The sequence below is a fragment of the Streptomyces sp. NPDC004065 genome, from assembly GCF_044903565.1.
GTDB lineage: Bacteria > Actinomycetota > Actinomycetes > Streptomycetales > Streptomycetaceae > Streptomyces.
Map to the genome: position 1 here is coordinate 1 of NZ_JBJDQT010000044.1, position 44036 is coordinate 44036.

Annotated in this window: 32 protein-coding genes and 1 pseudogene; 5 read left to right on the plus strand and 28 right to left on the minus strand. The window is 69.8% G+C overall.

Features of this window, described 5'->3' with window-relative positions:
• A pseudogene (locus tag ACI2LW_RS31750) lies at positions 1-148 on the plus strand (UTP--glucose-1-phosphate uridylyltransferase); the annotation flags it as partial.
• A gap of 177 nt (positions 149-325) precedes the next feature.
• Here the strand turns inward: ACI2LW_RS31750 and obgE are convergent.
• From obgE to ACI2LW_RS31780, 6 genes are all read right to left on the minus strand, one after another.
• A complete protein-coding gene (obgE, locus tag ACI2LW_RS31755) occupies positions 326-1762 on the minus strand; it encodes a GTPase ObgE (RefSeq protein WP_404734721.1) in 1437 nt (478 codons plus the stop codon).
• Positions 1763-1908: 146 nt separating this feature from the next.
• A complete protein-coding gene (gene rpmA, locus ACI2LW_RS31760) occupies positions 1909-2163 on the minus strand; it encodes a 50S ribosomal protein L27 (protein WP_030051735.1) in 255 nt (84 codons plus the stop codon).
• 14 nt (positions 2164-2177) lie between these two features.
• A complete protein-coding gene (rplU, locus tag ACI2LW_RS31765) occupies positions 2178-2498 on the minus strand; it encodes a 50S ribosomal protein L21 (RefSeq protein ID WP_009188585.1) in 321 nt (106 codons plus the stop codon).
• Positions 2499-2769: 271 nt separating this feature from the next.
• Positions 2770-7191, minus strand: a complete 4422-nt coding sequence (locus ACI2LW_RS31770; RefSeq protein WP_404734722.1) for an Rne/Rng family ribonuclease — start codon at positions 7189-7191, stop codon at positions 2770-2772.
• Between the two features lie 277 nt (positions 7192-7468).
• Positions 7469-8245, minus strand: a complete 777-nt coding sequence (locus ACI2LW_RS31775) for a TIGR03936 family radical SAM-associated protein (RefSeq protein WP_404734723.1) — start codon at positions 8243-8245, stop codon at positions 7469-7471.
• Positions 8246-8293: 48 nt separating this feature from the next.
• Positions 8294-9292, minus strand: coding sequence for a hypothetical protein (locus ACI2LW_RS31780; protein WP_404734724.1), 999 nt, complete (start codon positions 9290-9292; stop codon positions 8294-8296).
• A gap of 326 nt (positions 9293-9618) precedes the next feature.
• Between ACI2LW_RS31780 and ACI2LW_RS31785 the strand changes: the two genes are divergently transcribed.
• Positions 9619-11181, plus strand: a complete 1563-nt coding sequence (locus ACI2LW_RS31785; protein WP_404734747.1) for a recombinase family protein — start codon at positions 9619-9621, stop codon at positions 11179-11181.
• A gap of 169 nt (positions 11182-11350) precedes the next feature.
• Here the strand turns inward: ACI2LW_RS31785 and ACI2LW_RS31790 are convergent, their stop codons facing one another.
• The 4 genes from ACI2LW_RS31790 to ACI2LW_RS31805 all read right to left on the minus strand — a co-directional run bounded on the left by ACI2LW_RS31790 (position 11351) and on the right by ACI2LW_RS31805 (position 14792).
• Positions 11351-12646, minus strand: coding sequence for a replication initiator (locus tag ACI2LW_RS31790; protein WP_404734748.1), 1296 nt, complete (start codon positions 12644-12646; stop codon positions 11351-11353).
• Between the two features lie 303 nt (positions 12647-12949).
• Positions 12950-13147, minus strand: coding sequence for a hypothetical protein (locus ACI2LW_RS31795; RefSeq protein WP_404734725.1), 198 nt, complete (start codon positions 13145-13147; stop codon positions 12950-12952).
• The gene (locus tag ACI2LW_RS31800; protein WP_404734749.1) at positions 13144-14445 is read right to left on the minus strand and encodes an FtsK/SpoIIIE domain-containing protein; all 1302 of its coding nucleotides are present in this window, start codon (positions 14443-14445) and stop codon (positions 13144-13146) included. The genes ACI2LW_RS31795 and ACI2LW_RS31800 overlap by 4 nt, the downstream gene beginning before the upstream one ends.
• Positions 14445-14792 carry a hypothetical protein gene (locus tag ACI2LW_RS31805; RefSeq protein WP_030171365.1) on the minus strand — a complete coding sequence of 116 codons (348 nt, stop codon included), beginning with the start codon at positions 14790-14792 and terminating at the stop codon, positions 14445-14447. Before ACI2LW_RS31805 ends, ACI2LW_RS31800 begins: the two co-directional genes overlap by 1 nt.
• A 165-nt stretch (positions 14793-14957) precedes the next feature.
• Here ACI2LW_RS31805 and ACI2LW_RS31810 point away from each other — a divergent pair, with 165 nt between their 5' ends.
• Positions 14958-15737 (plus strand): GntR family transcriptional regulator, encoded by a 780-nt coding sequence (locus tag ACI2LW_RS31810; protein ID WP_404734726.1) that lies wholly within the window; start codon positions 14958-14960, stop codon positions 15735-15737.
• A gap of 410 nt (positions 15738-16147) precedes the next feature.
• Here ACI2LW_RS31810 and ACI2LW_RS31815 read toward each other — a convergent pair whose 3' ends face one another.
• Positions 16148-16426: a hypothetical protein gene (locus ACI2LW_RS31815; RefSeq protein ID WP_404734727.1), complete on the minus strand. Its 279-nt coding sequence runs from the start codon at positions 16424-16426 to the stop codon at positions 16148-16150.
• 333 nt (positions 16427-16759) lie between these two features.
• A complete protein-coding gene (locus tag ACI2LW_RS31820) occupies positions 16760-17317 on the minus strand; it encodes an ATP-binding protein (protein WP_404734728.1) in 558 nt (185 codons plus the stop codon).
• A 212-nt stretch (positions 17318-17529) separates the two neighbouring features.
• Here ACI2LW_RS31820 and ACI2LW_RS31825 point away from each other — a divergent pair, with 212 nt between their 5' ends.
• Positions 17530-18906: a sporulation protein gene (locus tag ACI2LW_RS31825; RefSeq protein ID WP_404734729.1), complete on the plus strand. Its 1377-nt coding sequence runs from the start codon at positions 17530-17532 to the stop codon at positions 18904-18906.
• Positions 18907-18909: 3 nt separating this feature from the next.
• On the opposite strand, the gene ACI2LW_RS31830 is transcribed toward ACI2LW_RS31825, so the two are convergent.
• The 16 genes from ACI2LW_RS31830 to ACI2LW_RS31905 all read right to left on the minus strand — a co-directional run bounded on the left by ACI2LW_RS31830 (position 18910) and on the right by ACI2LW_RS31905 (position 42717).
• Positions 18910-19824, minus strand: coding sequence for an aminoglycoside phosphotransferase family protein (locus tag ACI2LW_RS31830; RefSeq protein WP_404734730.1), 915 nt, complete (start codon positions 19822-19824; stop codon positions 18910-18912).
• Between the two features lie 168 nt (positions 19825-19992).
• Positions 19993-21471, minus strand: coding sequence for a hypothetical protein (locus ACI2LW_RS31835; RefSeq protein WP_404734731.1), 1479 nt, complete (start codon positions 21469-21471; stop codon positions 19993-19995).
• The gene (locus ACI2LW_RS31840; RefSeq protein ID WP_404734732.1) at positions 21468-22070 is read right to left on the minus strand and encodes a hypothetical protein; all 603 of its coding nucleotides are present in this window, start codon (positions 22068-22070) and stop codon (positions 21468-21470) included. The genes ACI2LW_RS31835 and ACI2LW_RS31840 overlap by 4 nt, the downstream gene beginning before the upstream one ends.
• Before the next feature lie 481 nt (positions 22071-22551).
• Positions 22552-23103 carry a hypothetical protein gene (locus ACI2LW_RS31845; RefSeq protein WP_404734733.1) on the minus strand — a complete coding sequence of 184 codons (552 nt, stop codon included), beginning with the start codon at positions 23101-23103 and terminating at the stop codon, positions 22552-22554.
• A gap of 443 nt (positions 23104-23546) precedes the next feature.
• Positions 23547-25694 carry a CHAT domain-containing protein gene (locus ACI2LW_RS31850; protein ID WP_404734734.1) on the minus strand — a complete coding sequence of 716 codons (2148 nt, stop codon included), beginning with the start codon at positions 25692-25694 and terminating at the stop codon, positions 23547-23549.
• Positions 25695-26041: 347 nt separating this feature from the next.
• Positions 26042-28000 (minus strand): TIGR03960 family B12-binding radical SAM protein, encoded by a 1959-nt coding sequence (locus ACI2LW_RS31855; RefSeq protein WP_404734735.1) that lies wholly within the window; start codon positions 27998-28000, stop codon positions 26042-26044.
• Between the two features lie 88 nt (positions 28001-28088).
• Positions 28089-29606 (minus strand): CHAD domain-containing protein, encoded by a 1518-nt coding sequence (locus tag ACI2LW_RS31860; RefSeq protein ID WP_404734736.1) that lies wholly within the window; start codon positions 29604-29606, stop codon positions 28089-28091.
• A 143-nt stretch (positions 29607-29749) separates the two neighbouring features.
• The gene (gene rodA / locus ACI2LW_RS31865) at positions 29750-30949 is read right to left on the minus strand and encodes a rod shape-determining protein RodA (RefSeq protein WP_404734737.1); all 1200 of its coding nucleotides are present in this window, start codon (positions 30947-30949) and stop codon (positions 29750-29752) included.
• The gene (gene mrdA, locus ACI2LW_RS31870) at positions 30946-33234 is read right to left on the minus strand and encodes a penicillin-binding protein 2 (RefSeq protein WP_404734738.1); all 2289 of its coding nucleotides are present in this window, start codon (positions 33232-33234) and stop codon (positions 30946-30948) included. The genes rodA and mrdA overlap by 4 nt, the downstream gene beginning before the upstream one ends.
• 173 nt (positions 33235-33407) lie before the next feature.
• On the minus strand, positions 33408-34088 hold the full coding sequence (mreD, locus tag ACI2LW_RS31875) for a rod shape-determining protein MreD (RefSeq protein WP_404734739.1): 681 nt from the start codon (positions 34086-34088) through the stop codon (positions 33408-33410).
• 15 nt (positions 34089-34103) lie between these two features.
• On the minus strand, positions 34104-35051 hold the full coding sequence (gene mreC / locus ACI2LW_RS31880) for a rod shape-determining protein MreC (protein ID WP_404734740.1): 948 nt from the start codon (positions 35049-35051) through the stop codon (positions 34104-34106).
• Between the two features lie 159 nt (positions 35052-35210).
• Positions 35211-36230: a rod shape-determining protein gene (locus ACI2LW_RS31885; protein ID WP_404734741.1), complete on the minus strand. Its 1020-nt coding sequence runs from the start codon at positions 36228-36230 to the stop codon at positions 35211-35213.
• 325 nt (positions 36231-36555) lie between these two features.
• On the minus strand, positions 36556-36969 hold the full coding sequence (ndk, locus tag ACI2LW_RS31890; RefSeq protein WP_404734742.1) for a nucleoside-diphosphate kinase: 414 nt from the start codon (positions 36967-36969) through the stop codon (positions 36556-36558).
• A gap of 65 nt (positions 36970-37034) precedes the next feature.
• Positions 37035-37400, minus strand: a complete 366-nt coding sequence (locus tag ACI2LW_RS31895) for a DUF4233 domain-containing protein (RefSeq protein WP_404734743.1) — start codon at positions 37398-37400, stop codon at positions 37035-37037.
• A 6-nt stretch (positions 37401-37406) separates the two neighbouring features.
• Positions 37407-38936: a bifunctional folylpolyglutamate synthase/dihydrofolate synthase gene (locus ACI2LW_RS31900; RefSeq protein ID WP_404734744.1), complete on the minus strand. Its 1530-nt coding sequence runs from the start codon at positions 38934-38936 to the stop codon at positions 37407-37409.
• Between the two features lie 1156 nt (positions 38937-40092).
• The gene (locus tag ACI2LW_RS31905; protein ID WP_404734745.1) at positions 40093-42717 is read right to left on the minus strand and encodes a valine--tRNA ligase; all 2625 of its coding nucleotides are present in this window, start codon (positions 42715-42717) and stop codon (positions 40093-40095) included.
• 136 nt (positions 42718-42853) lie between these two features.
• On the opposite strand from ACI2LW_RS31905, the gene ACI2LW_RS31910 reads away from it, so the two are divergent.
• Entirely contained in the window at positions 42854-43840 is a 987-nt protein-coding gene (locus ACI2LW_RS31910; protein WP_404734746.1) for a hypothetical protein, read from the plus strand.
• Positions 43841-44036: the final 196 nt, after the last annotated feature.

Here is a 44036-nt window from a genome sequence, read left to right on the forward strand (position 1 = left end):
CAAGGGCCGCCGCTACGACACCGGCGACCGCGGCGACTATCTGCGTGCCATCGTCCGGCTCGCGTGCGAACGTGAGGACCTGGGCCCCGACTTCAAGAAGTGGCTGCGCTCCTACGTCGACGCGGAGCTGACCGACGCCGGCGTCTGACGGCGGCGTCTGACGGCGGCGCGGGAACGCATGAGGGGCGGGCCCCGGAGGAAGTCTCCGGGGCCCGCCTTTCCGCTGTGCCCGAGGCGCCGGCCGGGGGCGCCTGCTCGGGGTGCCGGCCGGGGGCACCTGCTCGGGGTGCCGGCCAGGGATGCCTGCCCGGGGCGCCCTCGGGATCTAGAAGGGCTCGAAGCCGTCGTACTCCTGCTGGGACTCGTCGCGTTCGGCCTGGCGGTCGCGGCGGCGCTGGGCGGCCGGGCGCGGCTCCTCGAAGCGGTGGTCCTCGCCACGGCGGCCGAGCATCTCCGCGCCGGCCATGACCGACGGCTCCCAGTCGAAGACGACCGCGTTGTCCTCGGGGCCGATGGCCACGCCGTCGCCGGCCCGGGCGCCGGCCTTCATCAGCTCCTCCTCGACACCGAGGCGGTTCAGCCGGTCGGCGAGGTAGCCGACGGCCTCGTCGTTGTTGAAGTCGGTCTGGCGCACCCAGCGTTCGGGCTTCTCGCCGCGGACGCGGTACAGCCCCTCGTCCTCGCGGGTGACCGTGAAGCCCGCGTCGTCCACGGCCTTGGGCCGGATGACGATGCGCGTCGCCTCCTCCTTCGGCCGCGCGGCGCGGGCCCGGGCGACCAGCTCGGCGAGGGCGAACGACAGCTCCCTCAGTCCGGTGTGGGCCACCGCCGACACCTCGAACACACGGTAGCCGCGCCCCTCGAGGTCGGGCCGGACCATCTCCGCGAGGTCCTTGCCGTCGGGGACGTCGATCTTGTTCAGGACGACGATGCGGGGCCGGTCGTCGAGCCCGCCGTACTGCCGCAGCTCCTCCTCGATGACATCGAGGTCGGAGAGCGGGTCGCGGTCGGACTCCAGGGTCGCCGTGTCCAGTACGTGCACGAGCACGCTGCACCGCTCGACGTGCCGGAGGAACTCCAGACCCAGGCCCTTGCCCCGGCTGGCGCCCGGGATCAGACCGGGCACGTCGGCGATGGTGTAGACGGTGGAACCGGCCGTGACCACGCCCAGGTTGGGCACGAGGGTCGTGAAGGGGTAGTCCGCGATCTTCGGCTTGGCCGCGCTCAGCACCGAGATCAGCGAGGACTTCCCGGCGCTCGGGTAGCCCACGAGTGCCACGTCGGCGACGGTCTTCAGCTCCAGGACGATGTCCTGGAGGTCCCCCGGCTCGCCCAGCAGCGCGAACCCGGGCGCCTTGCGCCGGGCGGAGGCCAGCGCCGCGTTGCCGAGGCCGCCGCGGCCGCCCTGTGCGGCGACGTAGGAGGTGCCGTGGCCGACCAGGTCGGCGAGCACGTTGCCGGCCTTGTCCAGCACCACGGTGCCGTCCGGGACGGGCAGGACGAGGTCCTCGCCGTCCTTGCCGGAGCGGTTGCCGCCCTCGCCGGGCTTGCCGTTGGTGGCCTTGCGGTGCGGGGAGTGGTGGTAGTCCAGCAGCGTGGTGACGGACTGGTCGACGGTGAGGATCACGTCGCCGCCGCGCCCCCCGTTGCCGCCGTCCGGGCCGCCGAGCGGCTTGAACTTCTCACGGTGGACGGAGGCACAGCCGTGTCCCCCGTTACCCGCGGCGACGTGCAGCTCGACGCGGTCCACGAAGGTGGTCATGGTGCGGTGCCTCCAGAAAATTCGGACAAGTCAAGGATTACTGCTTGTAACACGCGAAAGGCGGACCCGCCTTCCCGCCCGGGAAGTGAGGTCCGCCTCGCGAAACGCTCGGTCTGAGCCCTGGGATTCAGGTCGAATCAGGCGACTCAGGCGACCGGAACGATGTTCACGACCTTGCGGCCACGGCTGGTGCCGAACTCCACCGCACCGGCCTGCAGCGCGAACAGCGTGTCGTCGCCGCCGCGGCCGACACCGGCGCCCGGGTGGAAGTGGGTGCCGCGCTGGCGGACCAGGATCTCACCCGCGTTCACGACCTGACCGCCGAAGCGCTTCACGCCGAGCCGCTGGGCGTTGGAGTCGCGACCGTTCCGGGTGGACGATGCGCCCTTCTTGTGTGCCATCTCAGTTCAGTCCCTTACTTCGCGGCCGTGGGGATCGACGTGACCTTGATCGCCGTGTACTGCTGGCGGTGGCCCTGCCGACGGCGGTAGCCGGTCTTGTTCTTGTAGCGCAGAATGTCGATCTTCTGGCCCTTGTGGTGGTCCACGACCTCGGCCTGGACCTTGATGCCGGCCAGCACCCACGGGTCACTGGTCACAGCGTCGCCGTCGACAACGAGCAGGGTCGAGAGCTCGACCGTGTCGCCAACCTTGGCAGTGGAAATCTTGTCAACCTCAACGATGTCGCCGACAGCAACCTTGTGCTGGCGACCACCGCTGCGCACGATGGCGTACACGCGGATCTCACTCTCTCGCTCGGGAAACGGCACCCCCGCAGGCCAGCCACCCGACACGCGGACGACCTCTCCCGGCCAGCCCTGTGCCCGGGAGGAAGAGGTTTACGGGGATGTGGCGCGCTCAGTGACACGCCGACGGTCTAGGGTACGGGGCCCGCCGCACAGGGGTCAAACCGGGCCCCGCGCGAGTCCCCCGCCGCCGGAGCCGGCCGGCCCCGGCGGCCGTGCGGCCCCCGTCCGCGGGGGACGGGGGCCGCACGGTGCCGGCGGATCAGCTCTCGTCGGCCGGGGCCGACACGGAGGACAGCGACTGCTGCGCGGCCGCGGTCTTCTTCGACACCGACTTCCTGGCGGCCGTGGCCGTCTTGGCGGTCTTCGCCGCCTTCTTGGCCGTGGCCTTCTTCGCGACAGTCTTCTTGGCCGCCGTCTTCTTGGTGGCGGCCTTCTTCGCCGTCGCCTTCTTGGCGGCCTTGCGGGCCATCTTCTTGGCCGGAGCGGCCTCGGCGCCGGCCTCGGCCGGCTCCTCGGCGCCCTCGCCGGCGGCCGTGCCGCTCTCGTCGGACGCAGCGGTCCCGGCCGCCTCGGTGCCCGGCACCTGGGCCCCGGCCTCCGTGCCCGCCGGTACGACGACCACGGCCGCCTCCTCGGACGCGGTCGGCGCGGTCGCCCTGCGCACGGCACGGCGGCGCGGCCGCGCCGGGGCGGCGCTCGCCCCGGGCTCCCCGCCCGGAGCCTCGGCGGCCGGCACGGCCGGCTCAGCCTCGGGCTCGGGCTCGGGCTCGGGTGCCGTCTCCTGCGCCGGAGACGCGGCCTCGGGCACCGTCACCACGGCCGCCTCCGCCCCGGCGGGCGAACCGGCCGGCGCCGACACCTTGCGGGTCGCGCGGCGGCGCGTACGGCCCTGGGGAGCGGCCTCCTCGGCGGCCGGAGCCTCGGCCGGGGCCGCGGTCGCGGCCTCGTCCGGGGCGGCCGGCGCGGGGACGACCGGGTCCTCGGCGGCCACGGGCTCGGCCTGCGCCTCGGCGGCCGGCTCGGGACGCACCGGGCGCGCGGCCTCCTGCGCGGTGGGCGCGGCCGGGGCGCCCCCGTCGGCGTGCCCCTTCGGCGCGCCCGCGGGAGCGGACGCCCGGCGGCTCGCCCGGCGCCGGCCCCGGCCACGGCCGGCCGCGGCCTCCGCCTCGGCGACGCTGCTGTACAGCTCCTCGTCCGGGCCGAAGCCGTCCGACAGCGGCTCGGCGGCCGGCTGCGCGGCGACCTCGACGACCTCGGCGATCCCGGCGACGGCCTCCTCGGCCTCGCTCTCCGCCTCCTCCTCGGCGGTCGGCACGGCCACCTCGACGGCCACGGCCTCGTGCTCGTGCGGCTGCTCGGCACCGGCGCGGGCGCGCTTGCGGCGCTTGCCCCCGCCCTGCCCGCCGGCCGTCGCCTGCTCCATGTGGACGATGACGCCGCGGCCGTTGCAGTGCACGCAGGTCTCGGAGAAGGACTCCAGCAGGCCCTGGCCGACCCGCTTGCGGGTCATCTGGACCAGGCCCAGCGACGTCACCTCGGCGACCTGGTGCTTCGTACGGTCCCGGCCCAGGCACTCCAGCAGGCGGCGCAGCACCAGGTCGCGGTTGGACTCCAGGACCATGTCGATGAAGTCGATCACGATGATGCCGCCGAGGTCGCGCAGCCTGAGCTGGCGCACGATCTCCTCGGCCGCCTCCAGGTTGTTCCTGGTGACCGTCTCCTCCAGGTTGCCGCCCTGGCCGGTGAACTTGCCGGTGTTGACGTCGATGACGACCATCGCCTCGGTCCGGTCGATCACCAGCGAACCGCCGCTCGGCAGCCAGACCTTGCGGTCCAGCGCCTTGGCGAGCTGCTCGTCGATCCGGTACGTGGCGAAGACGTCGACCTCGCTCGTCCAGCGCTGCAGCCGCGGCGCCAGGTCCGGGGCCACGTGGGAGACGTATCCGTGGATGGTCTCCCACGCCTCGTCACCGCTGACGATGACCTTGGAGAAGTCCTCGTTGAAGATGTCCCGCACGACCCGCACGGTCATGTCGGGCTCGCCGTACAGCAGCGTCGGCGCGCTGCCGTTCTTGGACTTCTTGCGGATGTCCTCCCACTGCGACTGCAGCCGCTCGACGTCCCGGCGCAGCTCGTCCTCGCTCGCGCCCTCGGCGGCGGTGCGCACGATGACGCCCGCGTCCTCGGGGACGATCCGCTTGAGGATGGACTTCAGCCGGGCCCGCTCGGTGTCGGGCAGCTTGCGGCTGATGCCGGTCATCGAGCCCTCGGGGACGTACACCAGGTAGCGGCCCGGCAGGGACACCTGGCTGGTGAGCCGGGCGCCCTTGTGCCCGATCGGGTCCTTGGTGACCTGGACGAGCACGGACTGCCCGGACTTCAGCGCGGTCTCGATGCGGCGGGGGCCGCCCGAGAGGCCGAGGGCCTCGAAGTTGACCTCGCCGGCGTACAGGACGGCGTTGCGGCCCTTGCCGATGTCGATGAAGGCGGCCTCCATCGACGGCAGCACGTTCTGCACCTTGCCGAGGTAGACGTTGCCGACGTACGAGGTCGACTGCTCCTTGTTGACGTAGTGCTCGACGAGCACGTTGTCCTCGAGGACGCCGATCTGGGTGCGCTCACCGTTCTGGCGGACGACCATCACGCGCTCGACGGCCTCACGGCGGGCCAGGAACTCCGCCTCGGTGATGATCGGCACCCGGCGGCGGCCCTGCTCGCGTCCCTCGCGGCGGCGCTGCTTCTTGGCCTCCAGGCGGGTCGAGCCCTTGATGGACTGCACCTCGTCGGACGGCTCGGCGGGCTTGCGGGGCTCGCGGACCTTGACGACGGTGCGCTCCGGGTCGTCGGCGGACGACTCGCTCTCGCCACCGCCGTCCCCCGCCCTGCGGCGGCGCCGGCGACGGCGACGGCTGCTGCTGCTCCCGGCGCCCTGCTGGTCCTCGCGCCCGCCGGACCGCTCCGCGGACCGGGACGCGTCGTCCTCGTCCGCCGTCTCGTCCTCGTCCTCCTCGAGCTGCTCGGCGGTGTCCTCGGCGTCCTGGGCGGCCTGGGCCGCGGCCAGTTCGCCGGTCTCCTCCTGCTCCTCGTCGCCGGCCTCGGCGGACTCGCCCCGGCGACGGCGGCGGCCACCGCGGCGACGGCGGCGGCGCGAACCGCCCTCGTCGCCGTCCTCGCCGTCGACGGCGTCCTCGGCGGACTCCGCGTCCTCCTCGGCGTCCTCGGACTCGGCGGGCTCGGCGGCGCGCGGGGTCTCGGCGTCCTGCGTCCCGGGCTCCTCGGCGGAGCCGCGACGGCGGCGCCGGCGGCGCGTCCCGCCCTGCTCGCCGGTCTGCTCGGGCCGCTCCTCGGCCGACGGCTCCCCGGCCGGCGCCTCCTGGTCCCCGGCGGACTCGGCGGCCGCTTCGGCGGCGGCCCGCTCGGGCGTCTGGAACTTCGGCTCGGTGAAGACGGGCGGCTGGAACACGGCGACCGCGGGGCGCGCGGGCCGGCGCGGCGACTCGCCCTCGGTGTCCACGGCGGACCCGGCGGCGGGACGCGCGGGCTCGGCGAACCCGGTCGCGGCACGCCGTACGGCCCGGCGCCGGGCGCGGCGCGGGCCGGCCTCCTCACCGGCGGGCTCCTCGGCGGCGCCGGCCGCGGCGGGCCCCGCCTCGGCCTCCGGGCGGCTCTGCGCGGCCACGGGCTCCTCGGCGACGGGCTCCGGGGCGGCCACGGCGGTGGTCTCCGCGGCGGCCGGCTCACCCGCGGGCGCCGTCACCTTGCGGGTGGCGCGGCGGCGCGTACGGCCCTGGGGAGCCGCCTCCTCGGCGGCGGGCATTCCGGCGGCCGGATCGGCGGCGGGCGTCCGCGCGGCGGGGGTCCCGGCGGTCTCCGCCTGCGGGGCGGTCCCGGCGTCCGTCACGGGCGCGACGGCCTCGGCGGGCTCCGGCGCGCCGGCGGGTGCGGACACCTTGCGGGTCGCGCGGCGCCGTGTACGGGCACCGGAGGGCGTCTCGGCGCTCTCGGCTCCGGTGGCAGCGGCGGGGGCGGCGGGCGCCTCGGCGGGGGCCTCACCGGTGCCGGCCGGGGCCTCCGGGGCGGCCTTGCCCTCGGCGGGCAGCACCGTCTCGGCCGCCTCCGCGGCCGGAGCGCCGGCCGGCGCGGAGACACGGCGCGTGGCGCGGCGGCGGGTGCGGCGCGGGGCGGCGTCTTCACCGGAGTCGCCGGAGTCGCCGGAGTCGCCGGCGGACGCCCCGACGGTCTCCGGGGCCTCGGCGGGCCGCTCGGCGGCGGCCGGGGTGTCGGCGGCGGTGCCCGCCGGTACGACGGTCTCGGCGGCGTCCTCGCCGGGTGCGTCCTTGGGCGCACCGGCCGGTGCGGAGACGCGGCGCGTGGCGCGGCGGCGTGTGCGCGGCGCGGGGGCGGGCTCGGCCGTCACCGGGGCCTGCGCGGCCTCGGCGGGCTGCTCGGCGCCTGCCGCGCTCGCGGCCGCCTGCGCGGCCTGCTCCGCCTCTTCCTCGCTCTCGGCGGGGTCGGCGGGGCCCGTGGCCGGTATGGCCGGCGCGGTCTCGGTGGCCGGGGTCTCGGCGGCGGGCGGTCCCGCCGGGCGGGACGCGGCACGGCGCCGGCGTCGCGGCGGCAGAGTGTCGCTGGGGGTGTTCAGTTCTTCGGAACCCTTGGCGGGTTCGGTCGGTTCGAGCATGCGGGCGTATCTCCCGTCAGGCTCCCGGGCGCCGCGCCTGGTCCGGTGCCGATCGCGTCGATCGGCGCCGTTGACGTCCGCGGCCGCGCGGTGCGCGACAGCCGCCGTCCGGGGCGCGGGCGCCACACGGGAGCTCTCTGTGTCCTGTCTCGCCGGTTCCGTACTCCTTGTTGTGCACGGCCTGGCGAAAGTCTTGTGGTCGGTGCGCTGCCCGACCCAGGTGGCTCCCGAGTACGAGGGCGGCGCTTCGACGTCCGTCCCTGCGCCGAGACCTTCCTTACGCCGGCGCCTTCGCGGCGGCAGTCGCGCCGGCCGGGTGCGGCTCGGTCGCTGCTGCCTCGCGGTCGGGCGCGAGCGGGTCGGTCACCGCGCCGGTCTCCTCATCCAACAGCCCCTGCGCCAGCCTGGTCACCGCTGCGGGGACCGGCGGCGCCAGGTCGGCCACGGCGCTAAGACCGGACAGGACGTCGTCGGGTCGTACGGCAGGCGTCACGTGCCGAACAACCAGCCGCAGTATCGCACAGGGCCGGTCGCTCGGCCTATCAGCCGCCGTACCAGGCGTTGCCGCGCTCTGCAGGCTCACGACCGCGGGGCGGGCGTCGAAGGTGCGCATGCCGTTCTTGGTCAGGCGCTGTACTTCGACGGACCCGGCGCCGGTGAAGGCCGCGACCGCGCGTTCGGCCTCGGCCGGGTCGACGCCGTCCAGCCGCAGCTCCCACACGGAGGCCGTCAGCCGCTCGGCGAGTCCCGGCGTACGGGCCTCGACCGCCTCGACGACGTCGAGCCCGGCGGGCAGCGACTCGTCGAGGAGGACGCGCAGGCGCTCCGGGTCGCGGTGCGCCGTGAGCGCGATCTCCAGGTACTCCGCCTCACTGCCCGTGCCGGTGGGTGCGGCATTGGCATAGGACACCTTCGGGTGCGGGGTGAACCCCGCCGAGTACGCCATCGGCACCTCGGCGCGGCGCAGCGCACGCTCGAAGGCGCGCTGGAAGTCACGGTGGCTGGTGAACCGGAGGCGGCCGCGCTTGGTGTAGCGCAGTCGGATGCGCTGCACCGCGGGTGCGGGCGGCGGGCCTTCGGGCTGTCGCTTGCCCAGTGTCGTTCAGTCCTTCGTGAGAGCGGTCCTACTGCTACCAAGAGTACGTGCCGCGGGGCCGGGAGGTTCCCGCCGGTCCGGCGGGAGCGGGCGCTCCGGCTCGCCGGACAGCGCCCGCCGGACCTCCGCCCGGGCCTGCCGGATCGTGTGCCGGACCGGCTCGAGGGCCTGGTGGACGGCCTCCCGCACGGCCCGCGCGGCCCGCGCGGCGGGCCGCAGCAGGGCGTCGCGCACGACGTGCCCGACCGGGGTGAGCAGGGTCCGGTACACCCATCGCGACGGTTCCACGACGATCCACCCGAAAAGGGTTCCCAGGAAGCGCCCGAGGGCACGTGAGATCCGTCCCGCGACCCGCCAGGCGTACCCGAGAGCGGCGGCGGCCTCCCGCCCGGCCGCGGCGAGGAGGCGTCCGGCGGGAACCAGCACCCGGCGCCACACGGCGAGAGCGGGCAGGACCAGCAGCACCCGGCAGGTCCAGTACAGCGCGGCGCCGATCCCCGTGGCGACCACCGCCACGAGCCACCAGGTCGCCCTGAGCACCCGGGCGAGCACCTGCCCGACCGGCGTGAGCAGGCGCGCGTACAGCCACGCCAGCGCGACCGCGACGCCGTGTGCGGCCCACCGCGCGAGCCACGCCAGCGCTTGCCCGGCCGGTGTCAGCACCCTGCGGTACACCCATACGAGCGGTACGACGACGAGCAGCCGGCCGAGCCACACGAGGGCCCGGCCCGCCGGCACGACGGCGTACCGCCACAGCGCCCGCAGGGGCAGGACGAACAGCACCCGTCCTGCCCGGGCCAGCACCCGCCCTGCCCGGGCCAGCGCCCGGCCCAGGGGCCGCAGCACCGTGTCGCGCACGCGGCGCGCGCCCGCGGCGAGCACGTCCCACACCACCCGTGCCGGCAGCACCAGCACGAGCGCCACGATCCGCACGGGTATGCGGACGGCCGCGGTCAGGCACCCCTCGGGCGCCCGCTGTTCCGTCACCGGCTTGTCGGCATTCATACCGGCCAGGACGCCGCAGTCCGCTCCTTGGATCCCGGTTCCGCCGACAAAAGGGATTTTTCTCCCGAACGCGGCGCCGCCGCACGGCGGTCAGCGCCCTGCCGCCGGCCGCGGCTCAGTGCGCGTGACCGCCCGAGGCGGGCGCCGGTGCGGAGTTCTTGACCGTCAGCGGCAGCAGCTTCCTGCCGGTGGGGCCGATCTGGATGCTGGTGTCCATGGCGGGGCATATGGAAAAACACTGAAAACCGCCCAGGACCTACGCCACGCTGTCTGGCATGAGGAAACGAGGACAGCGGCGGCTCGCGGCAGATCGAGCGGCCTACAGCGTGGAAGCCGAGTGGACCGAAGCCGACCTTGCGCTGCTGGAGGAGTTGAAACGGGCTGAGGCCCTGCTCCCCGAGGACGCTCCCCGGGCACTCCTCTCCATCCGCTTATCCGTGCTGACGGACGACACGACGTCGCCGGTGCGGCAGGAGCTCGACCTCCGCATCCTGGCCAGGGAGCGCGGCAGCCGAGTCGTGGGTGTCGCTTCGGACCTGAACGTGTCGGCGACGAAGGTCCCGCCATGGAAGCGGAAGCAACTCGGGGACTGGTTGAACAACCGCTCCCCCGAGTTCGACGAGATCCTGTTCTGGAAGCTCGACCGCTTCGTACGGCGTCTCTCCGATCTCTCGACGATGATCGAGTGGAGCCTGAAGCGCGGGAAGAACCTGGTCTCGAAGAACGACAGTCTTGACCTCACGACGACCGCCGGAAAGATCATGGTCACGATCATCGGTGGTATCGCCGAGATCGAAGCGGCCAACACCTCCACCCGGGTCACGAGTCTGTGGGACTACGCGAAGTCCCAGGAAGACTGGATCATCGGGAAGCCGACATACGGCTACGTCACGGACGAGGACGACACGGGGAAGGTCGTTCTCGCCATCGACCCCGAGGCGTACAAGGCACTGCACTGGGCTCGGGACATGGCGCTTCGAGGACGCTCAGCCCGTTTCATGGTGCGCTGCCTGAAACGGTCCGGCCTCATGAGTCAGGGGCTCACCGTGGTGACCCTGCTCCGCCGGCTCCGCAACCCTGCGCTACTCGGCTACCGCGTGGAGGAGGACAAGAACGGAGGACAACGGCGCTCGAAGCCGGTCCTCGGCAAGGATGGCAGGCCGATCAAGGTCGCTCCCGCCATCTTCACCGAGGAGGAGTTCGAAACGCTCGGCGCTGCCCTCGACACGCGCAAGAAGAACCAGCCCCCGCGCCGTGTCGGCGGAGTGACCCAGTTCCTCGGCGTCCTTCTGTGCGCCGACTGCAAGACGAACATGACGGTCCAGATCACGAACAACACGTACGGCACCTATCAGTACCTACGGTGCCGCAACTGCAAGAGCGGCGGACTCGGAGCTCCCAACCCCGAGCGGGTCTACGAGCGCCTGGTGGAGGACGTACTCAAGGTCCTCGGCGACTTCCCCGTAGAGGTTCGCCAGTACGCGGAGGGTGCCGAGGTGCGGAGGGAGATCAAGCGTCTCCAGGAGTCCATCGCCCTGTATATGAAGGAGCTGGAACCCGGAGGCCGGTACACGAAGACGCGGTTCACGAAGGAACAGGCAGAGGCAACGCTCGACAAGCTCATCGGGGAGCTCGAAGCGATCGACCCCGAGACGGCGAAGGACCGCTGGGTCAACGTCCACGGCGGGAAGACGTTCCGTGAGCACTGGCAGGAAGGTGGCATGGAAGCAATGTCCGCGGACCTGTACCGGGTCGGGATCCGCTGCGAGGTCACCCGTACGAAGGTGCCAAAGGCCCGCGCCCCGAAGGTGCACCTCCGCCTCCTGATCCCGAAGGACGTGCGCGAACGTCTCGTGATCCGAGAGGACGACTTCGCGCAAGCCATCTGATCCCAGGCCCGGGCAAGACGAAGCCGCCTTCCCCTCGCTCAGGGAAGGCGGCTTCGCGTCTCACTCGAACCATGTAGCGGCGTCGAACGGTTCTTCCGTGCCGTCCTCGTCCACGATCACGATCTCGCTTTCGATCAGACCCGTAGCTCTGTCGTTCGCAGGATCAGGCTCAGGCAGAGGAGTTATCGACCCCACCTCCCTGCTGCCTGGAATCGGCGCTGAGACGCCGGCACTCTGCGAGGTCTACGGCGACTCCTGCCGCGATGAGGGCGGCTCCGGGGGTGTGGCCCGAGCCGACGTAGCGCCACTGGGCATCCGTGATCGTGTCGGGTACGTCGAGGTGTCCTACGTGGTGGGCGCGTTCGGCGCGTAGTGCCGCGTAGGTGGTGGAGTAGGCCCGGGATTTGGTCAGGATGTGGCCTCGATAGCCGAGGGTGTGGGTCCAGGTGCGCAGGTGCAGAGGCGCGTACTCGGGGAGACCGCCGAGGCGCCAACACGTGCGCATGAGAGCGCGGACGTGCCCGCTCACGGGTGCTGTGTCGATGTCGGACGAGGTGGTGACCTTGTGGTCAGTGCCAGCGCCTGTCTCGCTCGCACCCTTGGTGACGTACTTCGCGACATAAGCGGCTACAGCGTCATCACTGGGTCCGTCGCCGTCGGCATACAGCGGGCGGACATCGAGTTGGATGCCCCAGCACAGAGCCAGTTCACCGACGGCTGGGCTGTACGGGGTGTGAACCAGAACCCTCCGGGCGGAGGCGCGTACGGCGTCGGTGAGCCGGTCGGCAGTGCCCCAGGACGGAGGTTCGTCGGTCGGTCCGCCGGGGCCGTCGAGGCGGACGACGGCGTGCACGTGGACGGCCGCCCGTTTCTGGTACTCGGCGACGCGTGCGAAGGACAGCCGGGCGTGGTGGGCGAAGTGGGACTGTACGAGGCCGGCGGAGGAGGCCAGGCGCCGCCGGACGTCGATGACGAAGCGGTCCCACAGCTTGGAGGCGTGGGCGTGCCACAGCACATGGCCTGTGTAGTCGTAGCAGTCGGGGCACAGGGGTTGGCGACGAGGGCGGCAGAGTTCCCCGGCACGGTGGACGGGCCCGAAGGACGGGGCGGTCAGGGTGATGAAGAGCCGGGGACGCTGGCGGACGGTGGCGGGGACGTTCTTGCCGCCGAGGAGGCCGGCGCGGACGAGGTGGAAGGTGTCTCCGGCGTGGAGTCGGGAGCAGGCGGGGCAGACGGTTGCGCGTCGGTTGCGGCAGCGGATCAGGAGACGTTCGCCGGGTTCGCTGCGGGTGTCGTAGTGGTGGAGGATCTCGCCGGTTCTGGTGTCCAGGGTGGTGGTGGAGCCGGAGAGGTGGACGGGGTGGGAGCAGCCGCCGGTTGCGGTGACCTGCTCCAGCCAGCGGGCGAACTGGGGATCTTGGGCGAGGCGGATGGTGTCGCGGTCTGCTTCGGGGAGCTGACGCAGGCGCGCCGCGCGGTCGAGGACGGCGCGCCTGTCGGTCGGGGTGTACTCCGTGGTGATGGTGGTGACCTTCCAGGGTGGGCCGCTGGAGCGGCACGGTGCGTGATGGGTGGCGCGCTCTTGTCCATGGGCTGATCCCTTCTTGCGTGGTCGGTCGCGGTGTTCGTTGGTCAGCGGATGGTTCCGGTTCCCCGGCAGACGCGGCAGCGCCGCAGCCGTCCGGTCCAGGTCTTGCGGGCTCCGTCGCCCTTGCAGTGGGGGCACCTCACGCGGCGCATGGTCATGGCGTGCGTTTCCCTTCTCAGGTCAGGTGTGGGAGAAACCGCTGATCAGCCAGGTGACGAGACCGTGGACGGTGAAGACCACGGGGGTCTGTCCGACGTAGAGGCCGAAGAGGCCGACGCAGACCGCTTCCCAGGCGCGAACGTCACGGGAGCGGACGAGGAGGACGGTGATGATCCCGAAGATCACCGCGAACGTGAATGCCGTACCTTCGCTGATCACGTGTCGTCTCCTTCCAGCACCGCGAGGGCGCGGCCTATGACGGGCAGTTCCGGAGTCAGTGCTGCGTACTTCCGGGCTGTGGAGACGGCTTCGTCCGTGGGGGTGAGGTGGGAGCGGGCGCGGCTCCAGCCACCGTCCGGACCTGTGCACACGGCCACGCCTCGTTCCTCTGCTGTGATCGACTGAGCAACGGCCACGGCGTCCTTGTTGAGGTCGCCCAAGGTCATCTCTGCGGTGCCGGGATCGTTGACGCGGTGACAGATGCGGCCACCGAGCTGGGCCCGCAGGGCGGTGACGCCGGGCCCGAGGTCGGAGCCGACGCGTTGGCCGGCGACGACCAGGTGCAGGCCGAGTGCGGCCCCGAGCTGGGCCAGCCGGAGCAGCAGCGTGGAGCACTGTTCGGCTTCGGCCTTGCTCCCGCGGGTGCCATCCGAGAGGTACAGTTCCGCGATCTCGTCGACGATGACGACGACGGGCACCGGCCGCAGCTTCTCCGGGAGCTCCCAGATCGAGCGGACTCCGGCGGACCGGCACGTGCTCATCCGGTCCTGCATGTCGACCACCAGGGCGGAGAGCACGGCGACCGCCTCCCTGCGGCAGGTGGCCAGCGCGCTGAGCCGCCCGGCGAAGAGGCCGAGTTCCATGCCGCCCTTGCAGTCGATGCCGACCAGGGCCACGGGTTGCACAGAGAGCTGTGTGATGAGCCGTGCCAGCAGAGTGGACTTACCGGAACGGGTGGCACCGGCGATGAGCCAGTGCGGGACGAGCCGCAGGTTCATCACCCACGCACCACCGGACTCCAGGACACCGATCAAGGCCGAGAGGAGTTCGGCTGGAGCCGTGGCTAAGCCCGGTCGCTGAAGCGGATCCGTGGCCGTCGCCGTCAGCAACACCAAGCCGCGTTCCGGCGAGGCTACCCGGACCGCATGGACCTTCCAGGCGTGCACGAGAGCGTCGGCCGCCTTCATGTACGTGGCCGGGGTCTGGCCCGCGTACAGGCGCACGATCACGGTCAGGCCCATGCGGGTGGCACGCGGGAAGGAGATCCGCGGAGCCACCGGCCGCAGAGGGTCACCCTTGACCACCAGGTCGCCGAGCAGGCCGCGCGGTGGGCGCCGGGAGACGGCGAGGTCGTTGAGCATGGCGACCTTGCGCCAGGTGAACATCACCCGGCACACGGTGGCCGGGTAGCCGAGGAGGTACCAGTGCCAGGCCGGCCGGTGCCGCCGTACCAGGTCGCCGACGACCAGCAGCCACGCCAGCACGGCGAGCGCGAAGGCAAACAGGATCGGTCCCATCACGCGTCACCGCCCTTCGCGGGTGCCGGGCCGCCGTGCACGGGCGTGATCGCGTCCGCCCGGAAGCTGACGCCGTGCCGGTCACCCATCGACCAGACGAACGCCGTCAGGCCCGTGACCTTGACGATCTGCCCTTCCTCGATGCCCTTCGGCTGACCGCTGACGGCGATCTCGATGACGGAGATCCGCCGGCCGTCCTGCCGCACGGTGACGGCTACGGTCCAGACCGGGTTGCCGTCCCGGTCCCTCTTCACCTCCTGTGTCTCGGGGTTGCTGAGCTTTGCTTCCGGCGCGATGGCGCACCGCAGTACGCCGAGCCGCGCCGTGTCCACGGGAATGGACTGCATGGTGTGTGGCCTCCCTGGCCAGTCGAGACGTCAGTCTGATTCTGACGTCACTTGTCCTAACGAGTTACGACTATGGAGCCCTGTACGGCGAGGGCGCAACTACTTATGCTGACGAGTGATGTCGCGCGTGCGACGTGCCTACGACCACGACCCGGAGATGACCCGATGTCGGAGATCCAGCGTCCCGGAGCCCTCTACCAGCAGGTGGCCGCCGCAATCCGCGAAGCGATCCTGTCGGGCGAGTTCGCACCCGACTCCCTGTTGCCGTCCGAAGCACAGCTCATGGCCCGCTACGGCGTCTCGCGCCCCACGGTCCGCAACGCCATTGCTGCTCTGCGAGCGGAGGGCCTGATCGATGTCCGCCACGGCAAGGGCAGCTTCGTACGCTCCGACGGCCACCCGGCGCTCACCCTCGAACGACGCATCAGCCACACCACCGACGGGCGATTCACCATGCCCGAGGGGGACGTGTGGGAGGAGGCTGAGGAGCCGAGCACGTACCGCACCCGCACCAGCAAGGCCACTGGCCGTTTGCTCCAGCTCGGGGAGGAAGAGGCACTGTTCGGCTGTGACCGGCTGCTCGTCGACCCCAGCACGGGGACGCGCGCGATGCACCGCACACTGATCCCGTTCGAGGTCGCCGAAAGCGTTCCGCTGCTCGCGGAGGATCCGGGCAAGCAGCCAGCCGAGATCTACCGGCTGCTCACCCAGGACGGACACAAGCTGTCGTGGACCGAGACGGTACGCGCCCGCATGCCGCTGCCCGACGAGCGCACCGCGCTGCGACTCCCGGACGCGACCCCGATCCTGCACATGTCCCGTGTCACGCACGACACCGACGACCGCCCGCTGATCCTCGAAGAGCTGCGCATCGGTGCAGACCGTGCCGAAGCCGCCTACCGGATTACCGCAGACAAGCGGCCCGCACGACGCACCCGCGCCTGACCAGCAACCGGCATCGGTCGAAACCCGCTTCACTTCCTCAAGGGCGCGCCTTCGGCACGCCGGGTCGCCCGGCCGCCCCGGCCGGGCGTGCGGCGTGGACGCCGGTCCCGTCCGGTCGCCGGGCGCCCCAGACCGCAGCACGCCCGAGGAGTCGAGGCGTCGACCGGCCGTCGCGGGCCGGGGCGTGGTGGGCTGGGGGTCGCCGGCCTCCGAGACTTTAGGCAGCCACCATGGGGCGAGCCTCGAAGAACAGGGGGCCCATCGGGCACAAACGCGGGCAGGACCAGTGCCTGCCCGATTCGCCGGGCCAGCGTAAGGCCCCCTGTTCACTCGCCCCATGGCAGCTCCCGCCCAAAGTCTCTCCAGCCGACGACGTGCCCACGCGCGCCGCTCACCTGCGAAGACGCCGCTCATGCTGCCGACTCCAGGAGTGCAGCGAGCCGGTCAACAGCGTCCAGCCAACTCGCCAGCCGGACGACGCCACGACCCGTTTCGTCCGTGGAAGCCACCGCCCGGACGCTCGAAAGCTCGAAGCCGGCACCAAGAAGCGCCCGGTTCAGTCGGTCAGCAGCCTCCCGAGCCGCGCGCCAACCAGCGATGTAATCGACACCGGGTGCCCACAGGACTCCATCCGTGCCCTCGATGTCGTCCAGGCCGTCACCGATCCAGTCCTCACCCGCGCCAGTCACGCGCATTCACCTCAGCCCTATCGCATTTAACGCGTCATCAGCTCGCTTGCTGTAAGGGCCAGAAGCGACGCAGCGCAGCGGCCCCGGTACCATGAGGCACCGGGGACCGCTGCGTCCCCTGCCGGGCCACCCTTCTGCTTTCCAGGGCTGAGGGGGTGGCCCGGTCTCGGTATGGGGTTGTGGAGCGCGACCCCTCATCCGGGCGGGGGACCCGGTGGGCATGACCGCGAGGGACCGCGCTCCGTGGCCGGAGGGGTCAGGCTCCGGCCGGTTTCCGGGTCACCGCCGACTCCTGATCGCGAAGGAGTGGACAGGGCGGCGCCCCGGAAATCATCAGTGCGGACTCTCACCTGCTCCGCCGTCCAGGTCGAAGCGGCACCAGACCGTCTTGCCGCCCCGTGCTTCCTGTGACCACCAGACCGCTGCCGCCAGTCGCTGAACGATGAGCAGGCCACGGCCCGAGTCGGGCAGTACCGCTTCGGCCAGCTCACCCACCAGTCCCGGGGAGAACGCCTCTCCGGCAGGAAGCAGCGGCGGTGTCGAGTCTTCGTCGGTGACACCGATGAAGAGCCACTTCGGCCACAGCTTGAAGGTCACGTCGATGCGTCGGCAGCCGCCCGCCTGCGCAAGGTGGCGATCCGGCACGGCATGGTTCACCACGTTGCCGACGAGTTCCGAGACGACCAGCCGCGCGTCGTCCACGACAGCATCGGCACCAGCTCCCCGCAGGAAGACCACCGTCATATCGCGTGCCATGCGCGCCGTGTCGTCGAACTCGGCGAACAGCGTGAGCGTCAGGAAGTGCCCGTCGGCGGAGGGAGCCGGCGCCACGAACCAGTGGGCGTATGCGTCCAGCTCACGCGCCAGCCACTCGGTCTTGCCCGCATCCATCACGTCCCCTTCCGAGAGCCTGTGGCGGCTCGATCGGCGCCGGTTGCATCACGCAAGCCAGTACACGGCCCAGCACGCGCGACCGGGAGCGTTCACCAGGGAGTTCACGTGAACACCGGCAAAGGCAAAGGGGGTTCACCAATGAACCCCCCAAAGCGAGTCTGCTGTGACACGATGAACACTCGCCGTCATTCTCGGGTTGGCAGGGGAGCATGAACCGAGAGCCGAACGCGCAGCTGATCGCAGTCATGGACGAGGCGAAGGTCTCGAACAAGGGCCTTGCCAAGCGGATGAAGGACGCCGCAGATCAGCGAGGTATCAGTCTGGGGACAACACACGTCTCAGTGCAGCGATGGCGGGACGGCGCAGGTATCCAACCGCAGACAGCCGCGATCATGGCGGACGTCCTCAGCTCGAAGCTGGGGCGCCGGATCACACCGGGCGACCTTGGTTTCTTCGACCACACCCAGCGGACCGCGCCCGAGCCCATGGGTTACCCGAGCACAGTCCCCGACGTGCTGTCCATGCTGGACGGACTCGCCCAGGAGCGCGCCGAAGCCGCAGTGACCGATCGCCTGGTCGTAGCGGACGCAGATCTCAGCGCCACAGTCCTGTCATGGATGATCGCGCGACCCGACGGCATCCAGGCCGAGCAACCCGCCCAGCAACGTGTCGGCATGCGAGACGTGCGCGCGATCAGAGACGCAGCCGCCACCTTCATGCAGCTCGACTTCAAGTACGGCGGAGGCCATGGCCACCGAGCCTTACGCCACTACTTCCGCCACGAAGTCCTGCCCCTGCTCAGCGCCAGCTACAGCGAGAAGGTGGGCCACGCGCTCTTCAGCGCCGCCGCCGAGGTCTCCCAGTTGCTCGCGTGGACCGCGTACGACGTCGGAAACCACCGACTCGCGCACCGCTACCTCACCTCCACACTGCGCCTGTCCCAGGTCATCGACGACCGCATGTTCGGCGCCCGCATCCTCGGCAACCTCAGCCACCAGGCCAACTACCTGGGCAACCACACCCAAGCCATCCAGCTGGCCCGCGCCGCCATCGAGGGAGCCAAAGGCCGAGCCACCCCACGCGCCATGGCGAACTACTGGGCCATGGAAGCCCGCGCCCTGTCCAACACAGGCGACCGCACTGGGGCCGGCCACGCCATGAACCAAGCCGAACGACACTTCGAGCAAGCCGACACCACCGACGACCCCGCATGGCTGAGCTACTTCGACGAAGCTGAACTCTTGGGCGAGTTCTGCCACTGCTTCCGCGACCTGAAGATGCGCCGCGAAGCCGTCGAGCACGCACAGCGCGCCGTCGACAGCACCGACCCGCAATACGCCCGAACCCTCGGTTTCTGCCGCATGGTGCTCGCCCAGAGCCAACTACTGACCGGCGACCTGGAAGCCGCCATCACCACAGCCAGCCTCGCCGTCGACCACGGCGACTCCCTCCAGTCCTCCCGCTTCCAGCGCTACGTCACCGACTTCCAGGCAGAGGTCAGCGCGCACGCGGACAACCGTGCTGTGGTGGCGTTCAACGAGCGGGTCACCGATGCACTGGCCCGCCTGGACGACGAGGACGAGTAGCGGCTACCGCGGACGCCAGTCACGCGGCGCATCATCGTGGCGCAGGGCAGCGATACGCCGGCGGTACTCTTCCGCCGTCTCCTGATCCTCCTGCACGTTCTGCATGAGCCACGTCGTCATGCCGAACTCTTGCAGCCGCCGAAGCGTGTCGTACCCGTCCCAGTCGTACAGGTCCCGCCCATACGCCCGCACGAAGTCGGCGTACTGCTCATCGGTCTGCCACCCAAGACTGTGATGCTCCGTGGCGGTGACCATCAGGTCCCACTCGGGATGATCGAAGCAGAAGGCCTCGAAGTCGATCAGGACCGCCTCGTTCCGCTCGTTCACCATGAGGTTCTGCACGTGAGCGTCACCGTGCACCGGCCCTCTGGGAGTCTCAAACCTCAGCTCCCGGAACTGATCGCGCAGCTCACGCCACCGCTTCCGCAGGAAGACCCTGTCCTCCTCCGGGATCGCAGCCCGGCTGATCCGCAGCTCTTGCTTGTCGAAGGGATCGAACGAAGGCAACACCAGCCCCTCGGGCACGGTCATCGAGTGCAAGCCCCGCAGGATGCTCCCCAGCTCCCCATATGTAGCCTTCCGGTTACCTTCCACAATGAGGTGCCAGAAGGTCACCGGATGGCCCTGGACCATGAGTGGTTGCTCCAGATCTTCGACGATGCGCGCAGCCGGGAAGCCCTCCGCAGACAGCCACCGCGACACGCCCACCTCGGTTCGCGCTTTGGGCAGGTACTCCTCACCGCGAGCGACCCTCATGATCACTGGCGTTGAGGCCAGCCGAAACAACGCGTTCTCCCCGAGACGGATCAGCTCAGCGCCTCTGCCATCTAGCCCCATCGCCCGGCACGCGGCACTCATCACCCGCGCAGCCCCCGCCGACGTGAACCCCTCATCCAACCGAGCAGCGTCAACCGCCATGCCCGTACCAGCTCCCCTAGTCGCGCGCGATCAACCAGCGCACGCCTATGGGTGACCAACCCAACGCGCGCCGGACACGACCTCGACCGTACCCACAGCGGAGCCAAGTAACGAGTGCCGACCGAGCGTCTCTCTCAGGCACGCTCACACAAGCCGTCAGCCATGCGCCTACTCTCCGCCCTCATCCGCGACTTCGCTGAGCGTGGTCACAGCGCTCGGCGCCCCGAGCCTGTCCATATCGAAAAGTCCCGGCTGAGTGTCGACTTGGTATGAGTAAAGTCGAGCCACCTCGTCCAGACTTCTTTTCTCCGAGCTTGACAATTCCGTCAGGAGCGACAGCGCGATCGGGGCAAAAACCCCGAGTGGGAACTTAGAAGCCGTCCGGGCCTTGCCTGTACGAGAAGGGAAGTCGCAAATGAGCGGGCGCGACCCCATCAGGGTGGCAACAGCACTTTTTACCCGAGCCATCGAGCTAAACGTCTCTGAAAGCTGAATCAATTCCTGATCGTGGGAAATGTCGTCGCGATTCACTGTAGCATAAGAGACAGTGCGCGTAGGAGTAGCCAGTTCGAGTTCACTAATAGGGATACGGACCGAATCGGCACGCCGCAGCAATTCTTGAAGCGTGATGCCATCCTGTTCCTCTGCCTCGACTTTTAGATCCTCTGACTTGGCCGCGAAGTAGGCGATATTGCGCGACCCACGGAGACACAACAGCTCACGATCTAGGGACCAACGGAAACCTGATCCTCGGTCTTCCCCAAGCTCCAGTTGGCGTTCATGAATCCGACACGCACGCGCATGAAGAACATCCAGGTTCGCACCTACCACGTACTGCAGGTTCTGAGAGTCATACTCCAATTTTAGACTAGCGAGCGATTCCAAAGTCAAAGACCGGCCGATTCTGCGCCAAAATTCCTGATCCTCAATTGGAGGCAATCCGAGAAGGAACTCCAAGGCAGCGCTGTCCAGGTCGCCAGTAACGTCGTGCTCGCCTGGAAAACTAGCCGGGGTACCGCCGGAACCCACCCACACGGCACTGAGGAATCGCAGCAATCGAGATGAACGTCGCCGGTCGAAATGACCAGCGATTTGAGCTACGGCTCCTTGAGTTGCCGCAGCGTCAAGTACTTGCGCGCCACTAAAACCGCGAGACACGCTCGATGCTACGTTTTCTGCTGCGGACTCGTTGAGCAATCCGCGTCCACCTTGCAGAATTGCGCTGGACGCCAGACCAACGACAGGATCGCTTCGGCGGCTCCGGATCAGTACTTCCATTCCTTCAATGTCGGCAACGAGCGTGTCATCATCTGGAACTCCCGAACTCCATGTAGGAGTAAAATCTCCCAGCTGATCGAGGGCGAAAACAATCGGATTCTTGTCCCGGATGGCATTCACGTCTTCTCGCAGCACAGCAGGCCGCGTGTCCGACTTCAGGAAAACCAGACGCTCACTTTCTCCGGGCCAGGAAAGCACGAGATCTGGGGCAAAGCTATGATTGAAAAAATCGGTCTTCTTGACCGTGGCCCTAGAGTCAGTGTTTGCCAGCTCGTCCGCAACGATGCTCTTAATTCGATGAACAGCATTCCGCGGATCTGGCTCCTCAAGAGCGGCGTGCACAGCGCTTGCATACTCAGAGCTGTTCATCGGACGCCCTCCAGCACATCGTACTTCTGAATGAGCGCTCGATGCTGCCGAGTAATCACAAGCTTCTCCTGCTTGTCCGAGAGCACTATCATCCAGAGTCGTTCTGTGACTGAAGCAACTACCTCTGAGTCGATCAGAGCACCCAACTCGGACGGGGCATACTCCCCGAAAATATCTTCACCGTGCTTCTCGACACCCTGCCTTACCCATTCACCAGTCAGCAACTTATCCCAGTCGGTCACGTTAAACGGTGACCAGGTGATCCACATGAAATGGTCAACCGCTCCAGGCTGCTGGCTCATGATTACGTAACACTTGGCAAGGTAGCTCAGGTACGCTGTTCCCTGATCTCTCGGCGCAGAATATTTCTTGCACTCCGCCATAAAGTATGCATTATCAAATTCTCCGCCGCAGAGGATGCCGCCGAGATCCAGCGAGAAGGGGGTCTTCTTCCCTGACGGCCATTTGAAAGTCATGCGCCGTTTCCACATGGGGTCTGTGTTGGTCCACGCCGCTTTGACGCGCGTTGTGGCTTCAAGCCACTCCTTGGCGCGCCTTGCGCCATCGGCACCGGCCTCATGTAGCTCTTCTCCTGGCATGAGGTGACCCTACGTCAAGTTGCTACGTGTGCACAGACCGTTGACGCGACACTGGTCACTTGCTCGGGGCTCTGACGCAGGTGCGCCAGAGCCCCGATGATGCAGCCGAGCACATGGAAGCCCCCGCAACTGCACTTCGTCAGCGGAGGTCCACTTACGTCGGCATGCAGGGACCTCGCTGTCCGATACCCCACAAAGGGACCGACTAAGCCAGTGGGCCGCGGTTACGCTGCTCGATCTCGTCTCCGATCGGCCGAGCCGCTTCCCGCCTGGCCGGCAGGATCGTCGACCTGCCAACAGCGGAAGGGACGTCCGGGAGGCCTCCCGCACTGGAGGCTGCTGCTTGGTGGGTGATGGCATTCCCTTGCCATGGTGTAGCCGATCACGGCAAGGGCGCACGTGCTGACGTGGCTTCCGCTACCTGCCCGCAGGACGCACAACCGTGCAACTCTCCGTCGTGAACTGCCAGTTTGTGGTGCGCCTACTGGTCTTCCCGGTAGGCTTTCCGATCTTTGAGGAACTCCCACGCCCTGATGTTCCAGCTCTGCGGGTCTATCACGATCGTCCGCCATACGGTGCTGGTTGTGGTGATCCGAATGCGGTTGTGCGGCAAGCTCCGGTCGATCTTGACGATCTCCACCGGCGGAAACTGGTGGAAACCGCCGCTCTCCGCGAAAAAATGGAAGCCACCCGTGTATACGGGTACTGCCAGGCCGACAACAGTTCCGTCATCGAACTTGGCGTCCGTGCAATAGGCGGGGGACGCCGCGCCGCTCATGCCGATCGCCGCATCGGCCACTACGCGCCGGTTCCACGCTGCCACAACACGGTTGCGTGCGCTGGCCTCCCGGGCCCATGCAGCCGTAAGCAGCACAGCCAGCGCCACCCACGAGTAGTTGTGCGTCAGATCGGCCAGGCCCCACGCGAAGAGTCCAAAAAACACTGACACGCCAACTATCCGGCTGGTGTCCTCACCAGGCACCTGTTGATTAGGCGCGATTCTGCCTTTACGGCCGCTGCGATCTCTTCCCACTACTACTCCTCGGGGCGCCCACTCCATGCTTGACAGCGGCATTGTTGCCCATGCCGGGTCCGCAACGGAGTTGTCCGGGGACCGCAGAGTAACGACTCGGTATACGGGCCCTTCCCTAACGAGCTCGTGCACAGTAGGCGGTGAGGCGTCGGGTTCTCGATCGTCGATCATGGTCGTGTGGTGCGGAACGCGTGCGCGCCCAGTCGAGTGCCGCTGCGGATTTCCTGCTGCGGTAATGCAAACTGAACCTGCCCGCCCATGATTACTGGACCGTGAAAGGTGCCACCGCTAGCCTCATTGTTCGTCTGAGCCGTCTCATTACTGCGAGCATTGCGGTCTCTACGGTCCTCACTCATCGCATCCCTGCTTTGCAACAAAGCCCCCATCGGCCCTACGACAGCCTTCCGATGCTAGAAAATAAGTATCCCCTTCGTATCCATCCGTTACGTGGGAACCACAGGAGAAGCCGGACGCCAACCCTCCAAGTCCTGCAAGTGAATTAGATCGGGACGGCCAGCAAACAAATAGAAGAGTGACTCAGGGATGTAGCCAGGATTACGGAACCAGTTACGGACCTTGGCGCCCATTCCACGGTCGTCTGCCATCTCGCCCAGCACGCGCTCGGTATCCTCGTAGACGTGTGCCGGACGGATTCGTCCAACGGACCGACTCGTCATGAACTCGGTGATCACTGGATCAGTGTTAGCGCCGCTGCTCGTTGCCCACGCGTAAAGGGCAGGGTTCCCGCTGAGAATATCGTTGACGGTGTTAGACATCTGAACGTGATGCCACAGATCGAGGAGCGTGGCATGTCGAGACCCCCCACGCCGGGTGAGTTCCTCTGCGAGGTTCACCAACAGACGCCCCATCAGCATGGCATTGCGATGTACTAGTACCGGCACCTGTGTACCTAGGACAGCCATCACTCCTTCACGCAACAGCAGGTCCGTTACGCTCACGACCCCTGCTCCTCGTGGGGCGGTATGGCACGCGCTGAGAAATACGACGGGTGGAGCGGTGTCAAGTCCGAGTGAGAGACAAGTGTCGTCTTCACCGATAGCAAGCGCCGCCGCCGTGCCGACAAGTCTGCCGTGGGCACTGATGACCAGGAAATCTGGTTTGTGCTCTGCCACGGTACGACGCAGGGTCTCAATATTAAGAGCCTCGACGCGTTCGAAGCTGATGGCATCACCCGCCATCTGGATGACCTCTCCCGTGCTGTCCCAGCCGATACGGGAGATTCTCCCCACCGGGTCACTAGGGGGTATGCACTCCGCGACCAAGACTCGGATTTTATGGGGCAGTCTGAAACTCTGAGTCGCAGTCGCGAGTTCCCACGTGACGCTTCGAGTCAGGGGGAGGAGAGGACGGTAGGCAATAGGTACGCGTGCGCTGAGCGGCGCCGTATCTCCGGGCAAAGTTAGCAGCCCGAGCGGGAAGTTGGAGAAGACGGTGAGCTTCGAAGCCCGCTTAATGGTCTCGATCGTACTCTCGCTCCATACTTGCTGAGCAACGTCATTCAGGCGGTGAAGCAGCTTTCTTACGCTCTGCGGGTTCTCTGCGGTCCTAGTGGAGGTGAAGTGCTTTTCAAGTTCAGCCAGCACAGTGAAGGCTTGTGCCGGCATGGAAGGCAACGTTAGACCCACGCCGCCTGTAGAAATAGCATGGTGGGTCGTAACGAACTCGATCGCAGAGCGCTCTACCTCAGCATCAGGCCGCTGATGCATAAGGGCTGTCCAGGTATCATTTTGGTCGCTGACATCTAGAGCGCGTATGCGTCGGCGCAGATCGCTTGTGTAGGCGCGGCGGGAGTATGCAGGAGCGACTCCGGGCAGCGCGACGGTTACCGGAACACGCAGGCGCGCGGCCTCCTCTTTGAACACCTGCGGCATACGCTGTTCAGCAACGGGCCTCGGCGTTTGCTCTCGCTCAAGGCGGGCTACCGCAGCTAACACCGTTTGGCGGTATGCGGTATCCGGAAGCAAGTCGTCACGGTTCCGATCCGCGGCCCCACGTTGGCTGTCAGGCCACCCCATCTGCCGTGCGAGTCTGTCGTAGGGCAGGGTGATAGGAGCCAAGTCCAGACGCTGCGTGAGCATCGGCACGTTGCCCAGTGCCTCGGTATCTGGCGCGAATTGACGATGAATGGCCTGCCAATGGGAGCGCAGAGTGTCGTCGGACAGTGCCGAGTATGGAGTCGCGGGGAGGGCGAACCCCAATGACTTAGCGCGCTGCTGCGCCTCATCAAGGAGGTTGTCAGGACACAGGGCGAGCGCCGGTTGTCGCCCTTGGACAAGGGTGCTGTAACTTGCCCGATCGAACGCATCAATCGGGAGTAGCAGAATGTGGTGGGCATTCATGTAGGCCTGTTGCGCCGCTTTGAGCGCCCACGCAGGGACGTCGACAAGATCCGACAGCCGGCTGGGCAAATGCAGGCAGTACCACAGCCCGAATAGGGCGGGTGCGAGCGCACGATCAAGGTTATGCGGGACGGTCAGACCAGCTTCAACACCCAGTTGTTCCTCGACCAACGGGGAGAATGCCGCGTGATCCTTTGCTTCGTCAGCTCGGGAGAACACGACCGCGTACACAAGAGGCCGCTCTACCCGGGACTCAGCTCCTGCCGCCACGTAGGCTCCCGACTCTTCGCTGGTTGTCGTCGGCCGCTGCTCCCATGGTTGAGTACACGCCTCCTGCAGGGGACGCAGCGGCAACCGCTCGGCAGCTTATTGTCGCTCAGACCCACTCCACCTCGGACTGGATCCTCAAAGAACCTCCAGGCGACGGTAGCGGCGTTCTAGGCGCCTCTGATGCCGACCGCTGCCGCCCCCTCGTGGCTCCGAGAGAACCGAGCGCTGCGGCCACCTCTTCGTCTGTGACATCCGCCACAACCTCAGCGATCCGCCGCAGCGCCTCACTCACCCGCGGTCCCCCCGTTTCAGCTGGTCGGAGACGACTTCTTGACCGTCAGCGGAAGCAGCTTCTTGCCGCTGTCGCTTACTTGTGGCCATGTGTCCATCGCCGGGCACACTCCGCAGTCGAAGCAGGGCGTCCAGCGGCAGTCCTCGACCTCGGTCTCGTCCAGGGCGTCCTGCCAGTCCTCCCAGAGCCAGTCCTTGTCGAGACCGGAGTCCAGGTGGTCCCAGGGCAGGACCTCCTCGTAGGAGCGCTCGCGGGTGGTGTACCAGTCGACGTCGACGCCGTAGGGGGCCAGGGCCTTGTCGGCGCAGGCCATCCAGCGGTCGTAGGAGAAGTGCTCGCGCCAGCCGTCGAAGCGGCCGCCGTCCTCGTACACCGCGCGGATCACCGCGCCGATCCGGCGGTCGCCGCGGGAGAGCAGGCCCTCAACGATGCCCGGCTTGCCGTCGTGGTAGCGGAAGCCGATCGAGCGGCCGTACTTCCGGTCGCCGCGGATCTTGTCGCGCAGCTTCTCCAGACGGGCGTCCGTCTCCTCGGCGGACAGCTGCGGGGCCCACTGGAAGGGGGTGTGCGGCTTGGGCACGAACCCGCCGATCGAGACGGTGCAGCGGATGTCGTTGGAGCCGGAGACCTCGCGGCCCTTCTGGATGACGTGCGTCGCCATGTCGGCGATCTGCAGCACGTCCTCGTCGGTCTCGGTGGGCAGGCCGCACATGAAGTACAGCTTCACCTGGCGCCAGCCGTTGCCGTACGCCGTGGCGACCGTCCTGATCAGGTCCTCTTCCGAGACCATCTTGTTGATGACCTTGCGGATGCGCTCCGAGCCGCCCTCGGGGGCGAAGGTCAGGCCCGAGCGCCGGCCGTTGCGGGTCAGCTCGTTGGCCAGGTCGATGTTGAAGGCGTCGACGCGGGTGGAGGGCAGCGAGAGGCCGATCTTGTCGTCCTCGTAGCGGTCCGCGAGGCCCTTGGCGATGTCGCCGATCTCGCTGTGGTCCGCGGAGGACAGGGACAGCAGGCCGACCTCCTCGAAGCCGGTCGCCTTCAGGCCCCGGTCGACCATGTCGCCGATGCCGGTGATCGAGCGTTCGCGCACGGGACGGGTGATCATGCCGGCCTGGCAGAAGCGGCAGCCGCGCGTGCAGCCGCGGAAGATCTCCACCGACATGCGCTCGTGGACCGTCTCGGCCAGCGGCACCAGGGGCTGCTTCGGGTACGGCCACTCGTCCAGGTCCATCACCGTGTGCTTGGCCACCCGCCAGGGCACGCCGGACCGGTTGGGCACCACGCGGGCGATCCGGCCGTCGGGGAGGTACTCCACGTCGTAGAAGCCGGGGACGTACACCCCGCCGGTCCTGGCCAGGCGCAGCAGGAGTTCCTCGCGGCCGCCGGGGCGGCCCTCCGCCTTCCAGGCGCGGACGATCGCGGTGATCTCCAGGACCGCCTGCTCGCCGTCGCCGATGACCGCGCAGTCGATGAAGTCGGCGATCGGCTCGGGGTTGAAGGCCGCGTGGCCGCCCGCCACCACGACCGGGTGGTCGAGGGTGCGGTCCCGGGCCTCCAGGGGGATGCCCGCGAGGTCCAGGGCGGCCAGCATGTTGGTGTAGCCCAGCTCCGTGGAGAAGGACAGGCCGAACAGGTCGAAGGCGCGCACCGGGCGGTGGCCGTCCACGGTGAACTGCGGGACGCCGTGCTCCCGCATCAGCGCCTCCAGGTCGGGCCACACGCTGTAGGTGCGCTCGGCGAGGACTCCGTCCTGTTCGTTGAGCACCTCGTAGAGGATCTGCACGCCCTGGTTGGGCAGCCCCACCTCGTAGGCGTCGGGGTACATCAGCGCCCAGCGCACGTCGCAGGAGCCCCACTCCTTGACCGTGGAGTTGAGCTCTCCGCCCACGTACTGGATCGGCTTCTGCACATGCGGGAGCAGTGCTTCGAGCTGCGGAAACACAGACTCGACGGCCTCGGCGGCTTCGGCAGGCATCTCTCGCGGACCTTTGTGAGCTGACAGGGGTGACCATCCAGCGTAACCCGGTTCGGGGGCCGCCTCGTACGCCCGGAGGCCGCCGCGCTCAGCCGGGCAGCGACAGGTCGGCCCCGATCCTCCGCCAGACCTCGGGCAGCTCGGCCTCCAGCGCCGCCGCGCGCTGCTCCTCGCGCCCGTGGAGCACCCCGTACGTGAACGTCTCCTCCCCCGCCGCGCGGGCCTCGGCGGCGAGGTCGCGCAGGGCCCGGCGGGCCATCACGCTGTCCTGGTGGTCGCCCAGCAGGCTCTGCAGGGTCTTGGCGGCCTTCACCAGGCCGGTGGCCGGCGCCCCGAGCGCGGGGACGGCGGCCTCGGCCGCGTACCGGGTCCGCTTGGCCTTCTTGCGGGCCTCGTGCAGGGCGGGATCGCGGTCGTGGCCGGGAGGCAGGGCGAGCGCCGCGTCGAGCAGGGCGGACAGCTTCGCGAAGTCCTTGCGCACGGCCTTGGCGAGGACGCGCTCCGGCGGGCGGGAGGCGGCCGGTCGCAGCGGCGGGGCGGCGAGCAGCGCGTCCAGCGCGTCGAGCAGGGCCATGTGGCGTGCGCCGTCGAGCACGGCGACGAGCCGGCGGCGCGAGCCGCCGCGCCGGGCGCCGGACCAGGTCCGCAGCCGGGCTCGCACGGGCCCGGTGACCAGGTCCGGGGGCAGGGCGTCGAGGGCGGCGGTGAGGCGCTCGGTGAGCACCTCCTGGTCGCGGTCGAGTCCGAGTTCGCCGCCCAGCCACTTCAGTTCCTCGCCGACGGGGTCGGTGACGGCCCGGTCGAGGACCTTGCCGTAGCTGCGCAGGGCGCTGCGCAGCCGGCGGGTGGCCACGCGCATGCGGTGCACGGAGTCGTCCACGTCCCGGCGCACCTCCGGGTCGAGGGCGACGAGGGCGTCGCGCTGGGCGCGCAGGTAGGCGAGGACGTGGTCGCCGGCCGTGACCGGGGCCTCGGGGGTCTGCGGGGCGTCGGGGTGCGGGGCTGCGGGTGGGGCGGTCTCGGCGAGGGCGCGGGCGACCTTGGAGGCGGCGGAGGAGGGCCGTACGCCGGCTCTGCGCAGGCGTTGCTCCACGATGTCGAGGAGCGCCGGGTCGCCGCCGTCGGCCAGTTCCACCTCGATCTCGGTCCACTGGGCGGAGCCGCCGTCGCCGGTGAGCCGGTCGGCGTGTACGGCGTCCACGCCGACCTCGGCCAGCAGGGCGCCGTCCGCGTCGACGAGGTGGCTGACGTCGCGGGCGGAGCGCAGGCGGACCTGGGGGCGCAGCGCGCTGCCGCGGACCCGGGAGCGCAGCAGTCCGGCGAGGGTCTCGGGCACGGTGTCGGACAGCGGCGCGCGGATCTCGTCCCGTACGCCGGGGGCCACGGGGAACTTCAGGTGCCAGCCCGCGTCGGCGCCTCCGGTGCGGCGGCGCAGGGTGAGTCCGGCCGCGGCCAGCCGTTCGTCGGCGGTGTCGTAGTAGACGGCGTCGAGTTCGGTGACGCCCTTGTCGATGACGGCGGCGATGCCGCCGACGCCGGTCAGGTCGGGCAGACCGCTGTGCTCGGATTCGTATTTCCGCTCGATCTCACGCTTGGTGTCCGCCATGACCCGAATTTAGTGCGTGCGGGCCGGTCGCGGCATGGGTCGCACGGCCCCTTCCGCGCCCGGCCCGCATGGGCGGCCGGCGCGCCCGGTTCTCCTCGGGCTGCCGCGCCCGGCCCGCGTACGCGCCCGGGGTCCTCCTCCGGCTACGCGGACATGGGCCGCTGCACACGGATCGACTGCAGCAGTCCCACGGCCACCCAGACGGCGAACATCGAGGTGCCGCCGTACGACACGAACGGCAGGGGCAGACCGGTGACCGGCATGATGCCGAGGGTCATGCCGATGTTCTCGAAGGCCTGGAAGGCGAACCAGGCGACGATGCCCGCGGCGACGACCGTGCCGTACAGCTCGGTGGTCTCGCGGGCGATGCGGCAGGCGCGCCACAGGACGACACCGAGCAGCACGATGATCAGACCGGCACCGACGAACCCGAGTTCCTCCCCCGCGACCGTGAAGACGAAGTCGGTCTGCTGTTCCGGGACGAACTGGCCCGTGGTCTGGGAGCCGTGGAACAGCCCGGCGCCGGTCAGGCCGCCGGAGCCGATCGCGATGCGGGCCTGGTTGGTGTTGTAGCCGACGCCGGCCGGGTCGAGGCTGGGGTTGGCGAACGCGGCGAAGCGGTTGATCTGGTACTCGTCCAGGATGTGCAGCTGCCAGACGGCGAGGGCGCCGAGCGCTCCCGCGGTCAGCAGCCCGAAGACCCAGCGGTTGGAGGCGCCGGAGGCGAGCAGCACCCCGAGGACGATCACCACCATGACCATGACCGAGCCGAGGTCGGGCATGAGCAGCACGATCATGATGGGTACGGCGGCCAGCCCCAGCGACTGCAGCACCGTGCGGTGGTCGGGGTAGGGCTTGTCGCCGGCGTCGACCCGGGCGGCGAGCAGCATCGCCATCCCGAGGATGATGGTGATCTTCACGAACTCCGACGGCTGGAGCGAGAAGCCGCCGCCGAACACGATCCAGGAGTGCGCGCCGTTGACGGTGGAGCCGAGCGGGGTCAGCACGAGCAGGATGCCGAAGACCGAGGCGCCGTACAGGATCGGCACGGCGTTGCGCAGACCGCGGTGGCCGAGCCAGATGGTGGCGATCATCAGGGCGAGCCCGATGCCGGTGTTCATGATGTGCCGGATCAGGAAGTAGTACGGGTCGCCCTGGTTGATCTCGGTGCGGTTGCGGGTGGCGGAGAAGACCAGGGCCGAGCCGATCGCGGACAGCGCGAGCGCGGACAGCAGTATCGGCCAGTCCAGCCGGCGGGCGGCGGAGTCGCGGGCGAAGAGCCGCGTCCAGCCGGCCCGTTCGGGCCCGTACCCGGAGACGGAGAAGCTGTTCGCGCCGGTCATGCGGTCGTCCTCCGGCTTCCCCCGCGGCGCCGGCGCCTGCGGGTGTCGCGGTTGCCCGTCGGGGGTGTACTGGCGGTGGCCGGCGGCTGGCCCGCGCCGGGGCCGGCGGTGCCCTGCCCGGCGGCCCGCTGGGCGGCCTGCTCGGCGGCCTGCTTGGCGGCGTCCTCCTGGTCCTTGGCCGGGTCGCCGCTGATCTTCGGGGCGGTGATGGTGCCGTCCGGCCGGACCTTCGGCAGGCCCTGTTGCGGCTGCGGCAGCAGCGCCTTCTTGTTGTCGACGGAGCCGTCGGCCTGGACGCCGTACAGCGCGCTGTAGATGTTGCGCACCGCCTCACCGGAGGCGCCGGAGCCGGTACCGGCCTGGGCGATGGTCATGATGACCGTGTAGTCCTTGGTGTAGGTGGCGAGCCAGGAGGTGGTCTGCTTGCCGTAGACCTCGGCGGTACCGGTCTTGGCGTGCAGCGGGATCTTGTTCTGCGGCCAGCCGCCGAACTTCCAGGCCGCCGTACCGCGGGTGGCGACGCCGGCGAGGGCCTCGTCCATCATGTCGCGGGTGGCCTTGGTGATGGGCAGCTTGCCGTGGGACTTCGGCTTGATCTCGGTGATGTGCCTGCCGTCCGGGCTGACGACCGCCTTGCCGATGGTCGGGGTGTACATCGTGCCGCCGTTGGAGATCGCGCCGTAGATGACGGCCTCCTGGATGGGGGTGACGAGGGTGTCGCCCTGCCCGATGGAGTAGTTGATCTCGTCACCGGCGCGCATCTTGTTGCCCTCGAGGCAGTTCTCGTAGGCGATCTTCTCGACGTAACTGCCGTTCTTCTTGCCGGTCTTGCACCAGGCGTCCTTGTTGGCCTTCCAGTAGTCCAGCTTCCACTGCCGGTCGGGGACGCGGCCGGTGACCTCGTTGGGCAGGTCGATGCCGGTCTCCTTGCCGAGGCCGAACTGGTGGGCGGCCTTGAAGAAGTAGTCCTTGGGCCGGCCCTTCTTCGGGTTGATGCCGCCGTCCTTCTTCCACTCGTTGTGGGCGAGGCCGTAGAAGACGGTGTCGCAGGAGACCTCGAGCGCCCGGCCCAGGGAGATGGGGCCGAAGTTCTCGCCCTCGAAGTTCTTGAAGACCTGGTTGCCGACCGAGTAGGAGCTGGTGCAGGGGTAGCGGCCGTTGAAGTCGTAGCCGGCCTCGACCGCGGCGGCCGTGGAGACCACCTTGAACGTCGAGCCGGGCGCGGACTGACCCTGTGTGGCGCGGTTCAGCAGCGGGTAGTCGGAGTCCTTGCCGGTGAGCGCCTTGTAGTCCTTGGCGGAGATGCCGCCGACCCACACGTTCGGGTCGTAGGTGGGCGCGGAGGCCATGGCGACGATCCGGCCGGTCCTGGCCTCCATCACCACGACGGCGCCGGAGTCGGCCTTGTAGTTGGTGCCGGTGATCTTGTCGAACTGCTGCCGGGCCGCCTTCATCGCCTTGTCCAGCTGGTACTCGGCGACCCGCTGGACCCGGGAGTCGATGCTGGTGACCAGGTTGGAACCGGGCTGGGCGGGGTCCGACTCGGCCTTGCCGATGACGCGGCCGAGGTTGTCCACCTCGTAGCGGGTGACGCCGGCCTTGCCGCGCAGCTCCTTGTCGTACTGCCGCTCCAGGCCGGAGCGGCCCACCATGTCGGAGCGCAGATACGGCGAGTCGGTGTCCTTGGCCTGCTGGATCTCGTCGTCGGTGACGGGCGAGAGATAGCCGAGCACCTGGGCGGTGTTGGACTTGCCGGGGCCGCCGTAGCGGCGCACGGCCTCGGGTTCGGCGGTGATGCCGGGGAAGTCCTCGGCCCGCTCACGGATCTGCAGGGCCTGCTTGGGGGTGGCCTCGTCGGTGATGGGGATGGGCTGGTAGGGCGAGCCGTTCCAGCAGGGCTGGGGGGTCTTGGCGTCGCACAGCCGGACCTTCTGCATGACGTCCTCGGGCTTCATGCCGAGGACGCCCGCGAGCTTGGTGAGGACCGCCTTGCCGTCGTCCTTCTGCTTGAGCAGGTCGGTGCGGGAGGCGGAGACCACCAGCCGGGTCTCGTTGTCCGCGAGCGGCACACCGCGGGCGTCCAGGATCGAGCCGCGCACGGCGGGCTGGACGACCTGCTGGACGTGGTTGCCGGTGGCCTCCTTCTGGTACTCGGCGCCGTTGCGGATCTGCAGGTACCACAGCCGGCCGCCGAGGGTGCCGAGCAGGGAGAGGACGAGGATCTGGATGACGACGAGCCGGGTCTGGACCCGTGGGGTCCGTCCGGTCTCGGGGATGTTGGTCACTGCTGTCTCCCCCTCTCAGTGCGCGGAAGTCGGTGCGGACGCCTGTGCGGACGTACGCCGGAGCATGTGTGCGGACGTACGCCGGTGTACGCGGGATGAACGACCCACCTGTGGGCGCGCGTTCCGCCCGACGGTCCCCGTTCGGGTGAACTTTCGGGTGAACTGACGGGTGCTCACAGCCGCTTGACCCCCTTGATGCGGCCGGCCCGGGCGGTGCGCGAGCGGGCCGCCCGCACCTTCAGCCCGCCGAGCGCGCCGCGCTGGCCGCCGATGCGCAGTCCGGTGCCGGAGGACAGCCAGCCGCTGGAGAGGTCGGCCGCCCTGGCGGCGGAGCCGGTCTCGGCGAGCGGGTCGTTCTCCGCGCGCCGGGCCAGCGCCATGATCCCGGGGACGACGAACGGGGCGAGCAGCAGGTCGTACACGGCGGCGCTGAGCAGCAGGCCGGGCAGGCCGACGTGGCGGGCGGCGGTGTCGCCGACCAGGGCGCCGACGCCGGCGTACAGCAGGGTGGAGCCGACGGCGGCGGCGACCACCACGGCCATCGGGCCGGTGGCCGATCTGACCTGGCCGGTCTCGGGCTTGATGAGCCCGGCGAGGTAGCCGATGACGCACAGCACGAGGGCGTAGCGGCCGGCCGCGTGGTCGGCGGGCGGGGCGAGGTCGGCGAGCAGTCCGGCGCCGAAGCCGACGAGGGCGCCGCCGACATGGCCGTACACCATGGCCAGGCCCAGCACGGTCAGCAGCAGCAGGTCGGGCACGGCGCCCGGCAGGTGCAGCCGGGACAGCACGCTCACCTGGACGACCAGGGCGACGACGACCAGCGCGGTGGAGAGCAGGATCCGGTTGAATCGCATGGGACTTCGAAGCTCCTACTGCTGCGGCCGGCCGGTGGCGCCCGTGCCGGCGCCGGCGGACGGGGTGACGGTGACGGTCACCGTGGGCGTCGGGGTCGGCTTGGGCTTGGGCGGCAGGACCTCGTCGCGCGGGTCCTTCTTCGGGGCCTGGACGACCACGCCGACGACGTCGAGCTTGGTGAAGGAGACGTACGGCGTGACGTAGAGGGTGCGGGTGAGGTCGCCGCCGGAGGGGTCGACGCGGGAGACCACGCCGACCGGCACGCCGGGCACGAAGGGCTTGTCGGCCTGCGAGCCGAAGGTGACCAGCCGCTCGCCCTTCTTCACCTCCGCCTTGCCGTTGAGGAGCTGCACGCGCAGCGGCCGGTCGCCCTGCCCGGAGGCGAAGCCGAGTTCGTCGGTGCCCTCCATGCGGGTGCCGACGGTGAAGTCGGGGTCGTTGGCGAGCAGCACGGTGGCGGAGTCGGGGCCGACGGTGGTGACGCGGCCGACCAGTCCGTCGCCGTTGAGGACGGTCATGTCGCGCTTGATGCCGTCGTTCGCGCCGGCGTCGATGGTGATGGTCCAGGAGAAGCCCTGGGCCGCCCCTATGGCGATGACCTCGGCGCCCTTGATGCCGTACTGGCCCTCGCCGGCGATCTTCAGCATCCTGTCGAGCTGCTTGAGCCGGCTGCGGTTGCGGTCGTCGCTGCCCAGCTTGGCCTTGAGGGCCGCGTTCTCCTTCTCCAGGGCGGCGAGCCGGTCGTGGCGCTCGCCGGAGTCGCGGATCGCGGAGACCGCGTTGCCGACCGGGTTGACCGCCGCCGACACGCCGTTCTCGATCGGGCCGAAGACGGTGGCGGCGGCCTGCCGGGCACCGTCCACCGGGGAGTTCTCCCCGCCGCGGATATCCACGGTGATCAGCGCGAACGCGATGGCGATCAGCAGCACCAGGAGCAGCCGGCTCTCTTTCGTGTCCCTCACGTGCGGCGGCCGTGCCCTTCCCTCTAGGAATCGGGTGGCCCCCGAGGCGCGCACCCGTGGCGCGAACCGAAGGGGCCCATTTGTGGGAGCTTATGCCTCGATATCAACGATCCGCCGTACGAGAGGCGTCATCTCGTACGGCGGAATCGAAGAGTTACCTCATCTGCGCGGCTGGGCGTCCAGGACCTGCTGGAGCGCCTCGAACTCCTCGACGCACTTGCCGGATCCGAGCGCCACGCTGTCCAGCGGGTCCTCCGCGATGTGGATCGGCATACCGGTCTCCCGGCGCAGCCGCTCGTCCAGACCGCGCAGCAGCGCTCCGCCGCCGGTGAGGACGATCCCCCGGTCCATGATGTCGCCGGACAGCTCCGGCGGGCACTTGTCCAGGGTCGTCTTGACCGCGTCGACGATCGCGTTGACCGGCTCCTCGATGGCCTTGCGGACCTCGGCGGCCGAGATGACGACGGTCTTGGGCAGCCCGGAGACCAGGTCGCGGCCGCGGATCTCGGTGTGCTCGTCGGAGTCGAGTGCGTACGCCGAACCGATGGTGATCTTGATCTGCTCGGCCGTCCGCTCGCCCAGCAGGAGGCTGTACTCCTTCTTGACGTGCTGGATGATGGCGTTGTCCAGCTCGTCGCCGGCGACGCGGATGGACTGGGCGGTGACGATGCCGCCGAGGGAGATGACCGCGACCTCGGTGGTGCCGCCGCCGATGTCCACCACCATGTTGCCCGTGGCCTCGTGCACCGGCAGGCCGGACCCGATGGCCGCGGCCATGGGCTCCTCGATGATGTGCACCTGGCGGGCGCCGGCCTGCGACGAGGCCTCGATGACCGCGCGGCGCTCGACGCCGGTGATGCCGGAGGGCACGCAGACCACGACCCGCGGACGCGCCAGATACCGCCGCTTGTGGATCTTCAGGATGAAGTACCGGAGCATCCGCTCGGTGATCTCGAAGTCCGCGATGACGCCGTCCTTGAGCGGACGTACGGCCACGATGTTGCCGGGCGTGCGGCCGATCATCTTCTTCGCCTCGGCGCCGACCGCGAGGATGCCACCGGTGTTCGTGTTGATCGCGACGACGGACGGTTCGTTGAGTACGATCCCGCGACCCCTGACGTACACCAGCGTGTTGGCGGTCCCGAGGTCGACAGCCATGTCACGGCCGATGAACGACATTGAGTTCCCCATCAGGATTCGTCTGGCCTTCCCTGGGTGCTTTTGAGGGCATATCAGGTACGGCGAGGTGGGTGCTGTGACGTGAAGGCTTCCATCGTAGACGCGCCTGCACGAACACTGCGCGAGGGTCTCCGCCATTGTCAGCAGATGGCGTACCGCCTCGCTTGTGGAGACGGTCCATCGGGGGCACTCGTTCCCCCGATCGGTACCGCATATGCCCGAGGGCGGCCGGATCTGCGCGGCCGCCCTGGTCAGGCGATTCCAGCGAGCTGACGGGGCGTCAGGAACGGCTGGTGGTGCGCGGTGCCGCCTCGGCCCCGGACGGTCAGGCGCGGCCCGGGAAGAAGATCTTGACCTCGCGCTCGGCGGACTCCTCGGAGTCGGAGGCGTGGATCAGGTTCTCCCGGACGATCACACCGTAGTCCCCGCGGATCGAACCGGGGGCGGCGGCGATGGGGTCGGTGGGGCCGGCCAGCGCGCGCACGCCCTCGACGACCCGCTCCCCCTCGACGATCATGGCCACGACGGGACCGGAGGACATGAACTCCACCAGCGGCTCGTAGAACGGCTTGCCCTTGTGCTCGCCGTAGTGCTGCTCGAGGGTGTCCTGCTCCAGGGTGCGCAGCTCCAGCGCGGTGATCTGCCAGCCGGCCTTGCGCTCGATACGGCTGATGATCTCGCCGGTCAGGCCACGACGGACGGCGTCGGGCTTGAGGAGGACGAGGGTGCGCTGGGTCACGGGGGACTCCTTCTCCTTACAGATGTGCGGTGGGACGAAGGTTACAGGGCGTGTCCCCGCCCCTGTTACGCAGCGTCAGCCGGAGGGGAGCCGGCCTCGGCCGAGCGGGCCGCGAACCGGGCCTTCGCCTCGTCCACCTTCCGTCCGAAGTGCACCGACGCCCACCACAGCGCCGCGAACACCGCACCCATGAAGTACATCGTCGGCACCACCACGCCGGAGGCGATCAGCGCCACCTGGAGCAGCCAGCCGAGCGCCACCCCGCCGGGCCGGGTGACCATGCCGCACAGCAGCACGCACAGCAGCATCGCCACACCGCTGACCGTCCACACCGCCGCCATGGACAGGTCCGGGTCCTTCATCGCGACCAGCGCGGCGAAACCGATGACGAAGAACTCGCCGATCAGGGTCGAGGAACAGAGCGTACGCACGAGAAGTCAGCCCCTCCCGAGGAGCAGTCGGGCCTCACCGACGGTGATGACGGAGCCGGTGACCAGGACGCCGCCACCGGAGAACTCGCCCTCCTCCTCGGCGAGCGTGATCGCGGCCTCCAGCGCGTCCGGCAGCCGCGGCTCGACCTGGACCCGCTCCTCGCCGAACACCTCGACCGCGATCGCGGCCAGCTCGTCGGCGTCCATGGCGCGGTGGCTGGAGTTCCGGGTGACGACGACCTCGGCGAAGATCGGCTCGAAGGCCTCCAGCAGGCCGCGCACGTTCTTGTCGCCGCTGGCCCCGACCACGCCGATCAGCCGGCTGAAGTCGAACGCCTCCTGGACCGCCTCCGCGGTCACCCGCGCGCCCGCCGGGTTGTGCGCGGCGTCCAGCACCACGGTCGGCGAGCGCCGGACCACCTCCATGCGGCCCGGCGAGGCGACCGAGGCGAACGCCTTGCGCACCGTCTCCGCGTCCAGCGGCTCGGCGCGCTGCGCGCCGACCCCGAAGAACGCCTCCACGGCGGCCAGCGCCACCGCGGCGTTGTGCGCCTGGTGGGCGCCGTGCAGCGGCAGGTACACCTCCGGGTACTCGCCGCCCAGCCCGCGCAGCGTCAGCAGCTGGCCGCCGACGGCCACCTGCCGGGCCACCACCCCGAACTCCAGGCCCTCGCGGGCCACGGTGGCGTCCGCCTCCACGGCCTTCTTCAGCAGCACCTGGGCGGCGTCCACCGGCTGCTGGGCCATGATCACCGTGGCGCCCGGCTTGACGATCCCGGCCTTCTCCCCGGCGATCTCGGCGGGCGTGGAGCCGAGCCGGTCGGTGTGGTCCAGGTCGATGGGGGTCACCACGGCCACGCCGGCGTCGATCACGTTGGTGGCGTCCCAGCTGCCGCCCATGCCCACCTCGACCACGGCGACGTCCACGGGGGCGTCCGCGAAGGCGGCGTACGCCATGCCGGTCAGCACCTCGAAGAAGGACAGCCGGTACTCCTGGGAGGCGTCGACCATCTCGACGTACGGCTTGATGTCCCGGTACGTCTCGACGAAGCGCTCGGCGGAGACCGGCGCCCCGTCCAGGCTGATCCGCTCGGTGATCGACTGCACGTGCGGGGAGGTGTACCGGCCGGTGCGCAGCTCGAAGGCGCCGAGCAGCGCCTCGATCATGCGGGCGGTGGAGGTCTTGCCGTTGGTGCCGGTGATGTGGATGGACGGGTACGACCGCTGCGGCTCGCCCAGTACGTCCATCAGCGCCGCGATCCTGCCGACCGACGGCTCCAGCTTGGTCTCGCCCCAGCGGCCCGCCAGCTCCGCCTCGACCTCCCGCAGCGCCCGGTCGGCCTCGGGGTCCTCGGGCCGTGCGGGCACCTCCGCCTGCGGCGGACCGCCCTGGGTGCGCAGGGTCCGGCTGCCCGCCTCGATCACCGCGAGATCGGGATCGCGCTCGGTCTCGGCGGCGATGATCTCGTCGAAGTGGTCGACGGGCTCTACCGACTCCGGCTGCTCGTTGTCGTCGTACGGGGGGAGGTCGCTCACGGGCCCAGTCTACGTACCGGCCGGGCGACGCCGGCGCCGCCGGGGCGGGAGGGAAGCGCCGCCGGGGCGGGGATGGCGCCGCCGCGGGGCGGGGGGTGGCGGCCTGACGGCGGGCCGGGGGGCGGGCGGCTGCGCCGGGGCGGGACGGAAGCACCGCCGGGGCGGGGATGGCGCCGCCGCGGGGCGAGGGGTGGCGGCCTGAAGGCGGGCCGGGGGCCGGGCGGCTGCACCGGGGGGAGGGCGGTTGCGCCGGGGGCGGGGCGGTTGCGCCGCGCGCGCTCCACGGCAGGTCGGGCCGGGCGCGCGGGCGGCCGCGCCGCGGTGCGCGCACCGCGGCGGGACGGCCGGCCGCGCGGCAGCGCCCGGATGGCAGGGGCCACGCCGAGTAGCAGCGCCCGCAAGCGCGGACCCGCCCCGGCGGCGGGCGGTTGCGCCGGGCGCGCGCTCCACGGCAGGGCCGGGACTGCGCAGCCGCGACCGCACGCCGGGGCCACGGCCCGGCAGCACGTCGGAGGCCGGCAGGCCGCGCAGGGGTGCGCGCAGCACCGCGGCAGGCCGGGTCCGAGCGGTGGCACCCGGGCACCGGGGGCGCTGGACGGCGGGGAGCCACGGACAACACGACCCGGGCAGCGGAGCCCAGACGTCGGGCCGAACAGGAGTCACGGACAGCGGGGCTCAAACGGCGGGGCCACGGACGGCGGGCCCCCGAACGGGAGCCACGGACAACGCGGCCCCAGGCAGCAGGGCCCAGACGGCGGGGCCCCGAACGGGAGCCACGAACAGCGCGGCCCGGGCAGCCGGGCCCGGACGGCCGGGCCCCGGACGGCCGGGAGCCACGGACACCGCGGCCCGGACGGCGGGGCCCCGGAAAGCACGGCCCCGGACGGCACGGGCCCGGACAGCGCGGGCCCAGGCAGCAGGGCCCAGACGTCGGACCCCGAACGGGAGCCACGAACAGCGCGGCCCGGGCAGCCGGGCCCGGACGGCCGGGCCCCGGACGGCCGGGAGCCACGGACACCGCGGCCCGGACGGCGGGGCCCCGGAAAGCACGGCCCCGGACGGCACGGGCCCGGACAGCGCGGGCCCGGACCGCGCGGAGCCCCGGAACCTGGTGGTTCCGGGGCTCCGGGTCGTTCGGCTCGTGGTGCCGGGCGCGTCAGGGCTGCGGCAGGCGCTCCAGTTGGGCCGTGATCCGCGCGATGTCCTCCTCGGCCTTGGCGAGCCGTGTGCGGATCTTGGCGACCACCTGGTCGGGGGCCTTCGCCAGGAACGCCTCGTTCCCCAGCTTGGCCGTGGCCTGGGCCTTCTCCTTCTCCGCCGCGGCGAGGTCCTTGGCGAGCCGCTTGCGCTCCGCGGCCACGTCGATCGCCCCGGACAGGTCCAGCGCCACCTCGACGCCCGCGACCGGCAGGGTCGCGGTCGCGGTGAAGCCCTCGCCCTCCGGCTGCAGGCGCAGCAGCTGGCGGATGGCGGCCTCGTGCGGGGCGAGCGCCGTGCCCTCGAGGGACAGCCGGGCCGGGACGCGCTGGCCGGGCTGGAGACCCTGGTCGGCGCGGAACCGGCGGACCTCGGTGATGACGGACTGGAGGGTGCCGATCTCGCGCTCGGCGGCCTCGTCGCGGAAGCCGCTGTCCTGGGGCCACTCGGCGACGACGACCGACTCGCCGCCCGTCAGCGTCGTCCACAGGGTGTCGGTGACGAACGGGACGACCGGGTGCAGCAGTTTGAGGGTGACGTCCAGGACCTCGCCCAGCACCCGCTTGCTGACCTCGGCCGGCTCGCCGCCCGCCTGGAAGACGGTCTTGGACAGTTCGACGTACCAGTCGAAGACCTCGTCCCACGCGAAGTGGTACAGCGCGTCGCTGAGCTTCGCGAACTGGAAGTCCTCGTAGAACGCGTCGACTTCGGCGACGGTCTTGTTCAGGCGGGACAGGATCCAGCGGTCGGTGGCGGACAGCCGCTCCGGCTCGGGCAGCGGGCCCTGGACCGTCGCGCCGTTCATCAGCGCGAAGCGGGTCGCGTTCCAGATCTTGTTGGCGAAGTTGCGGGACGCCTGGACCCAGTCCTCGCCGATCGGCACGTCGGTGCCGGGGTTGGCGCCGCGGGCCAGGGTGAAGCGGACGGCGTCGGAGCCGTACTTGTCCATCCAGTCCAGCGGGTCGACGACGTTGCCGAACGACTTCGACATCTTCTTGCCGCGCTCGTCACGGACCAGGCCGGTCAGCGCGATGGTGCGGAAGGGGACCTCGCCGTCCATGGCGTACAGGCCGAACATCATCATCCGGGCGACCCAGAAGAAGATGATGTCGTGGCCGGTGAGCAGGACGTCGGTCGGGTAGAACTTCCTCAGGTCCGCGGTCTGTTCGGGCCAGCCGAGCGTGGAGAAGGGCCACAGGCCCGAGGAGAACCAGGTGTCGAGGACGTCGGTGTCCTGGTGCCAGCCCTCGCCGGCCGGCGGCTCCTCGTCGGGGCCGACGCAGACGACCTCGCCGTCCGGGCCGTACCAGACCGGGATGCGGTGCCCCCACCACAGCTGGCGCGAGATGCACCAGTCGTGCATGTTGTCGACCCAGTCGAAGTACCGCTTCGACATCTCCTCGGGGTGGATCGTCACCCGGCCGTCGCGGACCGCGTCGCCCGCGGCCTTGGCGAGCGGGCCGACCTTGACCCACCACTGCATCGACAGGCGCGGCTCGACGGTGGTCTTGCAGCGCGAGCAGTGGCCCACGGAGTGGACGTAGGGCCGCTTCTCGGCGACGATCCGGCCCTGGGAGCGCAGGGCCGCGACGATGGCGGAGCGCGCCTCGAAGCGGTCCAGGCCCTGGAAGGGGCCGTGCGCGGTGATGACCGCGCGCTCGTCCATGACGGTGATGGACTCCAGGCCGTGGCGCCGGCCGATCGCGAAGTCGTTCGGGTCGTGGGCCGGGGTGACCTTGACGGCGCCGGTGCCGAACTCGGGGTCGACGTGCGTGTCGGCGACGACGGGGATGGCGCGGTCGGTCAGCGGCAGCTTGATGCGCTTGCCGACCAGGTGCCGGTAGCGCTCGTCGTCGGGGTGGACGGCGACGGCGGTGTCACCGAGCATCGTCTCGGCGCGGGTGGTGGCGACGACGAGGGTCTCGTCGCCCTCGCCGTACTTGATGGAGACGAGCTCGCCGTCGTCCTCCTGGTACTCCACCTCGATGTCCGAGATGGCCGTCAGACAGCGCGGGCACCAGTTGATGATGCGCTCGGCGCGGTAGATCAGCTCGTCGTCGTAGAGCTTCTTGAAGATGGTCTGGACGGCCTTGGACAGGCCCTCGTCCATGGTGAAGCGCTCGCGCGACCAGTCGACGCCGTCGCCGAGGCGGCGCATCTGGCCGAGGATCTTGCCGCCGTACTCCTCCTTCCACTGCCAGACGCGCTCGACGAACTCCTCGCGGCCGAGGTCGTGGCGGGACTTGCCCTCCTCGGCGAGCTGCTGTTCGACCTTGTTCTGCGTGGCGATGCCGGCGTGGTCCATGCCGGGCAGCCACAGCGACTCGTAGCCCTGCATGCGCTTGCGGCGCGTGAGGGCGTCCATCAGCGTGTGCTGGAAGGCGTGGCCCAGGTGGAGCGAACCGGTGACGTTCGGCGGCGGGATGACGATGGTGTACGCGGGCTTGTCGCTCTTGGCGTCCGCCTCGAAGTAACCCCGCTCCACCCAGCGCTCGTACAGCGGCCCCTCTACGTCGGCCGGCGCGTACTGGGTCGGCAGTTCGGTGTCGGGCGCTGGTGGCTGCTGCTGAGCGTTCTCGGTCACGGGGTCAGTTTAGAGGTGTCACGGCGCCGTCCCGAACCGCATTTGTTCTGTAACGGTGCGCACCCCGGTGCCCTCGGCCCGGCGCCTCTGCGCCAGGATGTCAGGAACACATAAGCACCTGGAGGGGAACCCAGTAATGAGCTACAACCAGCCGGGCCCGTACGGCGGGCAGCCCCAGCAGCCCGGACCGTACGGCCAGCCGGGTCAGCCGGGGCCGTACGGCCAGCCGCCCCAGGCTCCCCAGCCCGGCTACGGCTACCCCCAGCAGGCCCCTCCGCAACAGCCGCAGCCGCAGCCGGGGTACGGCTACCCGCAGCAGCCTCCGGGCGTGCCGCCGCAGCCGGGCCCGTACGGCCAGCAGCAGCCGCCCTACGGCCAGCCCCCGTACGGCCAGCAGCCCTACGGCGCCGTCCCGCAGCCCCCGGCGCCCGGCGGTGGCAAGAAGAAGACCGGGCTGATCATCGGCGCGGTGGCGGTCGTCGCCGCGATAGCGGTGGGCGCGTACTTCGCCCTCTCCGGCAGCGGCGGCAGCGGCTCCGTCGCGGACGACGGCCCGCACAAGCTGTCGACGCCGACGACGGTGATCAACGGGACGTACAAGAAGTCGGAGAAGAGCAGCTCCGACGACTCGATGAGCGACGACGACCTCGCGGACTTCGCGAAGTGGGGCGTGAAGAACCCCCAGCACGCCGGCGCGACGTACCAGAGCGGGACGGGCCTGGCGGTCAAGACGCTGTCCTTCAGCGGCGTCTACGGCACCATCGACGACCCCGAGGCGGTCGTGGACGCCATGTTCGCCAAGATCAAGTCGGAGTCGGAGAAGGACCAGAGCGGCGACAGGACCAAGGGCAAGCTGCTCGGCAGCCCGGAGACGGTGCACCCCTCGGGCCTCTCCAACGGCATCATGAAGTGCCAGGTCGCCGAGATCACGAACAACTCGTCCAGCGCGAGCAGCTCGGGGCCCAAGACCATGAAGATGCCCTTCTGCATCTGGGGTGACCACAGCACCGTCGCCGACGTCGTGTCGCTGGACCTGGCCAGCGTGGCCACCGGCGGCGGCTCGGTCGACACCACGGCCTCGCTCGCCGCCAAGCTCCGCAACGACGTGCGGGTCAAGGCCTGACGCCGCGGCGGCCGCGGTACGGCGAAGGGGCCCCGGTCGGTCTTGGGTTCTAACGGTCCTCGCAACACCCGCGATCTGTGGGAGTTGCGAGGACCGTGGCTGTTGGACGTGATGATCTTGCGGGGTTGAGGGAGCGTTTCCTTGCGCGGCTGGATGCCGTGGGGAACGTGACCGTGGTGGCGCGTGAGCTGGGGGT

Coding starts and splice junctions, on each gene's coding strand:
- ACI2LW_RS31810 (WP_404734726.1), top strand. CDS start 14,958: ATGTCGGAGATCCAGCGTCCCGGAGCCCTCTACCAGCAGGTGGCCGCC.
- ACI2LW_RS31830 (WP_404734730.1), bottom strand. CDS start 19,824: ATGGCGGTTGACGCTGCTCGGTTGGATGAGGGGTTCACGTCGGCGGGG.
- ACI2LW_RS31910 (WP_404734746.1), top strand. CDS start 42,854: ATGAGCTACAACCAGCCGGGCCCGTACGGCGGGCAGCCCCAGCAGCCC.
- ACI2LW_RS31780 (WP_404734724.1), bottom strand. CDS start 9,292: ATGAATGCCGACAAGCCGGTGACGGAACAGCGGGCGCCCGAGGGGTGC.
- rpmA (WP_030051735.1), bottom strand. CDS start 2,163: ATGGCACACAAGAAGGGCGCATCGTCCACCCGGAACGGTCGCGACTCC.
- ACI2LW_RS31800 (WP_404734749.1), bottom strand. CDS start 14,445: ATGGGACCGATCCTGTTTGCCTTCGCGCTCGCCGTGCTGGCGTGGCTG.
- mreD (WP_404734739.1), bottom strand. CDS start 34,088: ATGCGATTCAACCGGATCCTGCTCTCCACCGCGCTGGTCGTCGTCGCC.
- ACI2LW_RS31840 (WP_404734732.1), bottom strand. CDS start 22,070: ATGCCAGGAGAAGAGCTACATGAGGCCGGTGCCGATGGCGCAAGGCGC.
- ACI2LW_RS31820 (WP_404734728.1), bottom strand. CDS start 17,317: ATGGATGCGGGCAAGACCGAGTGGCTGGCGCGTGAGCTGGACGCATAC.
- rodA (WP_404734737.1), bottom strand. CDS start 30,949: ATGACCGGCGCGAACAGCTTCTCCGTCTCCGGGTACGGGCCCGAACGG.
- ACI2LW_RS31805 (WP_030171365.1), bottom strand. CDS start 14,792: ATGCAGTCCATTCCCGTGGACACGGCGCGGCTCGGCGTACTGCGGTGC.
- ACI2LW_RS31835 (WP_404734731.1), bottom strand. CDS start 21,471: ATGAACAGCTCTGAGTATGCAAGCGCTGTGCACGCCGCTCTTGAGGAG.
- obgE (WP_404734721.1), bottom strand. CDS start 1,762: ATGACCACCTTCGTGGACCGCGTCGAGCTGCACGTCGCCGCGGGTAAC.
- ACI2LW_RS31885 (WP_404734741.1), bottom strand. CDS start 36,230: ATGTCGTTCATCGGCCGTGACATGGCTGTCGACCTCGGGACCGCCAAC.
- ACI2LW_RS31770 (WP_404734722.1), bottom strand. CDS start 7,191: ATGCTCGAACCGACCGAACCCGCCAAGGGTTCCGAAGAACTGAACACC.
- ACI2LW_RS31860 (WP_404734736.1), bottom strand. CDS start 29,606: ATGGCGGACACCAAGCGTGAGATCGAGCGGAAATACGAATCCGAGCAC.
- ACI2LW_RS31855 (WP_404734735.1), bottom strand. CDS start 28,000: ATGCCTGCCGAAGCCGCCGAGGCCGTCGAGTCTGTGTTTCCGCAGCTC.
- ACI2LW_RS31825 (WP_404734729.1), top strand. CDS start 17,530: ATGAACCGAGAGCCGAACGCGCAGCTGATCGCAGTCATGGACGAGGCG.